The 57,671-nt window shown below is 40.1% G+C and carries 55 protein-coding genes and 2 pseudogenes (1 of these 57 running past the window's edge); 43 read left to right on the top strand and 14 right to left on the bottom strand.

The genetic code is table 11. The features are described from left to right. From EAE89_RS16760 to EAE89_RS16725, 9 genes and pseudogenes are all read left to right on the top strand, one after another. A protein-coding gene (locus EAE89_RS16760; protein ID WP_244866535.1) for a glycosyltransferase crosses the window boundary here: on the top strand, nucleotides 1-530 show its 3' portion. 529 nt of this gene lie to the left of the window's left edge; 530 of the gene's 1,059 nt are visible here — the last part of the coding sequence; its start codon lies off the left edge, out of view; it ends in the stop codon at nucleotides 528-530. Nucleotides 531-536: 6 nt separating this feature from the next. Beyond that, nucleotides 537-1,241: a hypothetical protein gene (locus EAE89_RS16755; RefSeq protein WP_214086270.1), complete on the top strand. Its 705-nt coding sequence runs from the start codon at nucleotides 537-539 to the stop codon at nucleotides 1,239-1,241. Nucleotides 1,242-1,278: 37 nt separating this feature from the next. Further along, nucleotides 1,279-2,169: a glycosyltransferase family 2 protein gene (locus EAE89_RS16750; protein ID WP_214086269.1), complete on the top strand. Its 891-nt coding sequence runs from the start codon at nucleotides 1,279-1,281 to the stop codon at nucleotides 2,167-2,169. 25 nt (nucleotides 2,170-2,194) lie between these two features. Continuing rightward, nucleotides 2,195-3,004, top strand: coding sequence for a glycosyltransferase family 2 protein (locus tag EAE89_RS16745; protein ID WP_214086268.1), 810 nt, complete (start codon nucleotides 2,195-2,197; stop codon nucleotides 3,002-3,004). Between the two features lie 85 nt (nucleotides 3,005-3,089). Then, entirely contained in the window at nucleotides 3,090-3,836 is a 747-nt protein-coding gene (locus EAE89_RS16740; RefSeq protein ID WP_054479160.1) for a nucleotidyltransferase domain-containing protein, read from the top strand. Nucleotides 3,837-3,964: 128 nt separating this feature from the next. Next, the gene (locus EAE89_RS16735) at nucleotides 3,965-5,629 is read left to right on the top strand and encodes an ATP-binding cassette domain-containing protein (RefSeq protein ID WP_214086267.1); all 1,665 of its coding nucleotides are present in this window, start codon (nucleotides 3,965-3,967) and stop codon (nucleotides 5,627-5,629) included. After that, complete coding sequence (locus EAE89_RS16730) at nucleotides 5,622-6,836, top strand: HlyD family secretion protein (RefSeq protein ID WP_214086266.1); 1,215 nt, start codon at nucleotides 5,622-5,624, stop codon at nucleotides 6,834-6,836. Before EAE89_RS16735 ends, EAE89_RS16730 begins: the two co-directional genes overlap by 8 nt. 208 nt (nucleotides 6,837-7,044) lie before the next feature. After that, a pseudogene (locus EAE89_RS23730) lies at nucleotides 7,045-7,277 on the top strand (group II intron reverse transcriptase/maturase); the annotation flags it as partial. 392 nt (nucleotides 7,278-7,669) lie between these two features. Beyond that, complete coding sequence (locus EAE89_RS16725) at nucleotides 7,670-8,188, top strand: DUF6622 family protein (RefSeq protein WP_214086265.1); 519 nt, start codon at nucleotides 7,670-7,672, stop codon at nucleotides 8,186-8,188. A gap of 167 nt (nucleotides 8,189-8,355) precedes the next feature. Here EAE89_RS16725 and srmB read toward each other — a convergent pair whose 3' ends face one another. After that, nucleotides 8,356-9,708 (bottom strand): ATP-dependent RNA helicase SrmB, encoded by a 1,353-nt coding sequence (gene srmB, locus EAE89_RS16720; protein ID WP_214086264.1) that lies wholly within the window; start codon nucleotides 9,706-9,708, stop codon nucleotides 8,356-8,358. A gap of 153 nt (nucleotides 9,709-9,861) precedes the next feature. On the opposite strand from srmB, the gene trmN reads away from it, so the two are divergent. Next, complete coding sequence (trmN, locus tag EAE89_RS16715; RefSeq protein ID WP_149617397.1) at nucleotides 9,862-10,596, top strand: tRNA(1)(Val) (adenine(37)-N(6))-methyltransferase TrmN; 735 nt, start codon at nucleotides 9,862-9,864, stop codon at nucleotides 10,594-10,596. Nucleotides 10,597-10,642: 46 nt separating this feature from the next. Here trmN and nadB read toward each other — a convergent pair whose 3' ends face one another. After that, the gene (gene nadB, locus EAE89_RS16710) at nucleotides 10,643-12,283 is read right to left on the bottom strand and encodes an L-aspartate oxidase (RefSeq protein ID WP_149617396.1); all 1,641 of its coding nucleotides are present in this window, start codon (nucleotides 12,281-12,283) and stop codon (nucleotides 10,643-10,645) included. A gap of 169 nt (nucleotides 12,284-12,452) precedes the next feature. On the opposite strand from nadB, the gene rpoE reads away from it, so the two are divergent. The 11 genes from rpoE to acpS all read left to right on the top strand — a co-directional run bounded on the left by rpoE (nucleotide 12,453) and on the right by acpS (nucleotide 21,802). After that, nucleotides 12,453-13,022 (top strand): RNA polymerase sigma factor RpoE, encoded by a 570-nt coding sequence (rpoE, locus tag EAE89_RS16705; protein ID WP_054479153.1) that lies wholly within the window; start codon nucleotides 12,453-12,455, stop codon nucleotides 13,020-13,022. A 39-nt stretch (nucleotides 13,023-13,061) separates the two neighbouring features. Beyond that, nucleotides 13,062-13,715, top strand: coding sequence for an anti-sigma-E factor RseA (gene rseA / locus EAE89_RS16700; protein ID WP_054479150.1), 654 nt, complete (start codon nucleotides 13,062-13,064; stop codon nucleotides 13,713-13,715). Between the two features lie 2 nt (nucleotides 13,716-13,717). Continuing rightward, nucleotides 13,718-14,674, top strand: a complete 957-nt coding sequence (rseB, locus tag EAE89_RS16695) for a sigma-E factor regulatory protein RseB (RefSeq protein WP_214086263.1) — start codon at nucleotides 13,718-13,720, stop codon at nucleotides 14,672-14,674. Then, a complete protein-coding gene (gene rseC, locus EAE89_RS16690) occupies nucleotides 14,674-15,138 on the top strand; it encodes a SoxR-reducing system protein RseC (protein WP_054479147.1) in 465 nt (154 codons plus the stop codon). The genes rseB and rseC overlap by 1 nt, the downstream gene beginning before the upstream one ends. Before the next feature lie 195 nt (nucleotides 15,139-15,333). Next, on the top strand, nucleotides 15,334-17,130 hold the full coding sequence (lepA, locus tag EAE89_RS16685; protein ID WP_054479145.1) for a translation elongation factor 4: 1,797 nt from the start codon (nucleotides 15,334-15,336) through the stop codon (nucleotides 17,128-17,130). Nucleotides 17,131-17,150: 20 nt separating this feature from the next. Next, nucleotides 17,151-18,131: a signal peptidase I gene (lepB, locus tag EAE89_RS16680; protein WP_054479143.1), complete on the top strand. Its 981-nt coding sequence runs from the start codon at nucleotides 17,151-17,153 to the stop codon at nucleotides 18,129-18,131. Between the two features lie 169 nt (nucleotides 18,132-18,300). Beyond that, nucleotides 18,301-18,981: a ribonuclease III gene (rnc, locus tag EAE89_RS16675; protein WP_054479141.1), complete on the top strand. Its 681-nt coding sequence runs from the start codon at nucleotides 18,301-18,303 to the stop codon at nucleotides 18,979-18,981. Further along, nucleotides 18,978-19,886, top strand: coding sequence for a GTPase Era (era, locus tag EAE89_RS16670; protein ID WP_054479139.1), 909 nt, complete (start codon nucleotides 18,978-18,980; stop codon nucleotides 19,884-19,886). Before rnc ends, era begins: the two co-directional genes overlap by 4 nt. Nucleotides 19,887-19,896: 10 nt before the next feature. Beyond that, complete coding sequence (gene recO / locus EAE89_RS16665; RefSeq protein WP_214086262.1) at nucleotides 19,897-20,610, top strand: DNA repair protein RecO; 714 nt, start codon at nucleotides 19,897-19,899, stop codon at nucleotides 20,608-20,610. An 80-nt stretch (nucleotides 20,611-20,690) separates the two neighbouring features. After that, nucleotides 20,691-21,422, top strand: coding sequence for a pyridoxine 5'-phosphate synthase (gene pdxJ / locus EAE89_RS16660; protein ID WP_054479135.1), 732 nt, complete (start codon nucleotides 20,691-20,693; stop codon nucleotides 21,420-21,422). Beyond that, nucleotides 21,422-21,802: a holo-ACP synthase gene (gene acpS / locus EAE89_RS16655; protein ID WP_054479133.1), complete on the top strand. Its 381-nt coding sequence runs from the start codon at nucleotides 21,422-21,424 to the stop codon at nucleotides 21,800-21,802. Before pdxJ ends, acpS begins: the two co-directional genes overlap by 1 nt. A 2-nt stretch (nucleotides 21,803-21,804) precedes the next feature. Here acpS and EAE89_RS16650 read toward each other — a convergent pair whose 3' ends face one another. The 7 genes from EAE89_RS16650 to EAE89_RS16620 form a co-directional block, all read right to left on the bottom strand. Beyond that, nucleotides 21,805-22,065 (bottom strand): YfhL family 4Fe-4S dicluster ferredoxin, encoded by a 261-nt coding sequence (locus EAE89_RS16650; RefSeq protein ID WP_214086261.1) that lies wholly within the window; start codon nucleotides 22,063-22,065, stop codon nucleotides 21,805-21,807. A gap of 409 nt (nucleotides 22,066-22,474) precedes the next feature. Next, nucleotides 22,475-23,305 carry a phage tail protein gene (locus tag EAE89_RS23725; RefSeq protein WP_244866531.1) on the bottom strand — a complete coding sequence of 277 codons (831 nt, stop codon included), beginning with the start codon at nucleotides 23,303-23,305 and terminating at the stop codon, nucleotides 22,475-22,477. Nucleotides 23,306-23,709: 404 nt separating this feature from the next. Further along, nucleotides 23,710-24,144 carry a tail fiber assembly protein gene (locus EAE89_RS16640; RefSeq protein ID WP_054479128.1) on the bottom strand — a complete coding sequence of 145 codons (435 nt, stop codon included), beginning with the start codon at nucleotides 24,142-24,144 and terminating at the stop codon, nucleotides 23,710-23,712. A 48-nt stretch (nucleotides 24,145-24,192) separates the two neighbouring features. Continuing rightward, entirely contained in the window at nucleotides 24,193-24,936 is a 744-nt protein-coding gene (locus EAE89_RS16635) for a phage tail protein (protein ID WP_214086260.1), read from the bottom strand. 386 nt (nucleotides 24,937-25,322) lie between these two features. Next, a complete protein-coding gene (locus tag EAE89_RS23720; RefSeq protein WP_244866529.1) occupies nucleotides 25,323-26,195 on the bottom strand; it encodes a phage tail protein in 873 nt (290 codons plus the stop codon). 299 nt (nucleotides 26,196-26,494) lie between these two features. After that, the gene (locus EAE89_RS16625) at nucleotides 26,495-26,929 is read right to left on the bottom strand and encodes a tail fiber assembly protein (protein WP_214086259.1); all 435 of its coding nucleotides are present in this window, start codon (nucleotides 26,927-26,929) and stop codon (nucleotides 26,495-26,497) included. 1 nt (nucleotide 26,930) lies between these two features. Next, complete coding sequence (locus EAE89_RS16620) at nucleotides 26,931-27,758, bottom strand: phage tail protein (RefSeq protein ID WP_054479127.1); 828 nt, start codon at nucleotides 27,756-27,758, stop codon at nucleotides 26,931-26,933. Nucleotides 27,759-28,468: 710 nt separating this feature from the next. On the opposite strand from EAE89_RS16620, the gene EAE89_RS16615 reads away from it, so the two are divergent. Together EAE89_RS16615 and tadA are read left to right on the top strand one after the other, a co-directional pair. Then, the gene (locus EAE89_RS16615) at nucleotides 28,469-29,065 is read left to right on the top strand and encodes a gp53-like domain-containing protein (RefSeq protein WP_188093331.1); all 597 of its coding nucleotides are present in this window, start codon (nucleotides 28,469-28,471) and stop codon (nucleotides 29,063-29,065) included. 349 nt (nucleotides 29,066-29,414) lie between these two features. Then, a complete protein-coding gene (tadA, locus tag EAE89_RS16610) occupies nucleotides 29,415-29,921 on the top strand; it encodes a tRNA adenosine(34) deaminase TadA (RefSeq protein WP_072161876.1) in 507 nt (168 codons plus the stop codon). Nucleotides 29,922-29,935: 14 nt separating this feature from the next. Here tadA and EAE89_RS16605 read toward each other — a convergent pair whose 3' ends face one another. After that, complete coding sequence (locus EAE89_RS16605; RefSeq protein WP_149616424.1) at nucleotides 29,936-32,242, bottom strand: Orn/Lys/Arg family decarboxylase; 2,307 nt, start codon at nucleotides 32,240-32,242, stop codon at nucleotides 29,936-29,938. A gap of 126 nt (nucleotides 32,243-32,368) precedes the next feature. Continuing rightward, a complete protein-coding gene (gene mltF, locus EAE89_RS16600; protein ID WP_054479123.1) occupies nucleotides 32,369-33,790 on the bottom strand; it encodes a membrane-bound lytic murein transglycosylase MltF in 1,422 nt (473 codons plus the stop codon). A 267-nt stretch (nucleotides 33,791-34,057) separates the two neighbouring features. Between mltF and purL the strand changes: the two genes are divergently transcribed. Then, nucleotides 34,058-37,945 carry a phosphoribosylformylglycinamidine synthase gene (gene purL, locus EAE89_RS16595; protein WP_214086272.1) on the top strand — a complete coding sequence of 1,296 codons (3,888 nt, stop codon included), beginning with the start codon at nucleotides 34,058-34,060 and terminating at the stop codon, nucleotides 37,943-37,945. Nucleotides 37,946-38,061: 116 nt separating this feature from the next. Here purL and EAE89_RS16590 read toward each other — a convergent pair whose 3' ends face one another. Together EAE89_RS16590 and EAE89_RS16585 are read right to left on the bottom strand one after the other, a co-directional pair. Next, nucleotides 38,062-38,409, bottom strand: coding sequence for a hypothetical protein (locus EAE89_RS16590; protein ID WP_054479119.1), 348 nt, complete (start codon nucleotides 38,407-38,409; stop codon nucleotides 38,062-38,064). Next, complete coding sequence (locus EAE89_RS16585) at nucleotides 38,396-38,668, bottom strand: type II toxin-antitoxin system prevent-host-death family antitoxin (RefSeq protein WP_054479118.1); 273 nt, start codon at nucleotides 38,666-38,668, stop codon at nucleotides 38,396-38,398. Before EAE89_RS16585 ends, EAE89_RS16590 begins: the two co-directional genes overlap by 14 nt. Nucleotides 38,669-39,457: 789 nt before the next feature. On the opposite strand from EAE89_RS16585, the gene EAE89_RS16580 reads away from it, so the two are divergent. From EAE89_RS16580 to EAE89_RS16550, 7 genes are all read left to right on the top strand, one after another. Continuing rightward, nucleotides 39,458-40,897, top strand: a complete 1,440-nt coding sequence (locus tag EAE89_RS16580; RefSeq protein ID WP_054479183.1) for a sensor histidine kinase — start codon at nucleotides 39,458-39,460, stop codon at nucleotides 40,895-40,897. Further along, on the top strand, nucleotides 40,897-41,733 hold the full coding sequence (gene qseG, locus EAE89_RS16575) for a two-component system QseEF-associated lipoprotein QseG (RefSeq protein ID WP_214086258.1): 837 nt from the start codon (nucleotides 40,897-40,899) through the stop codon (nucleotides 41,731-41,733). The genes EAE89_RS16580 and qseG overlap by 1 nt, the downstream gene beginning before the upstream one ends. Continuing rightward, complete coding sequence (gene glrR, locus EAE89_RS16570) at nucleotides 41,730-43,067, top strand: two-component system response regulator GlrR (RefSeq protein WP_054479115.1); 1,338 nt, start codon at nucleotides 41,730-41,732, stop codon at nucleotides 43,065-43,067. The genes qseG and glrR overlap by 4 nt, the downstream gene beginning before the upstream one ends. Nucleotides 43,068-43,132: 65 nt before the next feature. Next, nucleotides 43,133-44,755 (top strand): NAD+ synthase, encoded by a 1,623-nt coding sequence (locus EAE89_RS16565; protein WP_214086257.1) that lies wholly within the window; start codon nucleotides 43,133-43,135, stop codon nucleotides 44,753-44,755. Nucleotides 44,756-44,770: 15 nt separating this feature from the next. Beyond that, a complete protein-coding gene (gene glnB, locus EAE89_RS16560) occupies nucleotides 44,771-45,109 on the top strand; it encodes a nitrogen regulatory protein P-II (RefSeq protein ID WP_054479111.1) in 339 nt (112 codons plus the stop codon). A gap of 816 nt (nucleotides 45,110-45,925) precedes the next feature. Continuing rightward, nucleotides 45,926-46,987 (top strand): phenazine antibiotic biosynthesis protein, encoded by a 1,062-nt coding sequence (locus EAE89_RS16555; protein WP_214086256.1) that lies wholly within the window; start codon nucleotides 45,926-45,928, stop codon nucleotides 46,985-46,987. Beyond that, nucleotides 46,987-48,402, top strand: coding sequence for an aldehyde dehydrogenase family protein (locus EAE89_RS16550; RefSeq protein WP_244866527.1), 1,416 nt, complete (start codon nucleotides 46,987-46,989; stop codon nucleotides 48,400-48,402). The genes EAE89_RS16555 and EAE89_RS16550 overlap by 1 nt, the downstream gene beginning before the upstream one ends. Nucleotides 48,403-48,671: 269 nt before the next feature. On the opposite strand, the pseudogene EAE89_RS16545 reads toward EAE89_RS16550, so the two are convergent. Further along, a pseudogene (locus EAE89_RS16545) lies at nucleotides 48,672-48,866 on the bottom strand (NO-inducible flavohemoprotein); the annotation flags it as partial. Nucleotides 48,867-49,091: 225 nt separating this feature from the next. Between EAE89_RS16545 and EAE89_RS16540 the strand changes: the two are divergent. The 12 genes from EAE89_RS16540 to EAE89_RS16485 form a co-directional block, all read left to right on the top strand. Next, entirely contained in the window at nucleotides 49,092-51,128 is a 2,037-nt protein-coding gene (locus EAE89_RS16540; RefSeq protein ID WP_072161958.1) for a type VI secretion system Vgr family protein, read from the top strand. Continuing rightward, nucleotides 51,125-51,622, top strand: coding sequence for a DUF4123 domain-containing protein (locus EAE89_RS16535; protein ID WP_054481353.1), 498 nt, complete (start codon nucleotides 51,125-51,127; stop codon nucleotides 51,620-51,622). The genes EAE89_RS16540 and EAE89_RS16535 overlap by 4 nt, the downstream gene beginning before the upstream one ends. Next, nucleotides 51,619-51,960 (top strand): hypothetical protein, encoded by a 342-nt coding sequence (locus tag EAE89_RS16530; RefSeq protein WP_149616428.1) that lies wholly within the window; start codon nucleotides 51,619-51,621, stop codon nucleotides 51,958-51,960. The genes EAE89_RS16535 and EAE89_RS16530 overlap by 4 nt, the downstream gene beginning before the upstream one ends. 1 nt (nucleotide 51,961) lies before the next feature. After that, nucleotides 51,962-52,726: a restriction endonuclease fold toxin 5 domain-containing protein gene (locus EAE89_RS16525; RefSeq protein WP_214086255.1), complete on the top strand. Its 765-nt coding sequence runs from the start codon at nucleotides 51,962-51,964 to the stop codon at nucleotides 52,724-52,726. A 12-nt stretch (nucleotides 52,727-52,738) separates the two neighbouring features. Next, the gene (locus EAE89_RS16520) at nucleotides 52,739-53,461 is read left to right on the top strand and encodes an Imm52 family immunity protein (RefSeq protein ID WP_214086254.1); all 723 of its coding nucleotides are present in this window, start codon (nucleotides 52,739-52,741) and stop codon (nucleotides 53,459-53,461) included. Between the two features lie 45 nt (nucleotides 53,462-53,506). After that, nucleotides 53,507-53,773, top strand: a complete 267-nt coding sequence (locus tag EAE89_RS16515; RefSeq protein ID WP_214086253.1) for a PAAR domain-containing protein — start codon at nucleotides 53,507-53,509, stop codon at nucleotides 53,771-53,773. A gap of 104 nt (nucleotides 53,774-53,877) precedes the next feature. Continuing rightward, nucleotides 53,878-54,639: a restriction endonuclease fold toxin 5 domain-containing protein gene (locus EAE89_RS16510; RefSeq protein ID WP_214086252.1), complete on the top strand. Its 762-nt coding sequence runs from the start codon at nucleotides 53,878-53,880 to the stop codon at nucleotides 54,637-54,639. 12 nt (nucleotides 54,640-54,651) lie between these two features. Next, nucleotides 54,652-55,374, top strand: a complete 723-nt coding sequence (locus EAE89_RS16505; protein WP_214086251.1) for an Imm52 family immunity protein — start codon at nucleotides 54,652-54,654, stop codon at nucleotides 55,372-55,374. 45 nt (nucleotides 55,375-55,419) lie between these two features. Then, nucleotides 55,420-55,686: a PAAR domain-containing protein gene (locus tag EAE89_RS16500; RefSeq protein WP_214086250.1), complete on the top strand. Its 267-nt coding sequence runs from the start codon at nucleotides 55,420-55,422 to the stop codon at nucleotides 55,684-55,686. Nucleotides 55,687-56,005: 319 nt separating this feature from the next. Next, nucleotides 56,006-56,638, top strand: a complete 633-nt coding sequence (locus EAE89_RS16495) for a Tox-REase-5 domain-containing protein (protein ID WP_244866525.1) — start codon at nucleotides 56,006-56,008, stop codon at nucleotides 56,636-56,638. 134 nt (nucleotides 56,639-56,772) lie between these two features. Continuing rightward, complete coding sequence (locus EAE89_RS16490; RefSeq protein WP_054481359.1) at nucleotides 56,773-57,495, top strand: Imm52 family immunity protein; 723 nt, start codon at nucleotides 56,773-56,775, stop codon at nucleotides 57,493-57,495. 45 nt (nucleotides 57,496-57,540) lie between these two features. Then, a partial coding sequence (locus EAE89_RS16485; RefSeq protein ID WP_214086271.1) for a PAAR domain-containing protein occupies nucleotides 57,541-57,671 on the top strand: 131 nt, incomplete at its 3' end.

Genomic DNA, 57,671 nt, shown 5'->3' with positions numbered 1-57,671 from the left:
AAGGATTGCCTGATTTATTGTTATCTCTAGCACGAATAAGCAGTAAAGTGTCATTTGCTTTAGACATTGTTGGCGATGGGGAACTCGATGAATATTGTTATGAATTAATATTAAAACTTAATTTGAATGAACATATAAAAATGCATGGTTTTCAACCCCATCACATAGTCTTAGATTTTATGAAAGACGCAGATGTTTTAATACTTCCATCCAAAACATCTAACTCTGGTGACATGGAAGGTATACCGGTGGTATTAATGGAGGCAATGGCTATGAAAAAGATAGTTTTGTCTACCTACCATAGTGGGATTACTGAGTTAATTGAAAATAATGTCAATGGATTTCTTGTCAATGAAGGAGATATTGTAGATTTATCAGAAAAAATATCATATATAGACGAGTTGAGCAAAAAGGATAAAGATATTATAAGGACGAATGCACATCAAAAAATAATGAATGATTTCAATATTAATATTCAAAGTAAATATTTAGCTAACATAATACTTAATGATGGATTTGCTGAGGGGTGAATATAGATGAAATATGACATTGTTTTTATATCTTATGATGAACCATGTGCTGAATCTAATTGGAATCATTTGAAAAATAGATTTCCTGATGCAAAAAGAATTCATGGTGTCAATGGTATCTTAAAAGCTCATAAAGTTGCTGCTGATTCTGTAATGGCTAAATGGTTTTTTGTTGTAGACGGAGACAATAGAATTAGAGATGAGTTTAATTTTGAGTTACCAGTGGAATCTTTATGCTCAACTGCGGCCTATGTATGGAGAAGTGTTAACTCAGTGAATCGCTTATGCTATGGGAATGGAGGTGTGAAATTATTTAATAAAATGTTGTTTCAGGAGGTTAAAAGTTTTTCTGGAGATATGACCATATCTCTTAGTCCTGATTATCACGTAGTCAATATTGTTGCTTCAGATACAGTTATTAACACAAGTAGTTTCCATTCCTGGAGAGCTGCTTTTCGAGAATGTATAAAACTCAGTATACCAAGGAAAAATCCTAAAGAAGATATTATCCGTAAAGAAAGATTAACGGCATGGAGTTTAATTGATACTCGGATAGAATTTGGTGATTGGATATTAAAAGGAGCTAATGATGCTGCTCATTTTTATGAGAAAAACATTGAAAATATGGAATTCTTGTTATCAACCATTAATGATTTTAAATGGTTAAGAGATACGTTTAATTTAAAATACATTCAGAAAGATAGAGTATAATGACTTCATTACAGTTAAATTTATTAGGAGGTAATGGATGTTACGGAAAATAGCAATTCTTATTCCTACTTATAAACGTAGTTCATCATTATTACGTTTATTGAAATCCATTGAAAAATTAGAGAAATTAAATAACTATACTGTCATTGTGGCAGATAACGATTCTTCTCAGCAAGAGTCTTTTAACATGATCAATGAAATCAAAGATGATTTTAATTTCCATATTGATGTCATTCTTTTTGAAGATAAAAATATCTCATTAGTTAGAAATATACTGTTAACTTTGGCCTTTGAAACATATAAGTGCGATGCAGTTGCTATGATTGATGATGATGAGATTGTTAGTTCTCGGTGGTTAGATGCACTTATTGAATGCCAGATACAGACAAATGCTGATGTGATACAAGGTAACACTTATCCTATTTTTTTGGATAAAAAAAGAAAATGGATGGAAAAAGTTTCATTTTATTACCGAGACTTATTAGCATCAGATCCTAAAGATATAAATGTCAGCACTTGTAATGTATTTATTGTACGCCGAGTATATGAATCGATGAAAGAGAAGCTGTTTGATTTGAATTTTGGTGTTACAGGAGGAGAGGATACGGATTTTTTCCATAGAGCAAAGCAAATTGGGATCAGCTGTTTTTATTGCCGTGATGCACTGGCCTATGAATTCTACGACCAAAATCGTGCAAATATTTTTTGGGTATTAAAAAGAAGTTTTAGAGTAGGAAGAACAAATTATAGGATATTTAATAATAATGACCTGAGTAAGGTATGGATTACTGCTCTCATTATCCCATTTACTATTGTGAGGCTTGGTTTTTTCTTTTGGCATCCAAACCTGTACATACATTATTTAATAAAGATATTTCGCCAATTTGGAGTTGTAGTTGAAGGTGTTCATTGTAATTTGAATAACTGATAATTATTTTAAATGAGTAGCTCACATGAGTAGAGTTTCTGTACTAATCCCCCATTATAATCAGCCTATACTTATTATTAGTGCTATTGAGTCTATAATGAGAACTTGTTTGAGTGATGTGCAAATTTTAGTTGCTGATGATCATTCATCAGAAGACAACTATATACAGCTCCAACATGTTTTAGAATATTTAGCAAGTAAAACTAATTTAAACATTAGGTTGTTTAGGAGTGATGTTAATGTCGGGAATTATCGATTGAAAAATGATATCATAAATAGAATTGATACTGAATTTATAACCTTTCATGATGCAGATGACTATTCTGTACCAATGAGATTAGATTGCCTGTATAATCTGATGAACAAAAACAGTCATATTGATATATTAGGTTCTTCATATATAGATTTCTACCAAAATTTCCATACGGTTAACTCATTTCGCATTAAGAAATTTTATAGAATCCCTTATATTGCACATCAACTTGGTAAGAAGTATCTGAGTTTTCAACCTTCTCAGTTAATTAGATTTAGTATATTTCGTACCCTTGGTGGTTTTGATGGTACAACTAGAATTGCTGCTGATGATGATTTTTTACTTAGGGCTATTCATTGTGTAAAGGTCAGGAATATTAACCGTCCCCTCTATGTAAAGATAGAAAGAGAAAGCTCTCTTACCACATCGTCTGTTACTGGATTCCAATCAGAAACTAGATTAAATTATATTAAGAATCTAGATCAATTACGAAATACAATAAAGAGTAACTTACCATTATCAGAGTATATGAACAAACCCAACGATGTTCGATTTCACCTGAATGAAATCGAGTTAAAATAGTTGAAATGTTTTGATGTGAAATATGTTGTAGTTTCCAGTGAATGATTTTTATATTTTTCGTGATAGATACTCTAAGCGAGGTAGTATGGACGACATTAAAGAATGCTTAAAAGAAATTGTAGAAAAAATAAAGAGAGAAGAAAAAGTCTTAGCTATTCTTGGATATGGATCATATTTTACAGGTAAATATAAAAATGGAAGCAGTGATATTGACTTGCTTATTATACATGGAAGTGAAATTGATTTATTTAGAAAGAAGATAGTCTATCGTGAAGTAGAATTTGAACTTAGGTATATGGCAGAAAAATCTTTAGTAAAACTTTTATCTTATAAGCATGGACCAACAATAAAGCATATGTTGGATTCAGAGATTATTTTTGATAATAAAAATATAGTAAGAGAATTGAAACTAAAAACCTATTCTATAGTCGAGTCGCCTATTGTAGAAACATTTTCTATAGAAAATAGAAGGAAAAGTGCATTGCTAATTGAAAGCCTATACCGGAAGGTACATCAAGTGAAAGATGACCTTGGATTTTTCGAATTTGCATGTTCTAAGTTTTTGCTCAATATTGCAGATTCTTATATCAGACTTCATCGTCATTGGGGGCTGCAAGGTTTTCGCAAAATGATTAGCCAGCTCAAAGATATTGATGAAAGTTTTGCTGAGCATTTCTCACTGGCAATGAGCCCTAATCATATAGAAACAAGAGTTAAGGAAATAGATTTTCTTTATAGAGAGGTTATTATGCTTCTTGGTGGTGAAACAAATTCTGATGAAAAATTTGTGAGTCAGGGCATTATGAACATACTGAATGTGGTTGATAACTAAATAATGTTCCAAAATAGTGCTATATGTATTTTAATTAGGTTTTTTAATTGGGTAATGAACTAACTTGTTGCTGAATTCACGGTTATTTCATTGTTGTAAATTATATTAATATTATCCAGGAATTTAGCATGAAAATGGATGTGGCATTGAAGGGTAACTTTGCGACAGGTTATATAAAATCTTTATTACTATACTCTTTACTATTAAGTGTCATTAGTTCTTTTTCTGCATTTTTTATGCAGTATCTGATTGACGCGGTTATACCATCAGGTGACTTGCGTTTTTTATTTATCTTTATGATATCTTATCTATTATATGAATCATTCAATATGATACTAACTTATTTGACTTCTCGCTTTAGAGCATCACTGGAAAAATATTTGGACTATTATTATTTAGATAAATATTTACTTGCTTTGATTACTACAAGATTATCTATATTGAATGATTATAATAAAGGTGGATTGATTCAAAGGATTTATGATGCTCAAAATATTAAAAAGTATTATTTGACTCTGCTAATAGATATTGTTGTTAAGCTTATTACGATTTTAATATTATCAATCATAGTGCTATATGTTAGTCCTCTAGTTGTCAGCTTTTTGATCTTAGGAATAATTATGCTGGTGGTTGTTTATTTTTTGTCTGTCAAGAAAATGATTATTTTAGAAGAGCAGCGTTTTAAAATAAAATCAAATTTTCTTTCAATTATGGATGATATTATTGGAGGAAGGGAAACGATACGAGGCAATAATTATCGAAACAGGATTCTGAATAGATGTGTTGACAGGATGAATGATTTTTTGAATAGGGAGAAAAATGTTGCATTACTTGTTGCTGGTGTGAAAAGTAAAACTCTAACAGTTAACACAATCATTGGTACTGTTATTAGATGTGTCATGGTTATTAGCATTATTAGATATAGTAGTTTTTCACTAGGTATAATGTTGACGTTAATTGCTTTTACAGAAATGTCTCTAAAACATACAATGCAGATTTTAGTTTCTTTTATGGAGTTGAAAAGATCAAGCATTACTCTTGAAAGGTATAAAGAATTTATGGGGAATAATGTTGTAGATGAGAGTTTATTGAATACTGAATTAGATGATAATATTGTTAGTGTAGACGAAATTACAGTAAGGAATCTTCATATTGGTACTAATGGAAATATCGTCTGTAAAATTCCGGATCTTACCTTTCAAAGTAATAAGATATATAAAATAATAGGACAGAATGGTATTGGTAAGACAACTTTATGTAAGACTTTGATTGGTTTGATTCCACCTGTAAATGGATCTGTGAATTTTTATGTTTCTGATAAAACTATTAAGCCTGAAATTCATATAAATCAATGCGCTGCATACTTCCCACAAGATATACTCTTTACTACAAGTATTATTGAAAATATTACATTAGGAAGAGACGTTGATAGGAATAAAGTTGAGAGTATGCTTAAAAAATTAAATTTATGGCAGACAATAGATAGCCTGCCTGAAAAACTAGATACCGTTATTAGTGATAAGGTTAACCCTTTTTCTGAAGGACAAAGACAAGTATTACTCTTTTTACGAGGTTATCTGTCAGATAAATCGGTATTGATATTTGATGAAATATTTAGAGGAGTTGATAATGAAAATGCTAAAGTCGTAAGTAAATTAATTTCAGAAAAAGAAGGTTGTATTATATTCTATGTCGCTCATGATTTTACTATCGATTGTGAAAATCATGAAGTGTTAGAGTTGAAAAGTGAAAAGGACTATGATTTCTTCAAACTAGAGGCTTTTAATGAATAAATTAAACTCTAATAATGAAGTTAAGTCAGAACTGCATAAAGAATATAAATTGATTATAAGTATAACAGTTTTTTTGCTGATTATATGTTTTGCTTTATCTTTTGTTGTGACTATAAAGAGGCGAGTTGTTTTAGAAAATGCTTTTATTAAAACCGCACCAGAACCTGTATTATTTTATGCAGAAAAGGATATAGACATTAAAAATTATAATGTTCGTGATGGTGATGTGGTTAAAAAAGGAGATTCTATTTATAATGCGATTAATCCAGATTTAGAGGAGGCTGAATCTATTTTATTGCAAAATATAAAACGAGATAATACAAAAATTAATGCGATGGAAAAGTATATAGATAATGTCTATGAACGGATGAAGATTGAAAAAAATTATGAAGATTTTAAGTTTAATAAAAATGAAAGTGAATTAAAAAATATAGACTTTATTTTGAAGGACCATAGAGATGACTATGATTTTTTTAGTCAAAGCTACAGAGAGCAGATGAGTTTCGTAGATAAATTGTTAAAGCATAATAATAATTATTTATCCACGAAAGATATTATTAAATATAAAATGGAATTATTTTCATCACGTCGTGGCTTGATTAATCTTGAATCTGATATATTAGACTTGGAGAAAAGAAAATACAGTTTAGATGATGAGCAGAGTAGATACATAATTGGAGCAACCAAATATAAAGAGTTAGATATGGAGCTTAACCAGTTAAGAGGTGAACTCTCTGTTCTTGTCTCAGAATTGAATGTAAAAAACACACGGATAGAGAGTATAAAGAATGGTAAGTTGAGAATAGAAGGAATTGCAAAAGCTGATGGTAAGGTTGAGTTTAATAATATTAATGGCATCAGACCTAAGCAGGTAAAAAAAGGAGAGTTGGTTTTTACTATATATCCTGATGGTAATCACTTTATAGCAAAAGGAGTTGTTAGTGAAAAATATATTAGAAAGATTAAAATTGGACAGAGCGTAGAATTAAAAATGGATGCTTATGATTATCTCAAGTATGGGGCAATAAAAGGGAAGGTTGAGACTATATTTGGCGTAAAAAACGGTACGGCTGAAATTGTGATTAATATTGTTGATAAAAGGGGTTTTTATTTAGAGTTTGGTAATTCAATCAAGGCGTTTATCATCTTGGATGAAGTTAATCTGTATGAATATATATATGAAATAGTGTTTCCATATGTTGCTTAATGGTTTTATTACTTAATGTGATATTGTTGAAAAAATTATTTTTACAGGTGTTTTAGTGTCAGTATGAATAAATCTTGGATTTAACTAATAAGCTACCGTCTTGATGGTCAGTTGCTATAGCAGACATCTTTCTCGCCAAAGGAAAAATGTAGTGAATGGTGTGCTGGGCAAAGCTGTACTGATCTTGTAGGTAAAAGTCCCATCGTAGAAAGGACACTGGCGGCTGAAATTAACCAGCCGAAAAGACTGTCTCGCCGCTAAATTGAAGGGACTCAGGGACTTCCTTTGGAAGAACCTGAGCACCGACAAATGGTAAGCCCTCAATATCGTCATCAGAGTGATAGAAGCTGGATAAATTATTACGGCATATCTGATAACTAGAGACGAATTGGGCAGTTTATCTACCAAAGTATGAGAATGTTTTACCGGTGGCTCAATCGTAATGTTCAGTTCTTGCTGAATATGTGTGTGGGGACACGGATCTGTTGGGAGCCGGATGCGGTAGTTCTGTACGTCCGGTTCTAAAGATTACGTCAGTGTCAGACCATATTAATCACTGATACAGACAAACATTAACTCTTAACAAAAGGGTGAATACAGAAAGGTTGCTTTGGCAGCAAGCGTGATGACAACGACAGGTAAGACCGGGACTCACCAAACCTGAATGTTATTCTGAGCTTAAAGCTTGTCGGAGAAATAAGGCGTGAGTCAGCGGATTACATAGGGGTTAGCAGCTTTGAAAGGTTGCAAAAAATCCGGATTTAAGGCTGCAACCTATCTGTCAGAGTTAAAACGATGGAGGTCCTTGCAAGCGGGACGTTCATATAAATAACATGTCACTGACCACCATTATTAAAGATACCCCAATATGGGTTTGGATTCTTTTTGCTTTTCTCATCAGGTGCGGGATTAGTGCCTTGTATGATCGTGAAATGCGAATTGATCGTCTTTTCTTACTACCAATAGTATTCCTGGTCTGGGGAATATATAACGTCATTTATGAAACCACATTCTCAGAGTTAGCCTTGATAGCGATGATAGCAGGTTTACTTGTCGGGATTGTAATGGGATGGGGTTTGTGGCGTTCTCAACCAAGGTTACGCGAAAAAGCAGGCAGTGATTTAATCATCCGTCCTGGTATTTCGTTAACGCTGACGCTGATTGTTATCACATTTATCGTTAAGTTTATTATTACGGCCATGTTAAGCATTCACCCTGCGTTGTTGCATTCGTTACATTTTAATCTGTTTTTTGGCTTTAGTAATGGTGTGCTTGACGGTATTTTCTGGGGCGGAACGCTAAATCTTTTTATTCCTTGGTACAGAAACAGGACCAAGAGCGTCTACAAATAGTGTTTATGAAGCTCTTATACTCTCTGTTCTCCCAGCCATGCGGTATACCTGATAAATTATTAATAGAAATAAAGAAGCGTTTGCTGAGAGCTTATTTACTCACAGAATAATCTTACTATGCGAAACTGCATATTATAATCAACGGGCCAATTGGCCCGTTTAAAGATTTACTTATCGCTATCGCTGCTGGTTGGGGCTTCAGGTTTTGGATTACCAGCAGGTTTACGGCGTTTGCCGATATTCTTGCTATCTCGATGGCGTATTTTTACTTTTTTCTTCAGCTCTTCGGCTTTCTTTTTTTCTTTGTTTTGTTTGCGCTTAGCCAGTACTTTTTTCGATGGCTTATTACTGGTTTTTTCATTTGGCGCTCTGGTTGTTGGGCGGAGTTCATCAACAATCCGTGACTTCAGGGGTTCGTTTAGATAGCGGCTGATTTTGCCTAATAAAAGGTGATCATGTGCTTCCACTAAAGTAATTGCGGTACCTTTGCGGCCTGCACGAGCCGTGCGGCCAATACGGTGTAGGTATACATCAGCGGTACGCGGTAAATCGAAATTGAAAACATGACTGATATCATCAATATCTAATCCACGGGAAGCGACATCAGTGGCGACCAAAACATTGACACTGCCATCATTTAGACGCTTAACAGCTTCTGTCCTTTTGGCCTGTACCATTTCCCCTTCAAGGAGCCAGGCTTTGATACCGGCACGACGCAACTCATCTACGAGCTCATGTACACGTTCACGCTTGCGAACAAAAATGATGGACTTAGTGACATCAGGTTGTTTCAGTAAATGGCAGAGCAGGGCGGTTTTGTGTGTTAAATCATCTGCCCGATAGTAGAATTGTTGGATTTTTTTGCGTTCACGGCGGGATGATTCTGCATCAATTTCAACCGGATCTTCCAGTAAGCGTTCAGCAAAATCACGAATAGCTTCTCCTTCTAGAGTGGCAGAAAACAGCATCGTCTGTTTACGCCAACGGGTTTCACCGGCTATTGTTTCAATATCGTTGGCGAAACCCATATCCAGCATACGATCTGCTTCATCAAGGATCAGTGTTTCAATTGCCCGGCAATCAAAGTTTTCTTCTTTGATATATTGTAGTAGACGGCCTGTAGTAGCGACGACAATATCCTGATTTTCACTGAAAACTTCTGCATGGTTCATATATGCCACGCCACCAGTAATCGTAGCAATGTCCAGATGGGTATGGGTAGCAAGTTCTTTTGCCTGGTCTGCTACCTGCATTGCTAGTTCGCGGGTTGGTGTTAGGATCAGAACGCGTGGTGGACCAGATTTTTTGCGTGGAAAATCCAGTAAATGTTGCAGAACTGGCAGTAAATAAGCCGCAGTTTTACCTGTACCAGTCGGCGCGGAACCCAGAACGTCACGTCCATCCATTGCTGCCGGAATAGCAGCAGCCTGAATTGCCGTCGGGCGGGAGTAGCCTTTGCTATTTAAGGCATCAAGCAGGCGTTCGTCAAGATCGAGTTCAGAAAAGTTTGTTGCAGTCATCATATACCTCTGTTTGGGCCGCCGATTATAAACAGGTTGGGCGTATTGTTCATCTATTTAAAGCTTTTAGGGAAACAGATAGCTTTTATCGGAACATAATACCCCTTATCCTAATAGCAAATTTTTTTGTACTGACAGATGTAGGTTATTAATTTGAAACAGAAACGATCTCTGCGTCGGGGTGGATTTACTTTTAAGCAATTTTTTGTCGGCCATGATCGGTGCGCGATGAAAGTGGGGACTGATGGTGTTCTATTGGGTGCATGGGCTTCAGTTAGTGACAAAAAAGCGATTTTGGATATTGGCTGTGGTAGTGGGTTGATTGCTCTGATGTTGGCACAACGCACCGATGAAAATGCAAAAATTGATGCGGTGGAACTGGATATAAACGCTGTATTTCAAGCACGAGAGAATGTGGAACAGTCTCCATGGCAGAGAAAAGTAAATGTTTATCATCAGGATATTAGTGATTTTGCTGATCGATATTCACAATGTTATGACCTGATTGTTAGTAATCCACCTTATTTTGAGCCAGCTGTTGCTTGCCGGAATGAGGTAAGGGAGCAGGCTCGTTATACTGGCTCTCTGACTCATCGGCGGTTATTGCAATACGCAGAAAAGTTAGTCTCGCCAGATGGCTTGTTCTGTGTGGTATTGCCATATGCTATTGGTGAGTTATTCGAAACAATGGCGTGTCAGCAAGGCTGGTTTTCTCATGACCGGGTTAATATTCGCGATAGAAAAGGTAAACCATTTCATCGGATGTTGTTGGCACTTTCTCGTAAAGAAAATACGAGTTTCATCGGTGAATTGACCATCCGTCAGCCAGATGGTGTATATACGCCGGAATTTCAGCAACTGGTGACGGATTTCTATCTTTATTATTGAAATAATCACGCTGGGTGTAGCTATGAGTAGGTTTTGCCGCCAGAGATCAGGGTGTCAGAATTGTTGGTTTTGACTCTGGCAGTAAATTGGGATAATCCAGCGTGAAATGCAGACCTCGGCTCTCTTTCCTTTCCAGTGCACAACGTACAATTAATTCAGCGACTTGCACTAAATTTCGTAATTCCAGCAGATTATTAGAGATTCTGAAATTGGAATAGTAGGCGTGAATCTCCTGTTGTAGCATATTAATGCGGCGTAGTGCTCGTTCCAGGCGTTTGGTTGTACGCACAATGCCAACGTAATCCCACATAAACAGGCGTAATTCGTGCCAATTGTGCTGAATGACGACTTGTTCATCTGAATTATCAACACGGCTCTCATCCCAAAAGGGGAGTTCCGGTATCTCTTCGATTTTTTCAATCTGTTGTTGGATATCTTCCGCAGCAGACCAGCCGTAAACTAAACATTCCAGCAGAGAATTGGATGCCATACGGTTTGCACCATGTAGGCCAGTGTAGCTGACTTCACCGATAGCATATAAATTGTTTAGGTCAGTACGTCCCTGATGATCGACGACTATACCGCCGCAGGTGTAATGCGCGGCAGGCACGATTGGAATCGGTTCTTTTGTGAGATCAAAGCCCAATGTCAGCAGTTTTTCATAAATCATTGGAAAATGCTGGATAATGAAATCGGTTGGTTTATGGCTAATATCCAGAAACATGCAATCAGCACCAAGGCGTTTCATTTCATGGTCAATAGCCCGCGCTACGATGTCGCGTGGGGCCAGTTCAGCACGTTCATCAAAATCAGGCATAAAACGACTGCCATCTGGTCGTTTTAGATAAGCGCCTTCACCTCTTAAAGCTTCAGTTAGCAGAAAATTACGTGTTTGTAGATGAAACAGACAGGTCGGGTGAAACTGATTAAATTCCAGATTGGCGATACGGCAGCCAGCACGCCATGCCATTGCAATGCCATCACCGGATGAGATATCGGGATTTGTGGTGTATTGATAAACTTTAGCAGCGCCACCGGTTGCCAGGACAACGACTTTAGCGCGATAAGTTTCTACTCGTTCCTGCTGGCGGTTCCAAATATAAGCGCCAATTACTCGATTATCGCCATTGAGTTGGGCTTTATTTGAGGTAATTAAATCAACTGCGTTGCAGCGCTCTCTTACAATAATGTTCGGATGAGACTTGGCTTTTTCAACTAGTGTGGTTTCTACTTCTTTACCCGTTGCATCTGCATGATGCAGAATACGTCGATGGCTGTGACCACCTTCTCGAGTCAGATGATATTGTTTTTTTCCATCTTCACGGGTTTCTGTATCAAATGAAACACCCTGATCAATCAGCCATTTTACACAATGGCGGGCGTTACTGGTAATAAACTCAACCGCGCTTTTGTCGCAAAGCCCTGCCCCAGCGATCAAGGTATCTTCAACATGAGATGCGATACTGTCTGTTTTATCAAATACAGCGGCGATACCACCCTGCGCATAATAGGATGCACTTTCGCTAAGAATACTCTTACTTAATACAGTGACTTTATATTGCGAAGCCAGTCGTAAAGCTAAGGATAGACCAGCCACACCACTGCCGATAATAAGTACATCACTGTAATGTTGCGAGAATAATGATTGCATAATTGATGATGTGTGGAGAAGATGAGTAAAAATCATGTTAGCCTATCAGATAGGATAAAGGCTATGATTGCAACAAAATGATGACAGAAATTGAACTTCACAGAATTTTATTACTCAAAGCCCTGCTTGCTCGGAGAAATAGGACATCTATGGTTGGTTCAATAAATACAAATGTGGAGCTTTGCTTCGGGAGATTTAACCTCGGATGAGCGAGCAGTTAACGGATCAAATGCTGGTCGAGCGAGTACAGAAAGGTGACCAAAAAGCGTTTAACTTACTGGTGATCAGATATCAGCATAAAGTAGCGAGCCTTGTATCTCGCTATATTCCGCAGGGTGATGTTCCTGACGTTGCGCAGGAGGCATTTATTAAGGCATATCGAGCACTGGCTTCATTCCGTGGCGATAGTGCTTTTTATACCTGGTTGTATCGTATAGCAGTAAACACGGCAAAAAACTATTTGGTTTCTCAAGGGCGACGTCCACCATCCAGTGATTTGGATGTCAGTGACGCCGAAAATTATGAAGTTTCAAATGCACTAAAAGAAATTTCGAACCCTGAGAATTTAATGTTGTCAGAAGAGTTAAGGCAGGTGGTTTTCCGAACCATTGAATCTCTTCCTGAAGATTTGCGAATGGCAATAACTCTAAGGGAATTAGATGGGCTAAGCTATGAAGAGATAGCTGTTGTTATGGATTGCCCAGTAGGTACGGTTCGTTCCCGTATTTTCCGGGCGAGGGAAGCCATTGATGATAAAATTCAACCACTGATTTAAAACTAAAAATAGTGGGATAATACTGAAGGGTACTTTGGCATGCAAAGAGAAAAACTTTCCGCACTGATGGATGGCGAAACTCTTGATAGTGAAGTCGTTAGTATTTTATCTAAAGATTCTGCAATGCAGAAACACTGGGAAAATTACCACTTGATCCGTGACACATTGCGCGGTGATGTGACTGAAGTATTACATATCGATATTGCGAGCCGGGTTGCACAGGCACTTGAAAAAGAGCCTGTTCATTTTAACCGTGGGTTGATTTCTGAATCTCAGCCTCGGCCAGAGACTTGGCAGAAAATGGCGTTTTGGCAGAAACTTCGCCCTTGGGGAAGTCAAATTACTCAAGTGGGTGTTGCAGCCTGTGTTTCGTTGGCAGTACTGATAGGAGTACAGCAGTACAATAGCCATGATGCTGTGAATTTTGAATATCAATCTGATACACCAGTATTTAATACACTGCCGATGATGGGTTCGGCTTCCCCAGTGAGTTTTGGCGTGCCTTCTGGTGATGATATGTTTGGTCATGATCAGCGCATTCAGGTGCAAGAGCGTAATAAACGCATTAACATCATGTTGCAACAATATGAACTTGATCGCCGTGTGCATTTTGAACAAAATGACGGACAGGAAATTCCACCACAGGCTGCCATTCCGGTTCCCGGAACGCAATCTTTAGGAACACAACAGTAGTAATGAAACATATCTGGTTTTCCGTCTCTTTACTGGTGGGCAGCCTGTTTACTCCTCTACAAGTCTCGGCACAGCTCAGTAGCGCTGAGGCTTTGTTACAGGAGATGGGTAATGCCACTCAGTCCCTGACTTATGAGCTTGCTTTTATTAATCTCAGCCAGCAGGCTATCGTCTCAGCTCGTTATCGCCATGCCATTATCAATGGTATTCCCATTGCTCAAATTATGCAGATGGATGGTTCCCGCAGGGAGATTGTCCAGCGTGGTAATGAGATTAGCTATTTTGAACCTGGACTGGATGCTTTCAGTCTTAGCGGCGATCATATTATTGATTATTTACCGGCAGTTGTTTTTGCTGATTTCACTCAGTTGAAAAAATACTACAATTTTATCGACGTTGGTCGTACTCATATCGGTGACAGACCTTGCCGGGTTGTACGCATCATTTCCAAAGATGAAGTACGTTATAATTACATTTTGCTTATCGATGAAGAAAACCATTTACCATTACGTATTGATTTACTTGATCGTGATAGTGAAACACTTGAGCAATTTCGGGTTGTTTCTTCTACAATAGGTGGGGATGTCTATGGTGCAATGAGTATTATTACTCACCTGAATATGCCACCAATGCTGGTCATTCCATCGTCAGAGAAAGTGGTATTCAATTGGAAATTAGGTAAATTGCCGGATGGTTTCACTGAGGTTTCGCGTAATCGGCGTAAACTATCAAATACTGATTCGCTCGAGTCTATTATGTTCAGCGATGGTTTATTTAGTTTTTCAGTGAATGTGACTAACGCTGACAAAACCAGTAAATTAGAATATCCTCTTCGTCGTGGGCACCCAACGATTTATAGCGTAATACGTGGGGCAAAGGAGGTTACTATTATTGGTGAATTGCCACTGGCAACTGCCAAGTATATTGCCGCAGGTGTTGCATTTATGGGAACTGACTAATGGTCAAAGAATGGGCAACAGTAATCCGTTGGCAGCAGGGTAGAGCATTATTACGTTATGGCTCCTCTTCTGGTTGTGGTAGTTGTCAGGCTCGTGCGGCGTGTGGCTCTTATTTACTGAATAAATTAGGGCCTGATGACATTCATCAACTCGAACTTGAGATTTTACAGCCGTTGCAACCAGGGCAGAAAGTGGAAATTGGTATCCCTGAAGGAAGCTTATTGCGTTCAGCGTTGCTGGTTTATCTAACCCCACTTATTGGACTATTCCTTGGTGGTGCACTTTTTCAATTATGGGTGACCAATCAATTATGGGTGTTTTGTGGCGGCGTTTTGGGAGGAATCGCAGGTTTTTTCCTTGCCCGCAGAGTTGCCACTTATTGGGATAATCAGCAGGAATACCAACCGACAGTTTTACAAATTGGTTTGCCTCCTGATGTAATTCGTGTTCAGCATCCGGAATAAATCTGTTTTAATCATACAGAACTTTTAATTGACTGATCATACTTAAAGCCACAGGCATGACTAGGTTTTCACAGGTTTGGCATGTAGAATACAGCCTTTCAGGCCAGTGGCCGACCTATAAACCGTCGCTTTATGTCCCTCTGTGTGTCCATTAGGCGAATGATTCAGAAATACCAAGGCAGAAAAATATTTATAATGAAGCAAATACGAAATTTCTCCATTATTGCTCACATTGACCACGGTAAGTCGACGTTATCTGACCGTATTATTCAAATTTGTGGTGGCTTAACAGATCGTGAAATGGCAGAGCAAGTGCTGGATTCCATGGAGCTTGAGCGTGAGCGCGGTATCACCATCAAGGCACAGAGTGTCACTTTGGATTACCAAGCCAATGATGGGCAGCTCTATCAATTAAACTTTATCGACACGCCAGGGCACGTTGACTTCTCATATGAGGTCTCCCGTTCGTTGGCTGCTTGTGAAGGGGCATTGTTGGTGGTTGATGCTGGGCAGGGTGTGGAAGCGCAGACATTGGCTAACTGTTATACCGCTCTGGATATGAATCTTGAAGTTGTTCCTGTTCTGAATAAAATCGATTTACCCGCTGCGGAGCCTGAGCGCGTAGCAGAAGAAATTGAGGACATTGTTGGGATTGATGCTACTGATGCAGTGCGTTGTTCAGCCAAAACTGGTGTAGGCGTACAAGATGTCATTGAGCGTTTAGTTAAAGAGATTCCGGCCCCGGAAGGCGATCCTAATGTGCCGTTACAGGCACTTATTATCGACTCATGGTTTGATAACTATCTCGGTGTTGTCTCGCTGGTTCGTATTAAAAATGGTACTTTACGCAAGGGTGACAAAATCAAAGTGATGAGTACCGGTCAGGTATATAACGCTGATCGTCTTGGAATTTTTACACCGAAGCGAGTTGACCGCGATATATTGGATTGCGGCGAAGTAGGTTGGTTGGTTTGTGCAATTAAAGACATTCTTGGTGCGCCAGTTGGCGATACATTGACGCTGGCCCGTCAACCTGCGGAAAAACCATTGCCAGGTTTTAAGAAAGTAAAACCACAGGTTTATGCGGGGTTATTCCCTATCAGTTCTGATGACTATGAAGCATTCCGTGACGCATTGGGTAAGTTGAGTCTGAATGATGCTTCTCTGTTCTATGAACCGGAAAGCTCTACTGCACTGGGTTTTGGTTTCCGTTGTGGTTTCCTTGGTTTGTTACATATGGAGATCATTCAGGAGCGTCTAGAACGTGAATACGATCTTGATCTCATTACAACTGCACCAACGGTTGTTTATGAAGTGGAAACGACGAGCCACGATATTCTCTATGTGGACAGCCCTTCTAAATTGCCGGCATTGAATAATATTGAAGAGTTGCGTGAACCTATTGCTGAGTGTCATATGCTGTTACCTCAAGAATATTTGGGGAATGTCATTACCTTATGTATTGAGAAACGTGGGGTGCAGACCAACATGGTTTACCATGGTAAACAAGTTGCACTGACTTACGAAATACCGATGGCTGAAGTCGTATTGGATTTCTTCGACCGATTGAAATCCACATCTCGCGGTTATGCTTCACTGGATTATAATTTCACTCGTTTCCAAGCTTCTGATATGGTTCGTGTGGATGTGTTGATTAACGGTGAACGAGTTGATGCATTGGCGTTGATTACTCATCGTGACAATGCTCAGTATCGTGGGCGGGAATTAGTCGAGAAGATGAAAGAGCTTATTCCTCGTCAGCAGTTTGATATCGCGATTCAGGCTGCGATTGGCAATCATATTATTGCTCGCTCAACAGTGAAGCAATTGCGTAAAAACGTCTTGGCGAAGTGTTATGGTGGTGACGTTAGCCGTAAGAAAAAGCTATTGCAGAAACAGAAAGAAGGTAAGAAACGCATGAAGCAGGTTGGTAATGTTGAGTTACCACAGGAAGCTTTCTTAGCCATTCTTCATGTTGGTAAAGACAATTAATAAGGTTGTAAGGAGTCTAAATGGCTAACACTTTTGCCCTGATCCTAACGCTAGCAACGTTAGTCACCGGCATTATTTGGTGTATTGATCGTTTCAAATGGGCCCCAGCGCGCAAGAAAAAACTTGCCAGATTGCAGGAGCTAACTGAAGGTACAATGGATCAGGAGCATCTGGCTGAGACTATTAACAAACCAACATGGATAGATACGTGTTCATCCATTTTCCCAGTGCTGGCCGTGGTTCTGATCTTGCGCTCTTTTGTTTATGAGCCATTTCAGATCCCATCGGGTTCTATGATGCCAACTTTATTGATTGGTGATTTCATTCTGGTGGAGAAATACTCATACGGATTGAAAGATCCCATCACTCAAACCACATTGATTAAGACTGGTGAACCAAAGCGTGGTGATATTGCCGTATTCAAATATCCATTGGACCCAAGTTTTGATTACATCAAACGAGTGATTGGCTTGCCGGGTGATAAAATTATTTATGATCCACTGAAGAAAGAACTGCGTGTTTTTCCTGGTTGCGGTGAAACAAAAAGTTGTAAGGAAGAGCTACCGGTTTCTTATGGTTCATTATTCCCAAGTGAGTGGACAATGAAACAGTATGGTGTCAACTCCCATGGTGAGAACCTGAAAAAGATAGGTGTTTTCCAAATCCCTGTTGAAGAAACTTTACCGCCTTACAGCATGCGGCAGGGTGAACGGATTGAGAATCTGGGTGTGGCAACACACCATATTTTGGAGATTCCGGGGGTACTGCCGAGGCCGAATTTCCGTCAGCCTGGTTTGCCTGAGGGAATGTGGATTGTGCCTGAAGGTCACTATTTCATGATGGGTGATAACCGTGATAATAGTGCTGATAGCCGTGAGTGGGGCTTTGTTCCTGAGAAAAATCTGGTTGGTCGCGCTTCAGCAATCTGGATGAGTTTTGAGAAACAGGAAGGGGAATGGCCTACCGGAGTTCGCTTTAGCCGTATTGGTGGAATTAATTAATATTAGCGAAGCATTAATTTTACTCACAGTGTAGAATATCCTTTCAAACTTAATGACTGGCTCCTGATAAGGAGCCAGTGCAAACGCAACAGTTTTGTCAGGGCTTCCTGTACAGGTCTGTTGCGTGTGCGTTTTTATTTGACGAATTCTGACCTATATTTGGTAGCACATGAATCCCATCGTAATTAACAGATTGCAGCGTAAGCTGGGGTACACTTTTGATCAGCATGATCTGCTGATACAGGCATTAACTCATCGCAGTGCCAGCAGTAAACATAATGAGCGGCTGGAATTTCTCGGTGATTCAATTCTAAGTTTTGTTATTGCCAATGCCCTATATCATCGCTTTCCTCGCGTAGATGAAGGGGATATGAGCCGGATGCGTGCCACATTAGTTCGTGGTAATACTTTGGCTGAATTGGCAAGGGAATTTGAATTAGGTGAATGTCTTCGCCTGGGGCCGGGAGAACTGAAAAGCGGCGGTTACCGCCGTGAATCTATTCTGGCTGATACTGTGGAAGCGCTGATAGGTGGTATTTTCCTCGATAGCGATATTCAAACGGTTGAGAAAATTATTCTGAGCTGGTACGAAACTCGCTTGAATGAAATTAGCCCAGGTGACAAACAGAAAGATCCGAAAACCCGGTTACAAGAATATCTGCAAGGGCATCATTTACCCCTGCCGTCATATCTGGTTGTTATGGTTCGTGGTGAAGCCCACGACCAGGAATTTACTATTCACTGTCAGGTGAGTGGTATCGAACAGCCGGTTAAAGGAACAGGCTCCAGCCGCCGCAAAGCAGAGCAGGCAGCGGCGGAGCAAGCATTGAAACAACTGGAGCTTGAATGAGCGAACAAGAAACCTATTGCGGATTTGTTGCAATAGTCGGACGGCCTAATGTGGGGAAATCCACATTGCTGAATCAGCTTTTGGGTCAGAAAGTGTCTATCACTTCCCGTAAACCACAGACTACCCGTCACCGTATTATGGGTATTCACACTGAAGGGGCTTATCAGACTATTTATGTAGATACTCCTGGGTTGCATATTGAGGAAAAGCGGGCGATTAACCGTCTGATGAATCGTGCAGCCAGCAGTTCTATTGGTGATGTAGAGCTGGTCATTTTTGTTGTTGAAGGTACTCATTGGACGCCAGATGACGAGATGGTGCTGAATAAACTGCGCAACTTGCGTTGTCCGGTTTTATTGGCTATCAATAAAGTGGATAACCTGACTGATAAGGCTATCCTGTTGCCACATATTGGTTTCCTCAGTAAACAGATGAACTTTCTTGATGTTGTACCGATGAGCGCTGAAAAAGGCATGAACGTAGACACAATTGCAAAGATTGTGCGCGGACATATGCCGAAAGCAACTCACCATTTCCCGGAAGATTATATTACTGACCGTTCCCAGCGTTTTATGGCTTCTGAGATTATCCGCGAAAAACTTATGCGTTTTCTCGGTGATGAATTGCCATATTCTGTTACGGTTGAAATTGAACAGTTCATAGCGAATGAGCGCGGCGGTTACAATATTCACGGTTTGATTCTGGTTGAACGTGACGGCCAGAAGAAAATGGTTATTGGTAATAAAGGTAGTAAAATCAAAACTATTGGTATTGAAGCCCGTCAGGATATGGAAAGACTGTTTGATGCTAAGGTTCATTTGGAGCTGTGGGTTAAAGTTAAAGCGGGTTGGGCTGATGACGAGCGGGCGCTGCGGAGCCTGGGTTACGTCGATGATTTGAAATAAGGCGTTGCCTGTGGACGGTTGGCAGCGTGCTTTTATTCTTCATAGGCGCCCTTACAGTGAAACCAGTTTGTTGCTGGATCTTTTTACTGAAAATGAGGGGAGGGTCAGTGTATTGGCTAAAGGTGCGCGCAGCCGTCGTTCCAATTTGAAAGGCTGCTTGCAGCCATTTACCCCGTTGCTGATTCGTTGGAGTGGGCGAGGGGGAGTTAAAACGCTACGTGATGCCGATCCTATTTCTTTAACTCTTCCTCTTACTGGCAGCGTGTTGTACAGCGGTTTATATGTTAATGAATTGCTGTCGAGAGTGCTTGAACAAGGAACGGCTTATCCGGCTCTATTCTTTGATTACCTCCAATGTTTACAAGTTCTTGCTGCCAGTGAATACACACCAGAGCAGGCATTACGCCGGTTTGAGCTGGCGTTATTGGCAAATCTTGGTTATGGCGTTGATTATCTTCATTGTGCGGGCAGTGGTGAATCTGTGACCGATACGATGACTTACCGTTATAGAGAAGAAAAAGGCTTTATCGCTAGCCTGATCATTGATCACTATAGTTTTACGGGGCGTGAATTAAAATCATTGGCAACCCGTGAATTCCCTGATTTGGCAACATTGAAAGCAGCGAAGCGTTTCACGCGTATTGCACTGAAACCCTACCTTGGTGGTAAGCCTTTAAAAAGTCGTGAACTGTTCCGGCAATTTGTACGTAAAAAGCTGGAATAGAAAGAAAACTAATGAATTTGTTTCTCTTCAAGGTGGCAAGAGTCAACTTGTCACATTCAATATGACTACAGGAGATAAATATGGCTGAAATATTATTAGGCGTTAATATCGATCATATTGCGACAGTGCGTAATGCCCGTGGCACAAATTATCCTGATCCAGTTCAGGCCGCTTTTGTTGCAGAACAGGCTGGTGCAGATGGGATTACCATTCATTTGCGTGAAGATCGCCGTCATATTACAGATCGGGATGTTGAACTACTTAGTCAAACTATCCAAACCCGGATGAATCTTGAAATGGCTGTGACAGATGAAATGGTGGATATTGCCTGTCGCATCAAACCTGAATTTTGTTGTTTGGTGCCTGAAAAACGGCAGGAAGTGACAACAGAAGGTGGTTTAGATGTTGTCGGTCAGAAAGATAAGGTTATGGCAGCGGTTAAACGTTTATCTGATGCGGGTATTCTTGTATCTCTGTTTATTGATGCAGATCACCAGCAAATAGATGCAGCCAGAGAAGTTGGTGCACCTTTTATTGAGATTCACACCGGTGCTTATGCTGAGGCAGCAAATGAAATTAAACAAGAAAAAGAGTTTCAGCGGATTAAAAAGGCCGTGACCTATGCGGCGAATATAGGTCTTACCGTTAATGCGGGTCATGGATTGACGTATCATAATGTACAACGTATTGCGGCTCTGCCGGAAATTTATGAATTGAATATTGGTCATGCCATTATTGGACGGGCGGTATTTAGTGGTTTGACTGCGGCTGTAGCAGATATGAAAACTCAGATGCGGAAAGCGCGCGGTTAATGGCTATTATCGGCTTGGGCACAGATATTGTTGAAATTGCCCGTATTGAGGGGGTTGTTGAGCGCTCAGGTGAGCGCTTGGCAAAACGTATTCTCAGTGAATCAGAATGGAAACAATATCAGCAACATAAAAAACCGGTTCGTTTTCTGGCTAAGCGCTTTGCGGTAAAAGAAGCGGCGGCAAAAGCGCTGGGAACGGGTATCCGTAATGGTCTGGCATTTAACCAGTTTGAAGTGGTTAATGATGCTCTGGGAAAACCGACTTTGCGGCTCTATGGTGCAGCAGCAGAATTGGCTCAGAAACTGGGAGCAATATCTTTGCATGTGACATTGGCCGATGAGCGCCGTTATGCTTGTGCGACCGTTATTTTAGAGAGTTAATTTTAGATTTTATCTGCATGATGCAGTAATACAAATTTATCCCACAGTTGCTCTGCTGTTTCTTGTCGGTCTGGATCGGTAATAATAGTATTATTTATCGGACAGACTGATTGGCAAGTTGGGGAATCATAATGACCGACACATTCGGTACAACGCTCAGCATCGATTTCATAAATTGCATCTCCCATTGATATAGCTTGATTGGGACATTCAGGTTCACACATATCACAATTGATACAGCGTTTAGTAATTAGTAAAGACATTTTAATAACTTAGTTTGTTTTGCATTTTATACCAGTGTGTTATCGTCAATTTTAATTTCTTACTATTACACACTTATTGTATTTTTATACGGCATAAATTACATTGAAAAACAAAATCTGGCAACAAAAACCATAATATATGAAATTTTTTCTATACCCAATAGATTTCAAGTTGCAGTGCGGCGGCAAGTGAACGCAGCCAACAAAGAAGCAACTTGAAAGATAACAGGTATAACAGGATATTTACAACCTATAGTATTAGAGTAAATAAAATGATGAAGACCGGATGTTATTCTAATCCCGGTCTTTTTGTTAATGACGATAATGGTAGAATTAACTAATAAAATTCCTATTCTTTATCGAGATAATTCTAAAATCTGAGATAGATAATAACTATTAGCGTTGAAAGTTAGTTATCTGATACTCCTACTACAAATATGCGTGCAGGCTGAAAATTTGTACTGCGAGAGTACCAACGTGATATTATTACTAGGTTTTCTTTATTGATTTTTAATATTTCAGCTCCTTCAGAATATTGACCTCCATTGACATGTCCAGCCATACTTGAAAGTATAGCATGAGGTTTATAAGAGTATGCAATTGGGTATGTAATAGTGAATTGCCCCTCGTTAGCTAAATCTGGAGCCTGCGCATATACAGATTGGAATAAGAGATATTTTCTCTCTGATCCGATGAAAAATGGAATTTTGAAAGTCATGAAATTATTCCCTTGTGTAAACAGAGGAGTACCTGACAATAATAATTCAAATAAACCGAGGTTTTTCACAAACTCATTTTTATTGGGAATGTCTGCACCATTTTGGTTTTTGTCCAATCTGCCGTTAGCATTATCATTTATATCGGAAACAAGTTTCTGAGTTGCAGCGAGTGTATTACTATTGCCAATAATATCTGTGAGTTGAACAATACCTTTTTGTATTAATGAGGCATCAGGAATTTTTGTTGTGATTTTTTGTTCTAATGCTTTATTTAATTGTGCAGTGAGTTTGGTTGTATTACCATCATCCAAAACATCACTGTCAGACTCTGTTGCAATAAAATCAGCGACAACAGATGATATTGTTGATGACTGACGTAATGCCTTATTTAATATATGGGTGGTAAGACCGTCTGGTGGAAATCCAGTCTGCAATTCTGGACTGTTTTCATATGAATTTTGATCCACCACATTAGCACCATCTTTAATAGAAAACGTTTTAAAATCATTTTTGGTATTCATATATATTTTCCTGATTTTTAATAGTGTGTTTTATAGGTGATATTTTGAGTTATTGTAAGGGTGATTTGCTGTCTCTTATATTTTAGGGACAAAAAATAATAATTAAATATCTTTATAACTTATGAGGTTAATTATTTTAGTGTGTTTTTAGTAATAAGTAATTAAATATGTCTTAATTGGAGGTGTATATAAATAATGAGTGTTTATTTTCTGGAGTATATTAAATAATTTCCATATTGAAAGGTTTAGACTGGAAAGTAAATTTCAATAACGAACAAGGTCGCTAATATCGCATGGAGAATAGTTCGGATGATAACAGAATATTTACTGCTGTTGTTCTGGCAATAATACAATAACAAAATGATAAAGACCGGGTTCTTCTTGAATCCCGGCCTTTTTATTAATTACGATAATGGCGCAATTGGCCAGTCAATGTCCGGTGCTTTCGAAGTATCAACCCGGTTAAGCATCACGCGGTATTTTTTCCATTCTTTAAGTGATAACGTTTCTTCATCTGTTGCTATATCAAGTTCTACCGCATCAGCCAGTGGCGTTATTTCTTTATTTGCGAGAGATATAAATTGCTTTCTTTGGATTTCTGCAATAGATATCAATTCCTCTTGTGTTGGGGGTGGAATATCTTCCCAACAAGGCAGGCCATCTTCGCCAGAGGAGCGTATTTTTCCTGTCGGCGGTATTCCCGAAAATTCATTGAATATGTCATCAGTTACAGGTACAGGATCATTTGGCCATGAGCCGGTTTCAATATAATCCTGTTGTAATGATAGTGGATAAAATGCTTTATTTGATGCACTGAATACATAGTTTTTATTGTTCATAATTTCCTACCAGATTTAATTAGATAATCGTCAATTTGATTTTTTAAATTAATATCCTATTGCTATAAAAAATGTTCCAACTGCGGGAGGGTAAGGAGTATTACTTCTATAACACCGAAACTGACTCTGATTTTCTATTTTTGCTCCAAATATTCCTGCTGAGCCGGGGTCCCAAGCATTATGAGTTAAAGTGACACTAAGACATTGATTTGGGAATGGAATTGGAAAGCTATTAAGATATCCGCTATTCGGTTTTCCACTTCCACCGAAAGAAACTAGTGCTGTTCCCCACATTATAATTAGACCTGAAGGTAACTTTTGCCAACCATTCTGAGTTAGGTTTGCGGTGAAAGACGACATATTTGGAAGCTGGTTAATTCTATTATTCACATTATTATTTATATCAGAGACAAGTTTCTGTGTTGCAGCCAGTGTATGACTATTGCCAACCACATTTGTAAGCTGAACAACACCTTTCTGTGTTAATGAGGCATCGGGAATTTGTGTTGTATGTGTTGTGATTTTTTTTTCTAACGCTTTATTTAATTGTGTAGTGAGTTTGGCTATATTACCATCATCCAAAACATCACTGCCAGATCCTGTCGCAATAAAATCAGCTACAACAGATGATATTGCTGATGACTGACGTAATGCCTTATTTAATATATGGGTGGTAAAACCGTCTGGTGGAAATCCAGTCTGCAATTCTGGACTATTTTCATATAAATTTTGATCCACTACATTAGCACCATCTTTAATAGAAAACGCTTTAAAATCATTTTTGTGGTTCATGTGTATTTTCCTAAAATTCAATAGTGTGTTTTATAGATGACAATTTTAATTATTGTAAAGATAATTTCCAATCGCTCATAGTTTAGAGATAAAAGATAATAATTAAATGTCTTTATAACTTATGGCGTTAATTATTTTTCGTGTGTTTTTATTAATAAGTAATTCGATAAGTCTAAGTAATTAATACTTATTTTATAGAAACTTTATTAAATAATTTTCCTATTGAAAAATTCATTATAGAAAGTAGATTTCAATAACAAAGTGATTAAGGCCGGGCTTTGACTTAATCCCGGTCTTTTTTAAGCTATGATAATGTTTGCATTATTTTGTCATAGCTACTAATTTATATGGTAAATAATTACGACAAACCAACTTCAACAGAGATCTTATCTTCCCCATACACGTAAATAGACTATTATATCAGAATCTGGAAAAGCGCCGTGAACCCCTACAGGAAGATAAAGCCCTGTCCACACAGTAATTGAAGTTTTGCTGGCATTTGCTACAAGTGGTGTTTCAATATAAGGCCCCACCGTATCAGTAACTGAAACTGATGCACCAAGAAAAGCAGTTGGAAATGCAATTGGAAAAGAAACATTTGCTCTTCGTTCATGATATGTTGCATTCTTGCTATTAGAATTACTTTTCATAATTACTCTTACATATTGCTCTATAATGCCACTAGGACTCTTCCACCAACCTTTATCGTTATCTAATTTACTGGAAAAGAAACTGGCATCTGGGATTTGATTAGCTGTGTTTCCTATTTCTCGTTTCGCGGCTTCTTTTAAACCTAAATTTTTCACAAACTCATTTTTATTAGGAATATCTGCGCCGTTTTGTGTTTTTTCTAGTCTGTTATTGGCGTTATTATTTATATCTGAGACGAGCTTCTGGGTTGCAGCCAGTGTATTACTATTGCCAACCACATCTGTGAGCTGAACAACACCTTTCTGTGTTAATGAGGCATCGGGAACTTGTGTTGTGATTTTTTTTTCTAACGCTTTATTTAATTGTGCTGTGAGCTTGGCTATATTACCATCATCTAAAACATCACTGCCAGATTCTGTCGCAATAAAATCAGCGACAACAGAGGCTATTGTTGATGATTGACGTAATGTTTTATTTAGTACATGTGTGGTAAGACCTATTGGGGGAAATCCAGTCTGCAATTCTGGACTATTTTCATATAAATTTTGATCTACCACATTAGAACCATCTTTAATAGAAAACGCTTTAAAATCATTCTTTGGATTCATATATATTTTCCTAAATTTCAATAGTAAGTTATATAGATAGAAAATTATTGTAAAGATAATTTTCTATCGGTCATAGTCTAGAGATAAAAAAGAATAATTAAATATTTTTATATCTTATGGGGTTAATTGTTTTTCGTATGTTTTGATTAATAAGTAATTCGACAAGTCTAAGTGATTAATACTTATTTTATAGAAACTGCCTTAAATAATTTTCCTATTGAAAGATTCATTATAGAAAGTAGATTTCAATAACAAAATGATAAAGGCCGGGGTTTGCCTTAGTCCGGCCTTTTTATTAGTTACGATAATGGCGCAATTGGCCAGTCAATGTCCGGTGCTTTTGAAGTATCAACCCGGTTAAGCATCACGCGATATTTTTTCCATTCTTTAAGTGATAGCATTTCTTCATCTGTTGCGATATCAAGTTCTACTGCATCAGTCAGTGGCGTTATTTTTTTATTTGCAAGAGATATAAACTGCTTTCTTTGGATTTCCGCAATAGAGATCAATTCTTCTTGTGTTGGAGGTGGAATATCTTCCCAACAAGGCAGGCCATCTTCGCCAGAGGAGCGTATTTTTCCTGTGGGCGGTATTCCCGAAAATTCATTGAATATGTCATCAGTTACAGGTACAGGATCATTTGGCCATGAGCCGGTTTCAATATAATCCTGTTGTAATGATAGTGGATAAAATGCTTTATTTGATGCACTGAATACATAGTTTTTATTGTTCATATTAATACCCTATTGCTCTATAAAATGCTGCTACAGGAATTTGTAAATTTGGAATACTGCTAAAACATTGGAATTTGGCATTATCGACCATCATTATTGAAAATGTGCCCGCATGTTGAGGGGCGTTACCAACGTGAGTTAACGTGACGTTGAGACATGTATTCGGGAATGGAATTGGAAAGTTATTTAAAGCGCCAGGTTCGGCATAAGCATTGCCTTTAACTGATGCTATTCCCCACATTTCAATTAAACCCGAAGGTAATTTTTGCCATCCGACCTGATTCAGGTTAGCGGTGAAAAACGACATATCAGGTACCTGATTTTCACTATTTCCTATCGTTATTTTTGTTGTATCTGATAAACCAAGGTTCTTTATAAACTCAGCTTTATTAGGAATGTCTGCGCCGTTTTGGTCTTTTGCTAGTCGATTATTAGCATTATCATTTACATCAGAAACAAGCTTCTGAGTTGCAGCGAGTGTATTACTGTTGCCTATTTGGTCTGTGAGCTGAATAATTCCTTTTTCTGTTAATGAGGCATCTCGAACTTCTGTTGTGTTTTGTTGTTCTAAGGCTTTCTTGAATTGGGTGGTGAGTTTGTCTATATCCCCATTATCGAGAACATCTTCACCAGATTGTGTTGCGATAAAATTAGCGACGACAGTGGATATGGTTGACGACTGACGTAATGCCTTATTTAATAGTTCGGCGGTAATATTTCCTGTTGGAAATCCAGCTTGCAAGTTTTGATCTTTTTCATATATTTCTTGCTTCACTATATTTGCATTTTCACTAATAGAAAAAGCCTTAAAATCATTCTTTTGACTCATGTATTTATCTCCAATTAAGTACTGCATTTTATAAGCAATATAGTGAATTTTTGTAAAAACAATTTCTCCCTTTTCACGCCGGCTATAGTTTAGTTATAAAAAGGAATAATGGAATATTTTTATAACTTATAGGGTTAACTATTTTTATATAATTGGTGGTAATAAATATTTTAATGTTTTGTAATATGAAATAGATCTAAATTATTTGTATTTAATGTTTGAAAGTGATTTTTATTAATTTCATTTGCGGTTTGAGAAGGTTGGGTGATTGCCATTGTTATATGAAAATTCCATGTTTTAATTAAAGGTATACTGGGAAAAGTAAAGATTAGTTTTATATTCAAAGGTAATGATATGTTTGGTTGTTATCATGAATTATTTGTTTTTATAATGTGTTGGTGTTATTTTATGGTGAATGTATATCATGCTGAATAATAATGTCGTTCTTCCATGATACGTGTCGGTTTATTTAGTATGTATCTGATTGTATTGTCTTTATAAAGCTAATGTTAATAATATGGTCTGTATGTTTTTATAAATGGAGTTATTTGTATTAGCATGAATTTATTAATTAAATTAATTTTTTATAATGTCGGCATTAAAATAAATTTGTTGATTGATTATATGCTCATGTTAAATTTATATTTGAAAGTCCTTATGTAAATAAAGTTTTCATCAAGAATTTTTGTTATTTTCTATTAGGAGGTTAAATGAGTAATAAGAATGATTTTAAAGCGTTTTCTATTAAAGATGGTGCTAATGTAGTGAGTCAAAATTTATATGAAAATAGTCCAGAATTGCAAACTGGATTTCCCCCAGTCGGTCTTACCACGCATGTATTAAATAAGGCATTACGCCAGTCGTCTACAATAGCCTCTGTCGTCGCTAATTTTATGTCAACGCAGTGTGAAAAGGATGTTCTGGATAATGGAGATTTGGCAACACTTAATAAGACTTTTACTGACTCATTACAGTGCCATATGAAAAAACAATATCCTGGTAGTCTGTCACCTAACGGTTATCAACAACTGCCGGGTGGATTAATACTTCAATGGGGAAGACATAATTTTACTCCATTAGCGAGAAACAAAGTTATTTTACCAACACCTTTTAAATATGGTTTTCTGCGGGTTTTTATGTCACCTGTTGGTGATTGGATATTTCCGATGTCAGCAGCAACTAACGGGACATTGAATACTTTTGATTCTTGGGTTGCTGCGCGAACTGTTAACGCTTATGGAGCTGAAATCAGGTTATCTGCTAATGATACTTATGTCTATGGCGATTATTTCGCAATCGGCTATTAATTAACATATCAAAAAAATAATAAGAATAAGCCGAATTTTTCGGCTTTATTTTTTTATTTTAAAATATATTATGTGAATTTATTTTGGGAATAATGCAGTGGCATAAAATATTTTAAATAATCTCCGGTGTCTATTTTCACCGAAATGATAAGTAAATATACCCTTCATCTTTCAAGCTGCTGCTTTGTTGGCTGCGTTCACTTACCCCAGTCACATCGTTATCTATGCTCCTGGGGATGCGTTCTCTTGCCGCCGCGCTGCAACTTGAAATCTATTGGGTATATATCTGGAAAATAGGAAAAATAAATCGTTATAATTGTCCCTGATAATAGTGAAGTGAGATACCGTAGTGACTAAAATATATAGTGATGAATATTGGATGCAGCAGGCGATGAAACGAGCAATAAAAGCATGGGAGCAGGGGGAAATACCTGTAGGCGCTGTATTGGTCGCAGATAATGAAATCATTGCTGAAGGTTGGAATCAATCTATTATTGCGCATGATCCCTCTGCTCATGCAGAAGTTATTGCGTTACGGAAAGGGGGAGAGCAGTTGCAAAATTATCGTCTGTTAAACACCACTTTATATGTCACTCTTGAGCCTTGTGTTATGTGCGCTGGTGCTATGATACATAGCCGGATACAGCGACTGGTTTATGGCGCTAGCGATATGAAAACGGGTGCAGCCGGTTCTTTGATTGATATATTGCGCCATCCTGGCATGAATCATCAAATTGAAATTACAGGTGGAGTGCTTGCGGAAGAGTGCTCCACGATGTTGAGTGTTTTTTTCAAACAACGTCGGGAGCAACATAAAGCATTAAAAGCAGCCAGAAGACAGCAGGAAGAAAATTAATAAATATTGTTGATTCACTCTTTTAGCACCCATACATGGTACTCGCCGTTTATCATCTCTGCGCCTTCCAGAATTTTCTCGAAGCCTGGGAATCTTTTATTCCACTCATTGATCTGGCGAATATATTGTAACCAGGGAGAATTTTCATCACCAAAGGATTCCCCCGGCATGATGATGGGTATCCCCGGTGGATAAGGAATAACGCCAACAGCCGATATACGTTCTGCTAGTTTACTGAGTGGTATATGTTCAGTACGGCCTGCCATATGGTCAAGGAATGCCTGCCGAGGGAGTTTCACTATGTCAGGTAATTGGCTAAATGATCTTGTTTGTTCAATATCCATTTCATAGTCTTTCATATATCTGAACATTTCGTCCGAAATATCTTTTAGTCCTATATCTTGATAATTTTGAGGATATTGCTTAGTGAGTTTCGGCAAACACTGTTTAAGTGGTGTATTAGCGTCATAGTGCTTCTTAAAGCTTAATAATACATTGAGCAACGTGCCCCATTTGCCTTTGGTGACTCCGAGAGTAAACTGGCAAAGAACGATGAAATCAGTGGTACGTGCAGGTACAATGTCGTGTTGGCTCAGGTAAGCGGAAAGAATTTCGGCTGGAATGCCATTTTCCATCAGTTCATCATTATCATTCATGCCTGGGCACAAAATACCGATTTTCATTGGATCAAGTAGGCACCATTCTTCCGATAGATTGTGAAATCCATGCCATTTTTCTCCCTCTTTTAATACCCAACAGGAGGGATCATTTGCCAATTGTTCTCTGCTTGCTTCATGGAAAGGAATTAATTGACCGCTGTCTGAACTGATAATCTCTCTGGCATTCCAGGGTGAGAAGAACCAATCATCTTTTTGTTTAAATTCATGGTGGGTCTTTGCCAAAGTCAGACGAAAGTCCACGGCTTCATTGATAGCACTTTGTATCAGTCTTTGTCCCTGCGGGCCATCCATCATAGCCGCGCCAATTTCATTAGTAGCGATTAGCGGATATAGCGGTGAAGTTGTGGACTGCATCATATAAGACTCATTGAAACGGGAGTGTTCAATGGGTTTTCTGCCATTGCGAATATGGATATAGGATGATTGCGATAATGCCGCTAGCATTTTATGCGTGGACTGAGTAGCAAATATTGTAGGGCTATTACTATCAAAATCATTTGGTTCACCACGCATTGAATAACGATGTTTATACATCGGGTTAAAACGGGCATAAGCAAACCAGGCTTCATCAAAGTGAATTTGATCAACACTTTTTGCCAATAAATCTTCTACTTGTTCTGAGTGATAACATATCCCATCGTAAGTACTGTTGGTTACGACAGCATAAACAGGTTGGCTGTCTGTAGCATTCTCTTTTAATGGGTGTTCGTCGATGATTTGTTGGATATATTCTGGTTGAAATTGATCTTTAGGAATGGGGCCGATAATGCCATAACGATTGCGTTGTGGAATAAGGTATATGGGCAAAGCCCCTGTCATTATTAAACCTTGTTCAATGGATTTATGGCAATTGCGGTCGCATATAATAATCTCTTTTTCACCAATAACGGCACTCATGATAATACGGTTGGAACCAGAAGTGCCGCCAAGAACACAATAGCTCTGATGAGCACCAAAAATAGTGGCGGCATATTCTTCTGATTCTTTGATTGCACCTGTATGATCTAAAAGTGAGCCAAGTACTGTCCTTTCTACCCCAAGATCACTTCTGAATAGATTTTCCCCAAAAAAATTGATTAATTCTCTTCCTGCCGCTGTTTTGGTAAAAGCGACGCCTCCTTGATGTCCAGGAGTCGTCCAGGAATATTCTGGTGATTCTTGGGTATATTGAAATAATGCTCGGGTGAAAGGAGGTAATAACTGAGCATAGTATTTCTTAATCAGGGCATTGGCGCGGGAGGCGATAAATCCAACCGTATCTTCAAGCATCCAGACAAATTCATCTACTAATCTCATTGCTTCAAGTGTCAGTGTATCTATGCTGGAGTCTTCGGCGGTTAGCAGTACCGGGATAGTGATATTGTGTCTGCGTATTTCTCTCAGCAATTCTGATACTTGTTCATGTGATTCAGCGTTATTGTCACCTGAAGTCCAGTCAACAAAAATACAGCACAGTGAAGCATCAGAAGAAACCGTCGCTATGCCATCTTGAAATGTTGCAGCAGGGATAACGGCAAAATTATTCTTTTTCAATGCATCTATTAGCTCGGTAAATGCACGGCCATTTGCAGTCGTCGGGTTACATACGTGGCTACTTACAACCATAATCTTACTTTGTTCGTTAATATCTAAATTAATCATGATGCATCCTTTAGGTAAGATAGTATCCTGATAAATTTAGTATAGTTAGTTTAATTTGTTGTAAAACATAATATGATTGGGGATATATAATTAACTATCATTGCATTTTTAGCGATAGCTAATTGTTTACTCTGTTTTTGATTTCTCTTCCTGAGAAACTAATTTTTGCCGGTTTTCTTTTGCCTGTAAATATCCAACTAAACTAAGTTGATAACGGCGGATATTCTCGACATAGCGATAAGCTTCATGTCCACGGGCATAACCATAGGTGGTGTTCGTATAATATTTTTTTTGACTTAATAGAGGTATTCGGGCTTTCACATCAAGCCAGCGATCAGGATTGCCTTTTTGTGCTGCTGTCAATTTCCGGGCATCCAACATATGACCGTAGCCCATATTGTAAGCAGCCAGTGCAAACCATATCCGTTCATCTTTAGGGATATTTTCAGGTAGTCGTTTCATCAGATTTTGCAGATAGATTGCACCTCCCTTAATGCTTTCTTCTGGATCAAGGCGGTCAACGACACCAAGCCCTTTAGCGGTTGGATGGGTTAACATCATCAGGCCACGGACCCCTGTTGGAGATGTTGCCTGCGGGTCCCAATGTGATTCCTGCCAGGCAATTGCTGCCAGCAGTTGCCAGCTGATATCACCAGAATATTTTTCAAATAATGGTTGATAAATCGGGAGAATATTATCAATGGCACTAAGAAAAAAGAGGGTATCGAAGTAATCAAACGAACTGACATGAGCAAAATATTTCTCTTCTAGCCGTGGCATCACATCTTCTTCCGTCATTTGACTGAAAAAATCCAACATAGCAGCATAAAGGCTGTAATCATCAGTACGCTTTAAATACCACGTTAAAGGATTATCTTCACTGATATCAAAAGCGACGGCCAGATTAGGGTGAGTACGCTGTTGCAACGCGACATTGATAGAGTCGCCCAAGGTGTAATCTAGTTTGCCCTCTGATACCCGCTCCAGTAATTCCCGGGTGTTGTATTGTTGCGTTTCATCCCATTCAAGTTCCGGGTAAGACTCTTCTTTCATCTTTTTCAGTGTGCTGACGTGAGAAGAACCGGCAGTGACGAGGAGTTTGCCTTTTAAGTCCTTAAAAGAACGAGGGCGCGGAGTACCTTTGCGATAAATCAACTGTTGGGAAACAGAATAATAAGCTGGGCCAGTGTGAGTTTGTGCCAACCTCTCCTTGTTATAGGTCAGACCTGCGGCTAGAAAATCAGCATCACCATTTTCTAGATCGTTAAATAATTGGTTGATATTTTTTCTGAATTTGATTTCCAGTTTAACGCCAAGGTAATCAGCGAAGCGTTTTACCAGCTCATAATCGAATCCATTGGGTTCTTTCTTACCTGTGAGATAAATCAGAGGTGAGCTGATGGTGCTGATCCGCAGTTCCCCCCTAGTAATGATCCTGTTAATCTGCTCCTGCTGTTTATTCGGCCAACTGATGTTTAGGCTGATTATGGCAGCAGAAAAAAGAGCGATAACAATGATAACGAAATAATTTATTTTTATATTATTCAAATGGTTATCTCTGTGTGACGCGATGTGGTGCTATGTGGAAACGCGCTATATTATCATGGTTAAATTTCCAGTGATTGAGCATTTTGCGGAACAAAAACTTACTGCGCAACTTAATTAATACTCTTCGCATAACCTGACAACCAAATACTTAGCCTTAATAATCGTCACGCAAACGGTTTCGTCACTGGTTGCAATCCTTTATAATGTGTTTATTTCCCCGAAGGCATCAGTCAGGTTTTGCTTCTTAAGATGAGAGAATTTATTACTATGGAAATTCTGCGTGGTTCCCCCGCTTTATCAGTATTTCGTATCACCAAGCTCCTTTCTGTGTGTCAGGAACAGCAACTTCCGGTCAATGATATTTATGCGGAATACGTTCATTTTGCAGAGATTAATGCACCTTTGAGTGAGGCTGATTCAGCAAAGTTACAACAATTACTAAAATACGGGCCGTCATTGGCTGAGCATGAACCCAAAGGGACATTGCTGCTAGTGACTCCCCGTCCGGGGACGATTTCCCCATGGTCTTCCAAAGCAACCGATATTGCTCATAATTGTGGTCTATCTCAGGTTGTGCGTCTGGAGCGTGGTCTGGCTTATTACATCCAGTGTGATGAAATGAGTGGTTCACAGTGGCAAATATTGTCGTCATTGCTGCATGATCAGATGATGGAGACGGTTTTTACTCAATTGGAACAGGCGGAAAAATTATTTTCTCATCAGCAACCCACTCCATTAAAGCGCATTGCTATTCTGCAAGAAGGGCGCGGTGCTCTAGAGAAAGCGAATACTGAACTTGGATTGGCATTGGCACCGGATGAAATTGATTATCTGATGGACGCTTTCGAGAAATTGAGGCGCAATCCAACAGATGTTGAACTTTACATGTTTGCTCAAGCTAACTCAGAACATTGCCGCCATAAAATCTTTAATGCTGATTGGATTATTGATGGTCAGGAACAGCCAAAATCATTGTTTAAAATGATTAAAAATACCTATGAGCAAACACCTGATTACGTGCTGTCCGCTTATAAAGATAATGCGGCTGTGATGGAAGGGTCTTCTGTTGGCCGTTTCTTTGCTGGAGTGGAAGGCGGTTCATATGATTATCATCAGGAACAAGCTCATATCCTGATGAAGGTTGAAACTCATAATCATCCGACGGCAATCTCGCCTTGGCCGGGTGCCGCGACCGGTTCTGGTGGTGAAATCCGTGATGAAGGTGCGACGGGACGGGGTGCCAAGCCAAAAGCCGGGTTGGTAGGATTCTCTGTATCCAATCTGCGGATACCGGGTTTTGAACAGCCATGGGAAGCGGATTTTGGCAAACCGGAACGTATCGTCAGTGCTCTGGATATCATGACGGAAGGTCCTTTGGGTGGCGCTGCATTTAATAACGAATTTGGCCGTCCAGCGCTGCTTGGTTATTTTCGTACCTATGAAGAAAAAGTAAACAGTCATAACGGCAGTGAGCTGCGTGGTTATCACAAACCAATTATGTTGGCGGGCGGGATTGGTAATATCCGTGATGAACATGTCAAGAAGGGTGAAATTTCTGTTGGCGCGAAACTGATTGTGCTTGGTGGTCCGTCCATGAACATCGGTTTGGGTGGTGGCGCTGCCTCTTCTATGGCGTCTGGTCAATCTGATGCTGATCTGGATTTTGCTTCTGTGCAACGTGATAACCCGGAAATGGAACGCCGTTGTCAGGAAGTTATCGATCGTTGTTGGCAATTGGGAGAAAACAACCCGATTTTGTTCATTCATGATGTTGGTGCTGGCGGGCTTTCCAACGCTATGCCTGAGTTGGTGAGTGATGGTGGTCGCGGTGGTCGGTTTGAACTACGTAAGATTCTTAATGATGAACCAGGAATGAGTCCGCTGGAGGTCTGGTGTAATGAATCTCAGGAGCGTTATGTACTGGCTGTTGCGCCAGAACAACTTCCTTTGTTTGAAGAAATTTGTCGGCGTGAGCGGGCACCTTATGCTGTTATCGGTGAGGCAACAGCAGAACGTCATTTGCGGCTTAATGATGAGCATTTTGATAATCAGCCAATCGATATGCCGCTGGATGTGTTGCTGGGTAAAACGCCAAAGATGTTGCGTAATGTCAGCACATTAAAAGCTAGAGGAGAAAACCTTGAGCGTCGGAATATTGACTTGGCAGAAGCGGTTAAGCGCATTATGCATTTGCCTGCTGTGGCAGAAAAAACATTCTTGATAACTATAGGTGATCGTACGGTCACGGGAATGGTTTCTCGTGATCAGATGGTAGGCCCGTGGCAGATCCCGGTAGCTGACTGCGCTGTGACTACCGCCAGTCTTGATAGTTACTATGGCGAAGCCATGTCTATGGGTGAACGTGCTCCAGTTGCTTTGTTGGATTTTGCCGCCTCTGCTCGTCTGGCTGTCGGTGAAGCTCTGACCAACATTGCTTCTGCTTATGTCCAAGATTTGAAGCGTATTAAACTTTCAGCTAATTGGATGTCTGCTGCCGGTCATCCTGGTGAGGATGCCGGTTTGTATGCGGCGGTCAAAGCGGTGGGGGAGGAATTGTGTCCGGCATTGGGGCTAACTATTCCGGTGGGTAAAGATTCTATGTCGATGAAAACCAGCTGGAATGATAAAGGTGAAGAGCGTGAAATGACGTCACCTTTGTCGTTGGTTATTACTGCTTTTGCCAGAGTGGAAGACGTACGCCGTACAATAACGCCTGAGCTTTCCATTGATGAAGATAATGCGTTGTTGTTAATCGATCTGGGACAAGGACAGAATACATTGGGCGCTACAGCATTGGCGCAGGTTTACCGTCAGTTGGGTAATAAAACCGCAGATGTACGTAGTGCTGAGCAATTGGCTGGATTCTTCAATGCTGTTCAACAACTGATCGCGGAGCAGAAATTACTGGCTTATCACGACCGTTCTGATGGTGGTTTGCTGGTAACGTTGGCTGAAATGGCTTTTACTGGTCACTGTGGCGTTGAAGCTGATATCAGTGTGTTTGATGAAGATATTCTGGCCGCGCTCTTTACGGAAGAGTTGGGTGCCGTCATTCAGATTCGTTCATCTGAAAGGGCGTTTGTTGAGCAGATTTTGGCAGAACATGGTTTGGCCGATTGCGTGCATTATTTGGGTAAAGCTAAAGCAGGGGATGATTTTGTCATTTTCAGCGGTAATACGGAAGTATATCGCCAGAATCGCAGTACTTTGCGTCGGTGGTGGGCTGAAACCACATGGCAAATGCAGCGTTTGCGCGATAACCCGGAATGTGCAGATCAGGAACATCAGGCGAAACAGGATAATCAGGACCCAGGTCTGAATGTAAAATTAACCTTTGACCATTCAGAAGATATTGCTGCGCCTTACATTTTGCATCAGGTAAGGCCGAAAGTGGCGGTATTGCGTGAACAAGGCGTTAACTCTCATGTTGAAATGGCCGCTGCATTCCACCGAGCAGGTTTCGAGGCTATTGATGTTCATATGAGTGATTTGTTGTCTGGACGTATTGGATTGAGCCAGTTCCAGACATTGGTTGCTTGTGGTGGCTTCTCTTATGGTGACGTATTGGGCGCGGGTGAAGGTTGGGCAAAATCAATTCTGTTCAATGAGCGTGTTCGTGATGAATTTGCGGCTTTCTTTACACGGCCTGATACTTTGGCGCTTGGTGTTTGTAATGGTTGTCAGATGATGTCTAACTTGCGGGAATTGATCCCGGGTGCAGAACATTGGCCGCGTTTTGTACGTAACCGTTCAGAGCGTTTTGAAGCACGGTTCAGTTTGGTGGAGATTGCTGACAGCCCATCATTATTCCTGAAAGATATGGTGGGTTCTCGTCTGCCGATTGCTGTTTCTCATGGGGAAGGGCAAGTGGAATTCCGCGATAGTCAACATCTTCATATGCTTGAAAATAGCCAGTTAGTGGCTCTGCGTTATGTGAACAACTATGGTCAGGTCACTGAAAATTATCCGGCTAACCCAAATGGTTCAGTGAATGGTATTACAGCGGTTACTAGCCTTGATGGGCGTGCAACCGTGATGATGCCGCATCCAGAAAGGGTATTCCGCACTGTCAGTAACTCATGGCACCCAGTGGAATGGGATGAGGATGGCCCATGGATGCGAATTTTCCGTAATGCTCGTAAGCAGTTAGGGTAGTGTTGTAACCGAATAAATAGGGTTCTTTAGTCACGGCAGTGAGAGAATAATTTCAACTGATACGCAAAGGGTGAGCAGAAATTGCTTGCCCTTTTTACTCATGGAGTTTCAGAAGTTCAGTCCCTACGCAGGCAATATTGGATTAATGCTTGGCGTAAGTTCTGCCGTGTACTTAGGAGCAGCATAGCAATTACGGTATGGTTTGCTTCATCTATATTGTAGATTACCCGTAGTTGCAATTTAGTATCCACATAGTCATGGTAACTGATTAACCCAATATCAGCTGTTTCTTCACATAATGGAGCACTTTTGGGATGCTTAAGGACACGGGCCTCAACGCTGTTTAAAAAGGTTTCTAGCATTTTCCAAGATGCTTCTGTGCTGATATGTCTGGTTAAATAGTCAAAGCGTTCATGAAGCTGGTTCTCAAACGTCTGAGTATATTCAATTTTATTTACGATCACTGCTTGCTAAGTTCCGTAGGTTATTTCGCAGTTCATTAGATGACATGATTCGTCCAGATCTTACGTCTTTTTCAGCAAAAGATAGCAAGCGCAGCAATGCCATTTGCTCTTGCTGCATTTCAAATTGAGCAGGATCTTGAACCACATATAGTGGCTCCCCGTTTTGGGTTACTATGACTGGCTGAGATACATCCATAGAAGCCAATTCTTTTTTAAACGCAGAAACTGTCGTAATCCGCGAATTTTGGGTCTGATACATATTGTCCTCCGAGTAGAAACCTTGTTGCTTCTATCTTTAATAATACATCATTTACTGATAAAGGCCATATATGGGGCGAATATAGGCCATTAGTATGATGGCAGTGCTAATGATTCAAATGAGAAAGTTTTGTATCGGAAATTCCCAGAAGTTCAGGCCCTGTTTTTCACTGTCTCAATTACCCGACAAATGCCCATTATAAGTGTCTCCAAAAGGAGACGTTTAATTTATTGATTTATATGTATTTTTATTTTGGCGATCTTAGGTGTCTTTAATTGGAGACAGAAAACAAATTTTATTGATGCCAGAAACAAGGTATTTGGTAGCTGAAACGTTAAGTTTTTATTTTTTTCAAATAAAAACAATTGATTATGATTTTAATTCTAATGTTGGCACGTAACCTGCATTAAATCTGCCTAGTTGCTCATTCAGCTTCTTATGTTGGCCCACATGGGTGGAGACATGCCACATAAACTATCGAATGATGCCAAAGTAAGGTGCCTACCGTCCAACTCAATGATATCGCTTCCCGGCCTTATCAAACATCGGGCGACACGTGGAGTGAGGCACCAACCTATCCTGACTGTAGATAAACAGCAGGAATGTGTTCTCCTCACTGGCGGGACAATAGTTAAAACTATTGTCCCGCCGTCATAATTCAGGTGTCTGCCTGCCTCATTGTTTGGATGTTTGCATCTGCTATTTATCAGTAACAACAGAATTTATCAGCCGACAGGTTTTTCTATCTGCCTTTTGTCGGCTAACATTGGTGTACTGACAGGTTACGAGATGATTCCCTTGAAAAAATGGCGTTTATTTCCGCGCTCATTGCGCCAATTAGTTGTGATGGCTTTCTGGCTAGTACTATTGCCATTATTGGTTTTAGCATATCAGGCTTATCAGAGTCTTGATCAGCTCAGTGAACAAGCGGCTGATATAAACCGTACTACGTTGGCTGATGCTCGCCGCAGTGAAGCCATGACGGGGATTGCGCTGGAGATGGAACGTAGCTACCGCCAGTATTGTGTGTTGGGGGATAAAACGCTGGAAAATCTCTATCAGAAGCAATACCGGCAATACTCTAAAATGCTGAAAGATCAAATGGCGATACTTGATGATCAACAGCATATTAAGACGCTTAACGCTTTATTGTCACCATTGACAAAAATCACCTGCCTCAATAGCGAACCCACACAATCCGCAGCTCAATTACTGGAGCAATTTTCTAATGTTAATAGTCAGATGGTACAGACTACCCGTGATGTTATTTTCAGTAGAGGGGAACAGCTACAGAAAGATATTGCCGAGAAAGGACAATTTTTTGGCTGGCAGAGCCTTATTTTGTTTTTGTTGAGTGCATTATTGGTTGCGTTATTTACTCGTATGATTATCGGGCCAGTGAAAGGTATTGAACGGATGATTAACCGATTGGGAGAAGGGCAATCATTAGGAGTTCGTATAGATTCTTTTCAGGGGCCGCGAGAACTTCGCTCTTTGGCACAGCGGATTGTCTGGCTCAGTGAGCGATTGGCTTGGTTGGAATCACAACGCCATGAGTTTTTGCGTCATATTTCTCATGAATTGAAAACACCATTAGCCAGTATGCGGGAAGGGACAGAATTACTGGCTGACGAAGTTGCAGGGCCATTGACGGTTGATCAGCAAGAAGTGGTTGCTATTCTTGATAATAGTAGTAAACATTTACAGCAGTTGATCGAGCAATTGTTAGATTATAATCGTAAACTGGCGGATAGCTCGACGGAACAACAACAAGTTTCTTTACGGGAAATTGTTAATGAAGTGGTTTTATCACACAGTTTGCCTGCAAGATCAAAGAATATTCAGACAGAAATTCAACTTAATGCTGATATTTGCTGGGCAGAACCTACACTATTAATGCGGGTTATTGATAATCTCTACTCCAATGCGGTGCACTATGGCGCTGAATCCGGTAACATCTGGGTTTCTAGTCGTCAGATCGGCAAATGTGTTCAAATTGATGTTGCTAATACCGGTACTCCAATTCCTGAATCAGAACGTAGTATGATTTTTGAACCGTTCTACCAGGGAACGCTCCAGCGTAAAGGTGCAGTGAAAGGTAGCGGCCTTGGGCTAAGCATTGCGCAAGATTGTATTAAGCGTATGGGAGGTGAACTGTTATTAATTCAGAGCGAATTTGCTGACGTATGTTTTCGTATTGAGTTGCCATTAACTGCTGAGAATAAATAATGTATAACAGGTCTACTTACCGTTTTGTACAAAAGACGGATCGGCAGAGTATTGCGGCACAGCCTGGGAAAAACGTTTTTGTCACCAGACTATTATTACCACGAGTTTCAGTTTGGGGGTTTAGAATGATTCCGCTGATCCTCACTCCTTTTTTATTGGCGGGTTGCGTCAAAAGTCCGGTTAATAATAATTTAATTACAGCTGTAGTAACACCAGAACAACAGGTGACAGATTACCGTATCGCAGACTGCGATTTAATGTGGGATTTAGAGACACCGCCATCGATTGAGAACGCACTTTACTGGCTGCGGCTGATAGGTTGTTCAGATAACCTAACGTTAGCCGAAGCGCGTAATATTGCGAAACACATCATTCCAGTTACTTGGGATTTGGCTTTCAAGCAGAGCATCTTACTGAGTAGTGCCAGGCCGACGCTGGCTGAACGCCGGAAAATGGTTGAAAATCTTAACAAATACAGATTGAAATTCCCAAACTCATTGCGACCATTGTTGCAGTTATGGCGTGAACAACAGGTTCAGCAAATCGCAGTTGCTGAGGAACGAGAAAAATTTCATAAATTACAATCGGATACCGATAACAAAATTGACCGTTTGCGTGAAAGTCGTGCTCAGCTGGAATTTGAACTACAGGAAACAGCTCGTAAACTGGAAAATTTGACAGATATTGAACGCCAGCTCTCTTCCCGTAAACAGAATCAGAATAGTGCCAGTTCAAGTCATTCAAATGAACATACTGAAATGCCAGCGACGTCATCACCTGGCAAAAATAGCACGCCAGATGACACATCTGAATCAGATAAAGGAGCAGCACAATGACAGCGCGTAAGCCAGCCCATCTTCTTCTGGTTGATGATGATCCTAGTTTGTTGAAATTATTGGGAATGCGTCTTACTAGCGAAGGCTTTCGTGTCACAACGGCAGAGAGTGGCTATGAAGCACTGAAGCTACTCGCTAAAGAAAAAACTGATTTGGTGATCAGTGATCTGCGTATGGATGAAATGGATGGTATGGCGCTGTTCGCTGAAATTCAGAAACAACAACCAGGAATGCCAGTCATTATTTTGACAGCCCATGGTTCAATTCCTGACGCAGTTGCAGCAACTCAGCAAGGTGTTTTTAGTTTTCTGACTAAACCTGTTGACCGGGACGCACTTTATAAGGCAATTGATGGCGCATTGGCGTTATCTATACCAGCCGGTGATGAGCAGTGGCGGGAACAGATAGTTACCCGTAGCCCAGTTATGTTGCGCTTGTTGGAACAGGCGCGGATGGTTGCTCAATCTGATGTGAGTGTGTTGATAAATGGTCAGAGTGGTACAGGGAAGGAAGTATTAGCTCAGGCAATTCATCGTGCCAGCCCACGAGCGAAAAAACCATTTATCGCCATTAATTGTGGTGCTTTGCCGGAACAACTGCTTGAGTCGGAACTGTTTGGTCATGCCAAAGGAGCATTTACCGGTGCGGTCAGCAGCCGTGAAGGGTTGTTTCTTACTGCACAGGGAGGGACGCTGTTTCTTGATGAAATCGGTGATATGCCGCTGGCTTTGCAGGTTAAATTGTTGCGGGTATTACAGGAACGTAAAGTACGTCCACTAGGCAGTAACCGTGATTTGGATATTGATGTACGGATTATTTCTGCTACTCACCGCGATTTACCAAAGGCAATGGCAAAAAATGAATTTCGGGAAGACCTCTATTATCGCCTGAATGTGGTTAATCTGAAGATTCCTGCCCTGAATGGAAGAGCTGAAGATATTCCTTTGCTGGCGAATCATTTGTTACGTGAATCGGCGAAGCGCCATAAACCTTTTGTCCGCAGTTTCTCTGCTGATGCAATGAAATGTTTGATGTCGGCAAGCTGGCCTGGAAATGTGCGCCAACTTGTTAACGTGATTGAACAATGTGTTGCGTTGACTACCGCACCTGTTATTAGTGAAGCTCTGGTTACGCAGGCGTTGGAAGGGGAGAATACAGCGTTACCTACTTTTGCCGAAGCTAGAAATCAGTTTGAACTGAATTACCTGCGTAAATTACTGCAAATGACCAAAGGTAATGTGACTCATGCAGCGCGTATGGCAGGGCGTAACCGGACTGAATTCTACAAGTTACTGGCGCGTCATGAGTTAGATGCAAATGATTTTAAAGAATAACTTTTCCGCTGTTCAGGAAGTTTTTACACTGGTTAAAGATTGATGGCTTGGGAGAGCCAAATTGTATGAGTCGTACTCTTAATATTGCCCTTGCACAGCTAAATTGGATGATTGGTGACATTGAAGGCAACTGTGAACGCATGTTGCAGACAGTGCAGGAACAGCAGCAGCAAAATGCTGATTTGGTCATATTCTCTGAACTGGCATTATCCGGTTATTCTCCAGAAGATCTATTATTCCGTACTGATTTTCATCAACGTTGCCGTGAGCAACTGGTGCGTTTACAGGCGGCCAGTTGCCAAACGGCTATTTTGGTTGGTCATCCTTGGGAGCAGGATGGGGAAATTTACAACGCGCTTTCCTTGTTCTGGCGAGGGGAAATCCTGGCTCGTTATTTTAAACAACGGTTGCCAAATTATGGTGTTTTCGATGAAAAACGCTATTTTAACGCGGGCTATCAAAGCTGCGTTGTGCCATTTAAGGGCTATAATCTTGGGTTGCTGATTTGTGAAGATTTATGGTTTGATGAACCGATTGATGCTTTGCAACAGGCTGGTGCGGATTTAATTCTTTCTATTAATGCTTCTCCATATAACCGTGAAAAACCCTATATACGTTATGAACTGATTAGAGAACATTGCCAACGTACAGATTTACCCATGATCTATCTCAATCAGGTTGGTGGTCAGGATGAATTGATTTTCGATGGCTGTTCTAAAGTTTTTAATGCAAATGGTGAAATCACTCACCGGTTGGCTGCATTTAATGAACAAATCCAGCAATGCTGCTTTGATGAATTAAAGATTGAACCTATGGTTAATCCGGCTCCTGAATTACCGCCATTGCAGCAGGTGTATCAAGCATTAGTACTTTCAGTACGTGATTATGTGCGTAAGAATGGCTTTAAAGGTGTTCTGCTAGGCTTATCTGGGGGGATTGATTCTGGCCTGACGTTGGCAATTGCTGTTGATGCGTTAGGTAAAGAGCATGTTCAGGCAGTGATGATGCCGTTCCGCTATACATCTGAAATGAGTATAGAAGATGCCAAAGAACAGGCTGATATGTTGGGTGTTGAGTTTAATGTCGTGTCGATAGAGCCGATGTTTGATGCATTTATGACACAATTTGAACCTATGTTTGCCGGTACTGCCAAAGATACCACCGAAGAAAATTTACAAGCGCGTTGCCGCGCCGTTATTCTGATGGCGATGTCTAATAAGCGCCATCGTCTGGTGCTGACGACTAGTAATAAAAGCGAATCGGCTGTGGGATATTCCACATTATATGGTGATATGGCCGGTGGTTTTAATGCGCTGAAAGATGTACCGAAAACATTGGTATTTGAATTGGCAAAATATCGTAATATGGTTTCTCTGGCGATACCTCAAAGAGTCATTGAGCGTCCACCATCGGCAGAATTGGCACCTGGACAGCTTGACCAGGACAGTTTACCACCCTATGACATTCTGGATGCTATTCTGGAGGGGTATGTGGAACAGGATAAATCGGTAGATGAGCTGGTGGTTGCGGGTTTTGATGAAGAGGTGGTACGCAAAGTTATTCGTCTGGTTGATATTAACGAATATAAACGTCGTCAGGCTCCGGTTGGCCCGCGTATTACGCCACGTAATTTTGGTAAAGACAGACGCTACCCGATTACCTCTGGTTTCGGTCGTAAAAACTGGTAACAACAGGAAAACTTCATGAAAAAGATCGATGCGATTATCAAACCTTTCAAATTGGATGATGTGCGTGAAGCTCTGGCTGATGTGGGTATCACTGGAATGACTGTCACAGAGGTGAAAGGTTTCGGACGTCAAAAAGGGCATACAGAATTATATCGCGGTGCAGAATATATGGTAGATTTTCTGCCAAAAGTAAAAATTGAAATTGTTGTGCCAGATGATATTGTCGATACCTGTGTTGAAACCATTATGCAGACAGCACAGACCGGAAAAATCGGTGATGGTAAAATCTTTGTATTCGATGTTGCCCGTGTTGTCCGTATTCGTACTGGTGAACAGGACGAATATGCAATTTAGTATAATTTAATTTTTAAGGGTGGTAATAGTCAGATCAAAGTACCACCTTTAAATATAAAAATTAGGATTTTCGTAGATAGCCACTACTTTTGGGTTGTATCTGGGTGATAAGTTACGTGTCGAAGTAAAATAAGATATTTTTATATAAAACCAAGGTATTGGCTGATATAAAAATATTTAAAATGTAGTAAAAAACTTGCTGGCATAATAGTAAGATTAGGCTAATATATTCATTAATTATGATGCGTTATATGGTTAATTAAGCAATTTATTATAAATATCATCATTAGATTTCAAGTTGCAGTGCGGCGGCAAGAGAACGCATCCCCAGGAGCATAGATAACGATGTGACTGGGGTAAGTGAACGCAGCCAACAAAGCAGCAGCTTGAAAGATGAAGGGTATAAATCAATTAATTAAATTATAGTCTCGCCCGATTTCAATAAAGAAATTCATTTTTTTATAATCGAATATGATAATTGATGTGTAATGTTTTTTTACAATTTACAAACTTGTTTTAAATCAATTGCTAATCTCTAACTTCACTATTTTTAATCTGAATTTTTTGTAATAATTTTAGGTTATATTTAAAAATTAAATTAAAATTGTATTATTGCATAGTTTCTCTCTTTTCTGTTAAAGGAAGAAAATTAAGAGTTTTGCAGATAATTGAATTTATACCCAATAGATTTCAAATTGCAGCGCGGCGGCAAGAGAACGCAGCCAACAAAGCAGCAACTTGAAGGATGAAGGGTATATTATCTTCTTTTAGGCTGATCAGTAGTACCTGTAAACTTAACTTTATAATGAGGTACATATGGCAGATTTTCATAGTTTTAATACTCATTTGTTTCAGATCATGGATTGGCATTTTTCTCCTGAAACGGGATCACCATTTTGGCTTGAGAAATGCAAGGCATTGGGTTTTGACCCTTTTCGAGATATCCGCAATTTCTCTGATTTAATGCTATTTCCAGATATTTCTGATGAACTTCGGGATATTCCTGTTGAAAGTTTAGTGCCTCGAGGTTTAAAGGGAGCCATGATTGCAGGTGTATTTGAAAGTGGAGGCACGACAGGGCGCCCTAAGCGAGTTATTGTATTTGAAGAATGGTTGGAACAGCTTGTGGCTTGGCGTCTGAATGATATGCAGGTCATTAATAAGGGAGCAATAAAGAATACGCTCGCCTTGGTTCCTTCCGGGCCTCATGTTATAGGGACAATAAGCCGTCTTCGGGCTCGCTCCAGTGGAGGGTATTTTTTTGCCATAGATTTAGATCCACGTTGGGTGAAGAAGATGATCCAGCAAGGTGATATTAATGGGGTGGATGCCTATTGTGAGCATATTATTGATCAGGCGGAAGATATTATTAATACGCAACATATTAGTTATTTGATTGTTACGCCTCCACTTTTAGAGCGCATGGTGAGAAGAACTGCCCTGGTGAGTTATTTGAATAAGACTTTGGATCTTATTGTTTGGGGTGGAACTCATATGGACTCGGATACATTGACATTTTTACAATCCTCAGTTTTTCCTGATGTCAAAATAACAGCCAGTTATGGCAGTACGATGATACTTGGCGAATCCAAATCAAGAGATGGTCAGGATTTTGAAGGTTCACCTATTTTTGATAGTTTTGCCCCTAATGTCCTGTTTGACGTTATTGATCCGTTAACGCAACAACCGGTTCGTTTTGGGGAGCGAGGTCGGGTTGTGATGAACTATCTCAGCAAGTTTGCTTTATTTCCGAATATATTGGAGCGAGATACCGCTGTGCGACTTCCAAGGATAGATAATTATCCTGGGGCTTCAGTTGCGTTGGTGCGTCCTGTTGAAGAGATTTCTGGTCAGGCCGTGATAGAAGGGGTTTATTAATGCTAGTAGATAGTGTAAAGCCTGACGTAAAACCAGCAATGGAGAACAAATTGCAACAGGTGGAGGCCCTCGTACTGGGAGAATCCTATGTTACACGCCGGCGTGCGGAGGTTATTGGCGTTTTAAATGAAGTTGTTGGAGAAACCGCAGTCGTTCCCCCGGTTTATATCTGTGAAGTTGTTCGTAAGATGAGAATGGCGCCGCGATTGAGGCTGGATGAAATTCATGCAGCGATGAAGAGGGCCGCAAAAATTTATTCCGGTGAGAGTGTGGCCGGACTTTCTCCGTCAGAATATGTGCAATTGGCACATCGTGTCATTGGGCTGCCAGCAGCCATTATCGAAAGGTCTCTGATCGAAACTACAGAAGTTCTGATTATGATGCCTGAGATAATCAAAGCATCTATGCCACATGGTGCTGTTTGGGATGTGGATGATGAAAGAGTAATAGAAGGATGTGCCTTATTCAGCCGGCGAGCAGATGTGTTGGCGGTTCTGACTGGTGGCAATGGACCGGGAGCACATGCTTTATGGCCACAAGCTCTCGCTTTTGGGTATAGAGTCTTAATTAAGCCTTCTGTTCGTGAGCCATTCACCGCTCAGCGATTAGTTGCCTCATTGGAACAGGCTGGGCTTGGAAACTATGTTGCGCTCATACCGACAGATCATAAAGGTGCTGACGAAATTGTTGCTGCGGCAGATCTGTCTATTATTTATGGCGGACAAGATGTCGTTAATAAATATCACTTGAATCCTAGAGTCTTAATACAAGGACCTGGGCGTTCGAAAATTGTAGTGGGTTCAGATGTGAATATGGATGAAGCAGTTTCACTTGTGGCACAATCGGTCACTTCTCTTGGTGGTGCCGCATGTGTTTCTGCTAGCGCGGTATTAATAGAAGGGGAGCCTACTGATTTTGGTAAACGTTTATCCGAAGCTTTTAATCAGATGAATGCCGAAGAGGTATTTCCGTTAGGATCATCTAATACCACGGCTTTATTACAGAAGTCGCTTTATCCAGAAAAGATAGATGGTGAAGATCTTCGGCTGTTTGGTGATCAAACATCATCGGGATATGTTCTTAAACCTCATGTTACCGTTGTCGATAATCCAAGAGATCCTTTAATTCAACGCGAATTTCCGTTTCCATGTGTAACTGTTGCGCCTTATAAGAATCCAGATAGTTTACAAATGCTATCAGATTCGTTAGTCGTTACTGTATTTTCGAAAAAAAGCGAAATTCTGGACCCTATTCTCAGTGATACAACCATCAGTAATATCTATGTAGGAAATATCCCAACCACTTGGATGGCGCCACTTGTACCTCATGATGGATATTTGTCAGAGTTTTTGATGCATAGTCGAGGGATTCACATTCAGAAAAATTGGTTTACTTCGAACGATAAAAGGAAATAAACGACATAAATGCATATTACAGATCAATGACTAAATTGATTTTTTGAATCTGAATATAATATACCCAATGGATTTCAAGATGGATCGCGACGGCAAGGGAGCGAATCCCCGGGAGCATAGATAACTATGTTATAAAGAACTATGTGACCGGGGTGAGTGAGTGCAGCCAACAAAGAGGCAACTTGAAAGATAACGGGTATATACACCTAACTCAAACCGCGCCATGAATGGCGCGGGTGTTTTGTTCTTTCAGTGATGAAACTGAAAATTTAAATCACTTTATGCGGACCAAAGCATTCATAGTGAATAAATTGTTTATCAACTCCTATATCCAATAACTGTTTCGCCACATATTGCATAAAGGGAACTGGGCCACAGAAATAAAAATGCATTCCTTTGGTTTTGAGTGTCTCATTCAGAACTGCCAGATCCATAAAACCTTTATGTTGATAATTAACACCTTGCTGAACATGTTTTTAAGTACGGTGATGGTCAACTATTACATAGCTAAAAGCAAAGCCCGTCTGAAAGTTGCAAAATTCCACTTTGGTGCCCATGTTGCATCTCATCATATTTTCTTATGATTAAATTGTTTGATTGATTAAAAAACAGTATGATTGCTTTTTTTGTAATCATTTCGTCTGGGGTGTATTGCGAGTTGATAACTTAATTATAGGTAACAATTGCTTATGGCTAATGATTTTGATGTGGAACGAACCGGATTGGTTTTTACTCTCGCGGTCGGTAATCTCCCTGTGAAAACTTTTGCTGTGGTCGAATTTACACTGAATGAAGCGCTGTCAACATTATTCAGTTTGCAAGCCACACTCACCTGTGCCAATCCAGACATTGATTTTGCGGATGTTCTGGATAAATACGCCACATTGACCGTTTATCGCAATGGGCAGCCTGAGCGTTATATCACTGGGATTGTGACGCATTTTGTGCAGGAAACCACTGGCCGTTATCGTAGCCGCTACTGTTTGACACTTCATCCTTCCTTGTGGCGTGCCGGATTACGAGTTAATTCCCGTATTTTTCAGAATCAATCGGTCACTGATATTATTGAAAGACTGTTGAAAGAAAATGGCGTTCGCCATTTCTCTTGTCTACTGCGTTATGAGCATCCAGAACGGGAGTTCTGCGTTCAATACGATGAGAGTGATTTGGCTTTTTTACAGCGTCTGTCAGCTGATGAAGGGATCTTTTATTACTATTACTTTGATCAAAGTAAGGACGAGCCGACAGTTATTTTTGTCGACTCTTATACCCAGAATGGCATTCTTTCACTGCCCTACAACCCTGAATTCGATGCCACAGGCAGTCAGTGTTGTATCAGCCAATTTCGTTGGGGAGAAAAGGTAGGTATTGCTGAAGTTTCGTTGAAAGACTACACATTTAAAAATCCCCGATGGCCTGCTGATTTTCAATTCCATGAAACCCAAAGGTACATCAGTAATCAACGTTCGGATTTACGTAGTTACTATCACTATGACTTTCCCGGACGTTATAAAGATGAAAATGGGCAGCGGATAAGCCAGTATCGGTTGGAGGCGTTGCGTAATGATGCTTTGCTCGGTAGTGGACAAAGTGACAGTTTTGCTCTTTTACCGGGCATGTGGTTTACGCTTACCGATCATCCGAAAGAAAAATTTAATGCCTCGTGGCAAATAATCCAAATTACTCACTATGGCCAGCAGCCTCAAGCGGATGAATCACGTTTTGGTAGCAAAGGGACGATTTTGACGAATAATTTTACCTTTGGTAGCTCTAACCGGGTATGGCGTCCCTTACCTTACCCCAAGCCACGTATTGATGGCCTGCAAATTGCCACGGTGGTTGGTCCAGAGGGAGAAGAGATATTTTGTGATGAATATGGGCGGGTGAGGGTGCAATTTGCCTGGGATCGGTATGGCAAGCTTAATGATCAAAGTTCTTGCTGGATAAGAGTTAGTCAGGCTTGGGCTGGACATGGTTGGGGAATGATTACCATCCCGCGTGTTGGTCAGGAAGTACTGGTCGATTTTCTACATGGCGATCCTGACCAGCCGATTATTACTGGACGAACCTACCATGCTTGTAATATCCCACCGAACCGTTTACCGATGGCAAAAACGCAGATGTCAATCCGATCAAAAACCCATAAAGGGGAAGGATTTAATGAACTGCGTTTTGACGATGATAAAGGCGGTGAGGAAATCTATATTCATGCTCAGAAGGACATGAAAACTGAGATTTTAAACGATGAAGTGGTCAATATTGAACATAACCGGACTCATCATGTTAAACACGACGCCCACTTACGTGTTGATAATGAATATCGTGTTCTGGCGAAACAGGATATTTCCATTTCAACCGGGCAAAAACTCCATATCAAAGCTGACGATGCGTTGTTGGTACAGAGTGGAAATGAAATTCATCTCAGTTCTGGGGCAAAGATAGTCATTGATGTCGGAAGTGAGCTTACCTTACAGGCAGCAGGGCATTTTATTAAAATTGATGCCAGTGGTATCAGCAGTAGTGCCGGGATTAGTTTTGCCAGTGGAACACCGGGTACAGGTTCGGGTTGGGGAGGGAAACTGCCGGATATGCTGGATAGACTGAAACAGGTCAGTGCTGAAATGCCAACTGCCGTTGTTAAAGAACCACTCAAAGAAATTTGTCTCAGTTGTCTGATGAAAGCAGAACGTGAAGAAGCAATAACCATTATCAGGGGGCAGTCATGACACCTAAATTAAGCGAAAAACTGGCTAATTATCAGAAAGAACATCCCGGCGTTCGGCTTTATGCGCTGGTGAATGGTTTGCAATATGAGCGCTGTTTTGGTGAGGAAATTAACTATATCGCGGGTATCAACAACCCACTGTTCCGGCACTATCCAGATTCAAAAATTGCGTTTGCAGGCCCGTGGCTGTTTGATATGGAATACGCTCATCAGTGGCAAGATAAATTATCAACACTTGAAGAAACGTCTCCGGCAGTATCATGGCTGTTAACTTCTCTGTCATTGGATAAATTGACCCGCCATCTTGTGCCATATTTAAATATTCAGCTGTCGGCAAAACAGACGGCACTGCTACGTTTTTATGATCCTCGTATTTTGCATCTCATTCGTGACATTTTTAGCCATGAGCAACTGTCTGCATTTATGCAGGGTATTAACGCATGGGTTTATCAACACAATTCTACTTATTATTCGGTGTCAGGAGATCCATTATGATTGAATTGACCCAAACACAACTTGATATCATTACCAAACTGGAAAAGCAGACCGTTATTGATCGTATACAGGCCGAACTTCTAGCTAAACACGCTGAATTAATACCTTCTCCGTCTTCGCTGAACAAACGGCTAATGGCTGCTTATGACTATTTACTGACATTAAACTTTCAGGATAAATACTTGATTCAATCCTATTTATCTCTGGTCGCGTTTAATCCTGATTTTCAGTATGCCTCGCCAATCAAATCTGCTCTGGAATCCCCTGATCAGAAATCTGAGCAACAGTTTAAAGATATTCTTTGTATTGCAAAAAATAAGATAAACAGGAGACGTTAATATGCCAATACCGTTACTGGCCCCTGTCGCAGTAGGTGCGGCTGAATATGTTGCCAGCGCCTGTGCTGGAGTACTAATTGCTGTCGGCATCATGGAAGCAAGTAAAGAAAAACCGGTTGAAGACGATGAACATATTCACCGAAAGAAAATGGATTTTGTGATAAGTCCTGAAATCACGGATGAAGACAGAAATATTGTCTGGAGTGCCGAAGCGCATGCGGATTTTTGGGAGGATGATGATTTAGGGGATGAGTCCGTTGATACCAGTGCGGTTCAGGCGAAGGCCCAGTCTAAGGCGGAAGAGTGTGAAAAAACGGAGAATAAAAAGGAGTGCAAGGCTTGCCTGGCTATTCCGGTGACGAGTGAAAAATATCGCAAGGTGAGCCGCTGGAGCGCCATCACAATTAACTATCAGCGATTTATTGCCCAAACGAAATATGATCCGACTATACAGATGATCCAGGAATTTCAGTGCCTGAAAGTAACCTTTGATGGCTGGCGACCCGCGTATTGCTTATTTCTGGAAGCTAAGGCGCGGTATGACCAGTTTTTTAGGAGTAATGAGGAACCTAAGAAATGGTGGAAAGGTGTTTTTTCAGCTATAAGGCAAGCCCAAAGGCATCAAACAGTCTGTAATGTTCTGGATGGTACCCCTCATGTGGAATGGCACTTTTTACAGCCGATCAGTTATGAATATTTTAAAGTGCAATTTAGTGATCATAAAAATATCAGTGTTCACTATACCCCCTGCGATAGTTTATTTTAATTTGAGGTCAACATGACAATAATTCATTTAAAAATCAATGTACGTTATGAACAGCAGGAAACTATTACTGCCAATACTGCGTTAATGGATTTGTTTCATATTACACGTCAAATTGATGTCTTTTTTAACCTGAAAAAAACTTGGTACTTAACTGGTTACTCCCGAAAGGAGGCTTTAAAACATATTGTATTCGATGAACAGGGGCCAACTGCGGTTGCTATCAAGGACTTTGAAAAAGATTATAAAAAAGATTTTCCGGCGCTTATTACTGGGATATGGGATGGTGAAAAAGATGGATTAGATAATGGTATTATGTATAAAAAAATGCGAACTGCTACCCCTAACTGGGTTTGGCTGGAAATAAACCTAAGTGTTGACAGCTATCAACTTGATGTCATCAGGTTAATTGACTTAGTTAAATATTTAGCGACTAGCCGTGACTTTCCTTATATTCAAGTGGAAACCAACGGCTATACCTTAAAAGGTAGACAGGTTTTCCCTGACCGCCTCAGTATCGGCTGGATGCTTTACCAGCCGCGCATTATTGATAAATCTTATTTGCCTATGGCGGAGGAGGTACTTCACGTTTATCAACATGATCAACAAATAGGCACTCTGATTGTCACCAAAAAAGGCATTTTTGATGGAAGAAATCAGGACGATATTGATAAATCCAATGATGTTGAAATTCAGTTAGTGAACCTGGGATTATTACCATTAATTACCGAAGTGTGATGGAGGTGATGTTATTTACCAATTGAAAAACGGTGGAGAACGTTAATGGCAAAAGCGGTTATTCTATTAGAAGATATGACAGATCATGGCGGTAAGGTGATTACCGCTATTGATGACTATACTCACAAGGGTATTCCTATCGCGGGTAAAGGTGATTTGGTGGAGTGCCCTCAATGCAAAGGTGTATTTCCTATTATTCAGGGGGCTGACTCTTTAAAATATAAAGGAAAATCGATTGCGCTTGAAGGAATGCAAACAGCCTGTGGGGCAAAATTAATTGCCAGTCAGCATAAGTTCACTCTTGCCAGTTAATGTGAATTTAATTCGGAGCATTTGAATTCCCGGTCAGGAGCTGAAATAGCAGTTTAAAGATATTCTTTGTATTGCAAAAAATAAGATAAACAGGAGACGTTAATATGCCAATACCATTACTGGCCCCTGTCGCAGTAGGTGCGGCTGAATATGTTGCCAGCGCTTGTGCCGGGGTATTAATTGCTGTCGGTATAGTGGAAGCAAGTAAGGAAAAACCGGTCGAAGACGATGAACATATTCACCGAAAGAAAATGGATTTTGTGATAAGTCCTGAAATCACGGATGAAGACAGAAATATTGTCTGGAGTGCCGAAGCGCATGCGGATTTTTGGGAGGATGATGATTTAGGGGATGAATCCGTTGATACCAGTGCGGTTCAGGCGAAGGCCCAGTCTAAGGCGGAAGAGTGTGAAAAAACGGAGAGTACAAAAGAGTGCAAGGCTTGCCTGGCTATTCCGGTGACGAGTGAAAAATATCGCAAGGTGAGCCGCTGGAGCGCCATCACGATTAACTATCAGCGATTTATTGCCCAAACGAAATATGATCCGACTATACAGATGATCCAGGAATTTCAGTGCCTGAAAGTGACCTTTGATGGCTGGCGGCCCGCGTATTGCTTATTTCTGGAGGCCAAAGCGCGGTATGACCAGTTTTTTAAGGGTAAAGAGCCTAAAAAATGGTGGAGAGGCGTTTTCTCAGCCCAAGAACAAGCAGAAAGGCATCAAAAAGTTTGTGATGCACTGGAATGTACTCCCTATGTTGAATGGCACTTTTTACAACCCATAAGTTGTGCATACTTTAAGATTATGTTTAGTAAACATAAAAATATCAGCGTTCACTATACTCCGTGCAATAGTTTAGTTTAATCCGAGGTCAACATGGCAATAATTTGTCTAAAAATCAATGCGTATTATGAGCAACAGGAAACCGCTGTCGTCAACACTGCGTTGATGGACTTGTTTCATATCACACGGCAAATTGATATCTTTTTTGGGCAGAAAAAAATCTGGTACTTAACCGGTTACTCCAGAAAACAGGCACTTAAGAATGTTGTTTTTGATGAGCAGGGGCCAACTGAAGTTGCTATCAAAGATTTTGAAAAAATTTATAGGAAAAATTTTCCGTCACTTATTACTGGCATATGGGATGGGGAGAAGGATGAATTATCCTGTGGTATTAGTTATAAAAGAATGTCAAGTGTACGTCCCAATTGGATTTGGTTGACACTCGATCTAAGCATTGACTCTAGCCAGTTGAATATATCTAAGTTGATTGATTTAATTAAATATTTATCTATCAGTTGTGATTGTCCTTATATTCAAGTGGAAACTAACGGCTATACTTTATCTCAACATAATGTTTTCCCTGACCGTCTCAGTGTTGGCTGGATGCTTTACCAGCCCCGTATTATTGATAAATCTTATCTGCCTATGGCGGAGGAGGTACTTCCCGTCCATCAAAATAATGAACAGGTAGGTACTCTGATTATCACCAAGAAAGGCATTTTTGACGGTGAAAGTCAGGATGATATTGATAAATCCAATGATGTTGAAATTCAGTTAGTGAACCTGGGATTATTACCATTAATTACCGAAGTGTGATGGAGGTGATGTTATTTACCAATTGAAAAACGGTGGAGAACGTTAATGTCAAAAGCAGTTATTCTATTAGGAGATATGACAGATCATGGCGGTAAGGTGATTACCGCTATTGATGACTATACTCACAAGGGTATTCCTATCGCGGGTAAAGGTGATTTGGTGGAGTGCCCTCAATGCAAAGGGGTTTTTCCTATTATTCAGGGGGCTGACTCTTTAAAATATAAAGGAAAATCGATTACTCTTGAAGGAATGCAAACAGCCTGTGGGGCAAAATTAATTGCCAGTCAGCATAAGTTCACTCTTGCCAGTTAATGTGAATTTAATTCGGAGCATTTGAATTCCCGGTCAGGAGCTGAAATAGCAGTTTAAAGATATTCTTTGTATTGCAAAAAATAAGATAAATAGGAGACGTTAATATGCCAATACCGTTACTGGCCCCTGTCGCAGTAGGTGCGGCTGAACATACCCAATAGATTTCAATTTGCAGCGAGGCGGCAAGTGAACGCATCCCCAGGAGCATAGATAACTCTGTGACTGGGGTAAGTGACCGCAGCCAACAAAGCAGCAATTTGAAAGATGAAGGGTATATGTCGCTAGTGCTTGTGCCGGGGTACTAATTGCTGTCGGCATCATGGAAGCAAGTAAAGAAAAACCGTTCGAAGACGATGAACATATTCACCGAAAGAAAATGGATTTTGTGATAAGTCCTGAAATCACGGATGAAGACAGAAATATTGTCTGGAGTGCCGAAGCGCATGCGGATTTTTGGGAGGATGATGATTTAGGAGAAGAATCCGTTGATACCAGTGCGGTTCAGGCGAAGGCCCAGTCTAAGGCGGAAGAGTGTGAAAAAACGGAGAGTACAAAAGAGTGCAAGGCTTGCCTGGCTATTCCTGTGACGAGTGAAAAATATCGCAAGGTGAGCCGCTGGAGTGCCATCACGATTAACTATCAGCGATTTATTGCTCAAACGAAATATGATCCTAGCATACAGATGATCCAGGAATTTCAGTGCCTGAAAGTGACCTTTGATGGCTGGCGACCCGCGTATTGCTTATTTCTGGAAGCTAAGGCGCGGTATGACCAGTTTTTTAGGAGTGAAGATGAACCAAAAAGTTGGTGGAAAGGTGTTAAATCGGCCCAAAATCAGGCTATCAGGCTATCAGGCTATCAGGCTATCAGGCTATCAGGCTATCAGGCTATCAGGCTATCAGGCTATCAGGCTATCAGGCTATCAGGCACCAGAAGGTTTGTGATGTACTAGATAGTACTCCCCATGTGGAATGGCACTTTTTGCAACCTATCAGTTGTGGGTATTTTAAGGTACTGTTTAGTAAATACAAAAATATCAGTGTTCACTATACCCCTTGCAGCAGTTTAGTTTAATTCGAGGTAAACATGGCGATAGTTCGTATAAAAATTAATGTATATTATGAGCAGAGAGAAACTATTACTGCCTATACAGCTTTGATGGACTTGTTTTATATCACACGGCAAATAGATGTATTTTTTAACCAGGAAAAAGTGTGGTACTTAACTGGCTATTCCCGAAAGGAAGCCCTAAAACATATTGTGTTTGATGAGCAGGGACCAACTGAGGTATCCATAAAAAGTTTTGAAAAAGATTATAAGAGAAATTTTCCTGCTCTTATTAACGGTATATGGGATGGTGAAAAGGATGAGTTATCTAGTGGCATTAGTTATAGCAAAATGTTAACTGATCGCCCTAATTGGGTTTGGTTGGAAATGAATTTAAGGATTGATAGTCATCAGCTTGAAGTCTCTCGGTTAATTGACTTTGTCAAATATTTAGCGACCAGCCGTGACCTTCCTTATATTCAAGTCGAAAATAATGGTTATACCGTAAAAGGCAAACAGGTTTTCCCAGACCGTCTCAGTGTTGGCTGGATGCTTTACCAGCCCAGCATTATTGATAAATCCGATCTGCCTATGGCGGAAGATGTGCTTCCCGTGCAGCAGAATAATGAACAGGTAGGTACTCTGATTGTCACCAAAAAAGGCATTTTTGATGGAAGAAATCAGGACGATATTGATAAATCCAATGATGTTGAAATTCAGTTGGTGAACTTAGGATTATTACCATTAATTACTGAAGTGTGATAGGGATGATGTTATTTACCAATCGAAAAACGGAGGAGAACGTTAATGGCAAAAGCAGTTATTCTGCTGGGTGATACGACAGATCATGGCGGTAAGGTGATTACCGCTATTGATGACTATACTCACAAGGGTATTCCTATCGCGGGTAAAGGTGATTTGGTGGAGTGCCCTCAATG

This window comes from Photorhabdus heterorhabditis, from assembly GCF_018448905.1.
Taxonomy (GTDB): Bacteria; Pseudomonadota; Gammaproteobacteria; order Enterobacterales; family Enterobacteriaceae; genus Photorhabdus; species Photorhabdus heterorhabditis.
The sequence above is the reverse complement of the archived record's forward strand: the minus strand, read 5'-3'. Positions and strand labels throughout refer to the sequence as shown.

Bases quoted from the DNA above. Each gene is read 5' to 3' on its own strand.
- EAE89_RS16755 (WP_214086270.1), top strand. From the start codon at position 537: ATGAAATATGACATTGTTTTTATATCTTATGATGAACCATGTGCTGAA.
- EAE89_RS16750 (WP_214086269.1), top strand. From the start codon at position 1,279: ATGTTACGGAAAATAGCAATTCTTATTCCTACTTATAAACGTAGTTCA.
- EAE89_RS16745 (WP_214086268.1), top strand. From the start codon at position 2,195: ATGAGTAGAGTTTCTGTACTAATCCCCCATTATAATCAGCCTATACTT.
- EAE89_RS16740 (WP_054479160.1), top strand. From the start codon at position 3,090: ATGGACGACATTAAAGAATGCTTAAAAGAAATTGTAGAAAAAATAAAG.
- EAE89_RS16735 (WP_214086267.1), top strand. From the start codon at position 3,965: ATGAAAATGGATGTGGCATTGAAGGGTAACTTTGCGACAGGTTATATA.
- EAE89_RS16730 (WP_214086266.1), top strand. From the start codon at position 5,622: ATGAATAAATTAAACTCTAATAATGAAGTTAAGTCAGAACTGCATAAA.
- EAE89_RS16725 (WP_214086265.1), top strand. From the start codon at position 7,670: ATGTCACTGACCACCATTATTAAAGATACCCCAATATGGGTTTGGATT.
- srmB (WP_214086264.1), bottom strand. From the start codon at position 9,708: ATGACTGCAACAAACTTTTCTGAACTCGATCTTGACGAACGCCTGCTT.
- nadB (WP_149617396.1), bottom strand. From the start codon at position 12,283: ATGATTTTTACTCATCTTCTCCACACATCATCAATTATGCAATCATTA.
- rpoE (WP_054479153.1), top strand. From the start codon at position 12,453: ATGAGCGAGCAGTTAACGGATCAAATGCTGGTCGAGCGAGTACAGAAA.
- rseA (WP_054479150.1), top strand. From the start codon at position 13,062: ATGCAAAGAGAAAAACTTTCCGCACTGATGGATGGCGAAACTCTTGAT.
- rseB (WP_214086263.1), top strand. From the start codon at position 13,718: ATGAAACATATCTGGTTTTCCGTCTCTTTACTGGTGGGCAGCCTGTTT.
- rseC (WP_054479147.1), top strand. From the start codon at position 14,674: ATGGTCAAAGAATGGGCAACAGTAATCCGTTGGCAGCAGGGTAGAGCA.
- lepA (WP_054479145.1), top strand. From the start codon at position 15,334: ATGAAGCAAATACGAAATTTCTCCATTATTGCTCACATTGACCACGGT.
- lepB (WP_054479143.1), top strand. From the start codon at position 17,151: ATGGCTAACACTTTTGCCCTGATCCTAACGCTAGCAACGTTAGTCACC.
- rnc (WP_054479141.1), top strand. From the start codon at position 18,301: ATGAATCCCATCGTAATTAACAGATTGCAGCGTAAGCTGGGGTACACT.
- era (WP_054479139.1), top strand. From the start codon at position 18,978: ATGAGCGAACAAGAAACCTATTGCGGATTTGTTGCAATAGTCGGACGG.
- pdxJ (WP_054479135.1), top strand. From the start codon at position 20,691: ATGGCTGAAATATTATTAGGCGTTAATATCGATCATATTGCGACAGTG.
- acpS (WP_054479133.1), top strand. From the start codon at position 21,422: ATGGCTATTATCGGCTTGGGCACAGATATTGTTGAAATTGCCCGTATT.
- EAE89_RS16650 (WP_214086261.1), bottom strand. From the start codon at position 22,065: ATGTCTTTACTAATTACTAAACGCTGTATCAATTGTGATATGTGTGAA.
- EAE89_RS23725 (WP_244866531.1), bottom strand. From the start codon at position 23,305: ATGAATACCAAAAATGATTTTAAAACGTTTTCTATTAAAGATGGTGCT.
- EAE89_RS16640 (WP_054479128.1), bottom strand. From the start codon at position 24,144: ATGAACAATAAAAACTATGTATTCAGTGCATCAAATAAAGCATTTTAT.
- EAE89_RS16635 (WP_214086260.1), bottom strand. From the start codon at position 24,936: ATGAACCACAAAAATGATTTTAAAGCGTTTTCTATTAAAGATGGTGCT.
- EAE89_RS23720 (WP_244866529.1), bottom strand. From the start codon at position 26,195: ATGAATCCAAAGAATGATTTTAAAGCGTTTTCTATTAAAGATGGTTCT.
- EAE89_RS16625 (WP_214086259.1), bottom strand. From the start codon at position 26,929: ATGAACAATAAAAACTATGTATTCAGTGCATCAAATAAAGCATTTTAT.
- EAE89_RS16620 (WP_054479127.1), bottom strand. From the start codon at position 27,758: ATGAGTCAAAAGAATGATTTTAAGGCTTTTTCTATTAGTGAAAATGCA.
- EAE89_RS16615 (WP_188093331.1), top strand. From the start codon at position 28,469: ATGAGTAATAAGAATGATTTTAAAGCGTTTTCTATTAAAGATGGTGCT.
- EAE89_RS16605 (WP_149616424.1), bottom strand. From the start codon at position 32,242: ATGATTAATTTAGATATTAACGAACAAAGTAAGATTATGGTTGTAAGT.
- purL (WP_214086272.1), top strand. From the start codon at position 34,058: ATGGAAATTCTGCGTGGTTCCCCCGCTTTATCAGTATTTCGTATCACC.
- EAE89_RS16585 (WP_054479118.1), bottom strand. From the start codon at position 38,668: ATGTATCAGACCCAAAATTCGCGGATTACGACAGTTTCTGCGTTTAAA.
- EAE89_RS16580 (WP_054479183.1), top strand. From the start codon at position 39,458: ATGATTCCCTTGAAAAAATGGCGTTTATTTCCGCGCTCATTGCGCCAA.
- qseG (WP_214086258.1), top strand. From the start codon at position 40,897: ATGTATAACAGGTCTACTTACCGTTTTGTACAAAAGACGGATCGGCAG.
- glrR (WP_054479115.1), top strand. From the start codon at position 41,730: ATGACAGCGCGTAAGCCAGCCCATCTTCTTCTGGTTGATGATGATCCT.
- EAE89_RS16565 (WP_214086257.1), top strand. From the start codon at position 43,133: ATGAGTCGTACTCTTAATATTGCCCTTGCACAGCTAAATTGGATGATT.
- glnB (WP_054479111.1), top strand. From the start codon at position 44,771: ATGAAAAAGATCGATGCGATTATCAAACCTTTCAAATTGGATGATGTG.
- EAE89_RS16555 (WP_214086256.1), top strand. From the start codon at position 45,926: ATGGCAGATTTTCATAGTTTTAATACTCATTTGTTTCAGATCATGGAT.
- EAE89_RS16550 (WP_244866527.1), top strand. From the start codon at position 46,987: ATGCTAGTAGATAGTGTAAAGCCTGACGTAAAACCAGCAATGGAGAAC.
- EAE89_RS16540 (WP_072161958.1), top strand. From the start codon at position 49,092: ATGGCTAATGATTTTGATGTGGAACGAACCGGATTGGTTTTTACTCTC.
- EAE89_RS16535 (WP_054481353.1), top strand. From the start codon at position 51,125: ATGACACCTAAATTAAGCGAAAAACTGGCTAATTATCAGAAAGAACAT.
- EAE89_RS16530 (WP_149616428.1), top strand. From the start codon at position 51,619: ATGATTGAATTGACCCAAACACAACTTGATATCATTACCAAACTGGAA.
- EAE89_RS16525 (WP_214086255.1), top strand. From the start codon at position 51,962: ATGCCAATACCGTTACTGGCCCCTGTCGCAGTAGGTGCGGCTGAATAT.
- EAE89_RS16520 (WP_214086254.1), top strand. From the start codon at position 52,739: ATGACAATAATTCATTTAAAAATCAATGTACGTTATGAACAGCAGGAA.
- EAE89_RS16515 (WP_214086253.1), top strand. From the start codon at position 53,507: ATGGCAAAAGCGGTTATTCTATTAGAAGATATGACAGATCATGGCGGT.
- EAE89_RS16510 (WP_214086252.1), top strand. From the start codon at position 53,878: ATGCCAATACCATTACTGGCCCCTGTCGCAGTAGGTGCGGCTGAATAT.
- EAE89_RS16505 (WP_214086251.1), top strand. From the start codon at position 54,652: ATGGCAATAATTTGTCTAAAAATCAATGCGTATTATGAGCAACAGGAA.
- EAE89_RS16500 (WP_214086250.1), top strand. From the start codon at position 55,420: ATGTCAAAAGCAGTTATTCTATTAGGAGATATGACAGATCATGGCGGT.
- EAE89_RS16495 (WP_244866525.1), top strand. From the start codon at position 56,006: ATGGAAGCAAGTAAAGAAAAACCGTTCGAAGACGATGAACATATTCAC.
- EAE89_RS16490 (WP_054481359.1), top strand. From the start codon at position 56,773: ATGGCGATAGTTCGTATAAAAATTAATGTATATTATGAGCAGAGAGAA.